At 73.0% G+C, this 55,904-nt stretch carries 53 protein-coding genes and 1 pseudogene (2 of these 54 cut by a window edge); 32 read left to right on the plus strand and 22 right to left on the minus strand.

Features of this window, described 5'->3' with window-relative positions:
- Together ASF89_RS06825 and ASF89_RS06830 are read right to left on the minus strand one after the other, a co-directional pair.
- Nucleotides 1-149: the start of a DoxX family protein gene (locus ASF89_RS06825; RefSeq protein ID WP_082475173.1), read on the minus strand. Its footprint begins 346 nt before the window's first position; only the first 149 of its 495 coding nucleotides appear in the window; its start codon is at nucleotides 147-149; the stop codon falls past the left edge of the window.
- Between the two features lie 9 nt (nucleotides 150-158).
- Entirely contained in the window at nucleotides 159-1,715 is a 1,557-nt protein-coding gene (locus ASF89_RS06830; RefSeq protein WP_055813351.1) for a PucR family transcriptional regulator, read from the minus strand.
- Between the two features lie 122 nt (nucleotides 1,716-1,837).
- Between ASF89_RS06830 and gabT the strand changes: the two genes are divergently transcribed.
- The 7 genes and pseudogenes from gabT (at nucleotide 1,838) to ASF89_RS06865 (ending at nucleotide 10,668) form a co-directional block, all read left to right on the plus strand.
- Nucleotides 1,838-3,196, plus strand: coding sequence for a 4-aminobutyrate--2-oxoglutarate transaminase (gabT, locus tag ASF89_RS06835; RefSeq protein ID WP_082489860.1), 1,359 nt, complete (start codon nucleotides 1,838-1,840; stop codon nucleotides 3,194-3,196).
- Entirely contained in the window at nucleotides 3,193-4,596 is a 1,404-nt protein-coding gene (locus ASF89_RS06840) for an NAD-dependent succinate-semialdehyde dehydrogenase (protein ID WP_055813358.1), read from the plus strand. The genes gabT and ASF89_RS06840 overlap by 4 nt, the downstream gene beginning before the upstream one ends.
- A 73-nt stretch (nucleotides 4,597-4,669) precedes the next feature.
- A complete protein-coding gene (locus tag ASF89_RS06845; protein WP_055813361.1) occupies nucleotides 4,670-6,109 on the plus strand; it encodes an aminobutyraldehyde dehydrogenase in 1,440 nt (479 codons plus the stop codon).
- A 73-nt stretch (nucleotides 6,110-6,182) separates the two neighbouring features.
- Nucleotides 6,183-7,550: pseudogene (locus ASF89_RS06850) on the plus strand (flavin monoamine oxidase family protein); the annotation flags it as partial.
- 99 nt (nucleotides 7,551-7,649) lie between these two features.
- Complete coding sequence (locus ASF89_RS06855) at nucleotides 7,650-8,594, plus strand: universal stress protein (protein WP_055813367.1); 945 nt, start codon at nucleotides 7,650-7,652, stop codon at nucleotides 8,592-8,594.
- Nucleotides 8,591-10,144: an APC family permease gene (locus tag ASF89_RS06860; RefSeq protein ID WP_055797901.1), complete on the plus strand. Its 1,554-nt coding sequence runs from the start codon at nucleotides 8,591-8,593 to the stop codon at nucleotides 10,142-10,144. The genes ASF89_RS06855 and ASF89_RS06860 overlap by 4 nt, the downstream gene beginning before the upstream one ends.
- Nucleotides 10,145-10,215: 71 nt before the next feature.
- Nucleotides 10,216-10,668, plus strand: a complete 453-nt coding sequence (locus ASF89_RS06865) for a DoxX family membrane protein (protein WP_055813370.1) — start codon at nucleotides 10,216-10,218, stop codon at nucleotides 10,666-10,668.
- 36 nt (nucleotides 10,669-10,704) lie between these two features.
- Here the strand turns inward: ASF89_RS06865 and ASF89_RS06870 are convergent, their stop codons facing one another.
- Nucleotides 10,705-11,349, minus strand: a complete 645-nt coding sequence (locus ASF89_RS06870) for a TetR/AcrR family transcriptional regulator (RefSeq protein WP_055813373.1) — start codon at nucleotides 11,347-11,349, stop codon at nucleotides 10,705-10,707.
- Between the two features lie 105 nt (nucleotides 11,350-11,454).
- Here ASF89_RS06870 and ASF89_RS06875 point away from each other — a divergent pair, with 105 nt between their 5' ends.
- From ASF89_RS06875 to ASF89_RS06890, 4 genes are read left to right on the plus strand one after another with little or no spacing between them, the layout of a single operon-like run.
- Nucleotides 11,455-12,792: an extracellular solute-binding protein gene (locus ASF89_RS06875; RefSeq protein WP_055813375.1), complete on the plus strand. Its 1,338-nt coding sequence runs from the start codon at nucleotides 11,455-11,457 to the stop codon at nucleotides 12,790-12,792.
- Complete coding sequence (locus ASF89_RS06880; protein ID WP_082489861.1) at nucleotides 12,789-13,778, plus strand: carbohydrate ABC transporter permease; 990 nt, start codon at nucleotides 12,789-12,791, stop codon at nucleotides 13,776-13,778. The genes ASF89_RS06875 and ASF89_RS06880 overlap by 4 nt, the downstream gene beginning before the upstream one ends.
- Nucleotides 13,775-14,749 (plus strand): carbohydrate ABC transporter permease, encoded by a 975-nt coding sequence (locus ASF89_RS06885; RefSeq protein WP_082475170.1) that lies wholly within the window; start codon nucleotides 13,775-13,777, stop codon nucleotides 14,747-14,749. Before ASF89_RS06880 ends, ASF89_RS06885 begins: the two co-directional genes overlap by 4 nt.
- A 47-nt stretch (nucleotides 14,750-14,796) precedes the next feature.
- Nucleotides 14,797-17,958, plus strand: a complete 3,162-nt coding sequence (locus ASF89_RS06890; RefSeq protein ID WP_055814734.1) for a glycoside hydrolase family 2 TIM barrel-domain containing protein — start codon at nucleotides 14,797-14,799, stop codon at nucleotides 17,956-17,958.
- On the opposite strand, the gene ASF89_RS06895 is transcribed toward ASF89_RS06890, so the two are convergent.
- Entirely contained in the window at nucleotides 17,945-19,702 is a 1,758-nt protein-coding gene (locus ASF89_RS06895; protein WP_055813382.1) for a bifunctional NAD(P)/FAD-dependent oxidoreductase/class I SAM-dependent methyltransferase, read from the minus strand. The two genes, ASF89_RS06890 and ASF89_RS06895, sit on opposite strands and share 14 nt — an antisense overlap.
- Before the next feature lie 145 nt (nucleotides 19,703-19,847).
- Here ASF89_RS06895 and ASF89_RS06900 point away from each other — a divergent pair, with 145 nt between their 5' ends.
- Both ASF89_RS06900 and ASF89_RS06905 read left to right on the plus strand, forming a co-directional pair.
- Nucleotides 19,848-20,345 carry a hypothetical protein gene (locus ASF89_RS06900; RefSeq protein ID WP_156463346.1) on the plus strand — a complete coding sequence of 166 codons (498 nt, stop codon included), beginning with the start codon at nucleotides 19,848-19,850 and terminating at the stop codon, nucleotides 20,343-20,345.
- Between the two features lie 44 nt (nucleotides 20,346-20,389).
- Nucleotides 20,390-20,899, plus strand: a complete 510-nt coding sequence (locus ASF89_RS06905) for a DUF427 domain-containing protein (protein WP_055814737.1) — start codon at nucleotides 20,390-20,392, stop codon at nucleotides 20,897-20,899.
- Between the two features lie 113 nt (nucleotides 20,900-21,012).
- On the opposite strand, the gene ASF89_RS06910 is transcribed toward ASF89_RS06905, so the two are convergent.
- From ASF89_RS06910 to ASF89_RS06950, 9 genes are all read right to left on the minus strand, one after another.
- A complete protein-coding gene (locus tag ASF89_RS06910; protein ID WP_055797881.1) occupies nucleotides 21,013-21,612 on the minus strand; it encodes a hypothetical protein in 600 nt (199 codons plus the stop codon).
- A 103-nt stretch (nucleotides 21,613-21,715) separates the two neighbouring features.
- Entirely contained in the window at nucleotides 21,716-22,270 is a 555-nt protein-coding gene (locus tag ASF89_RS06915; protein ID WP_055813389.1) for a hypothetical protein, read from the minus strand.
- A 7-nt stretch (nucleotides 22,271-22,277) separates the two neighbouring features.
- On the minus strand, nucleotides 22,278-22,757 hold the full coding sequence (locus tag ASF89_RS06920) for a heme-degrading domain-containing protein (RefSeq protein WP_055813391.1): 480 nt from the start codon (nucleotides 22,755-22,757) through the stop codon (nucleotides 22,278-22,280).
- A gap of 192 nt (nucleotides 22,758-22,949) precedes the next feature.
- Nucleotides 22,950-24,194: a glycosyltransferase gene (locus tag ASF89_RS06925; protein ID WP_055813393.1), complete on the minus strand. Its 1,245-nt coding sequence runs from the start codon at nucleotides 24,192-24,194 to the stop codon at nucleotides 22,950-22,952.
- A 64-nt stretch (nucleotides 24,195-24,258) separates the two neighbouring features.
- Nucleotides 24,259-25,137, minus strand: a complete 879-nt coding sequence (locus ASF89_RS06930; protein ID WP_055813397.1) for a patatin-like phospholipase family protein — start codon at nucleotides 25,135-25,137, stop codon at nucleotides 24,259-24,261.
- A 70-nt stretch (nucleotides 25,138-25,207) separates the two neighbouring features.
- The gene (locus tag ASF89_RS06935) at nucleotides 25,208-26,257 is read right to left on the minus strand and encodes an MBL fold metallo-hydrolase (protein ID WP_055813400.1); all 1,050 of its coding nucleotides are present in this window, start codon (nucleotides 26,255-26,257) and stop codon (nucleotides 25,208-25,210) included.
- An 84-nt stretch (nucleotides 26,258-26,341) separates the two neighbouring features.
- Complete coding sequence (locus tag ASF89_RS06940) at nucleotides 26,342-27,373, minus strand: NADPH:quinone reductase (protein WP_055813402.1); 1,032 nt, start codon at nucleotides 27,371-27,373, stop codon at nucleotides 26,342-26,344.
- An 82-nt stretch (nucleotides 27,374-27,455) separates the two neighbouring features.
- Nucleotides 27,456-28,418 carry an acetylxylan esterase gene (locus ASF89_RS06945; protein ID WP_055813405.1) on the minus strand — a complete coding sequence of 321 codons (963 nt, stop codon included), beginning with the start codon at nucleotides 28,416-28,418 and terminating at the stop codon, nucleotides 27,456-27,458.
- Nucleotides 28,419-28,525: 107 nt separating this feature from the next.
- Nucleotides 28,526-29,590 (minus strand): LLM class flavin-dependent oxidoreductase, encoded by a 1,065-nt coding sequence (locus ASF89_RS06950; protein WP_235484024.1) that lies wholly within the window; start codon nucleotides 29,588-29,590, stop codon nucleotides 28,526-28,528.
- A 70-nt stretch (nucleotides 29,591-29,660) separates the two neighbouring features.
- On the opposite strand from ASF89_RS06950, the gene ASF89_RS06955 reads away from it, so the two are divergent.
- Nucleotides 29,661-30,062 (plus strand): hypothetical protein, encoded by a 402-nt coding sequence (locus tag ASF89_RS06955; protein WP_055797849.1) that lies wholly within the window; start codon nucleotides 29,661-29,663, stop codon nucleotides 30,060-30,062.
- 54 nt (nucleotides 30,063-30,116) lie between these two features.
- Here the strand turns inward: ASF89_RS06955 and ASF89_RS06960 are convergent, their stop codons facing one another.
- Nucleotides 30,117-31,445 carry an MFS transporter gene (locus ASF89_RS06960; protein WP_055813410.1) on the minus strand — a complete coding sequence of 443 codons (1,329 nt, stop codon included), beginning with the start codon at nucleotides 31,443-31,445 and terminating at the stop codon, nucleotides 30,117-30,119.
- A 95-nt stretch (nucleotides 31,446-31,540) separates the two neighbouring features.
- On the opposite strand from ASF89_RS06960, the gene ASF89_RS06965 reads away from it, so the two are divergent.
- From ASF89_RS06965 to ASF89_RS06995, 7 genes are all read left to right on the plus strand, one after another.
- A complete protein-coding gene (locus ASF89_RS06965) occupies nucleotides 31,541-32,398 on the plus strand; it encodes a LysR substrate-binding domain-containing protein (RefSeq protein ID WP_055813413.1) in 858 nt (285 codons plus the stop codon).
- A gap of 96 nt (nucleotides 32,399-32,494) precedes the next feature.
- Nucleotides 32,495-32,938, plus strand: a complete 444-nt coding sequence (locus tag ASF89_RS06970; RefSeq protein ID WP_055814741.1) for a hypothetical protein — start codon at nucleotides 32,495-32,497, stop codon at nucleotides 32,936-32,938.
- Between the two features lie 100 nt (nucleotides 32,939-33,038).
- A complete protein-coding gene (locus ASF89_RS06975; protein WP_082475168.1) occupies nucleotides 33,039-33,911 on the plus strand; it encodes a LamB/YcsF family protein in 873 nt (290 codons plus the stop codon).
- Nucleotides 33,908-35,683, plus strand: coding sequence for an urea amidolyase family protein (locus tag ASF89_RS06980; protein WP_235484026.1), 1,776 nt, complete (start codon nucleotides 33,908-33,910; stop codon nucleotides 35,681-35,683). The genes ASF89_RS06975 and ASF89_RS06980 overlap by 4 nt, the downstream gene beginning before the upstream one ends.
- Nucleotides 35,680-37,227 (plus strand): biotin carboxylase N-terminal domain-containing protein, encoded by a 1,548-nt coding sequence (locus tag ASF89_RS06985; protein ID WP_055813416.1) that lies wholly within the window; start codon nucleotides 35,680-35,682, stop codon nucleotides 37,225-37,227. Before ASF89_RS06980 ends, ASF89_RS06985 begins: the two co-directional genes overlap by 4 nt.
- A 54-nt stretch (nucleotides 37,228-37,281) precedes the next feature.
- Nucleotides 37,282-38,754 (plus strand): NCS2 family permease, encoded by a 1,473-nt coding sequence (locus tag ASF89_RS06990; protein WP_055813419.1) that lies wholly within the window; start codon nucleotides 37,282-37,284, stop codon nucleotides 38,752-38,754.
- Nucleotides 38,755-38,866: 112 nt separating this feature from the next.
- Nucleotides 38,867-39,349: a VOC family protein gene (locus tag ASF89_RS06995; protein ID WP_055797836.1), complete on the plus strand. Its 483-nt coding sequence runs from the start codon at nucleotides 38,867-38,869 to the stop codon at nucleotides 39,347-39,349.
- A 75-nt stretch (nucleotides 39,350-39,424) separates the two neighbouring features.
- On the opposite strand, the gene ASF89_RS07000 is transcribed toward ASF89_RS06995, so the two are convergent.
- Together ASF89_RS07000 and ASF89_RS07005 are read right to left on the minus strand one after the other, a co-directional pair.
- The gene (locus ASF89_RS07000; RefSeq protein WP_055813421.1) at nucleotides 39,425-40,285 is read right to left on the minus strand and encodes an aldo/keto reductase; all 861 of its coding nucleotides are present in this window, start codon (nucleotides 40,283-40,285) and stop codon (nucleotides 39,425-39,427) included.
- Nucleotides 40,282-41,055, minus strand: coding sequence for an EI24 domain-containing protein (locus ASF89_RS07005; RefSeq protein ID WP_055798561.1), 774 nt, complete (start codon nucleotides 41,053-41,055; stop codon nucleotides 40,282-40,284). The genes ASF89_RS07000 and ASF89_RS07005 overlap by 4 nt, the downstream gene beginning before the upstream one ends.
- A gap of 170 nt (nucleotides 41,056-41,225) precedes the next feature.
- Here ASF89_RS07005 and ASF89_RS07010 point away from each other — a divergent pair, with 170 nt between their 5' ends.
- Both ASF89_RS07010 and ASF89_RS07015 read left to right on the plus strand, forming a co-directional pair.
- On the plus strand, nucleotides 41,226-41,645 hold the full coding sequence (locus ASF89_RS07010) for a hypothetical protein (protein ID WP_055797829.1): 420 nt from the start codon (nucleotides 41,226-41,228) through the stop codon (nucleotides 41,643-41,645).
- A 3-nt stretch (nucleotides 41,646-41,648) separates the two neighbouring features.
- Nucleotides 41,649-42,143, plus strand: coding sequence for a hypothetical protein (locus tag ASF89_RS07015; RefSeq protein WP_055813425.1), 495 nt, complete (start codon nucleotides 41,649-41,651; stop codon nucleotides 42,141-42,143).
- On the opposite strand, the gene ASF89_RS07020 is transcribed toward ASF89_RS07015, so the two are convergent.
- The 3 genes from ASF89_RS07020 to ASF89_RS07030 form a co-directional block, all read right to left on the minus strand.
- Nucleotides 42,106-42,657 carry a YbhB/YbcL family Raf kinase inhibitor-like protein gene (locus tag ASF89_RS07020; protein WP_055813428.1) on the minus strand — a complete coding sequence of 184 codons (552 nt, stop codon included), beginning with the start codon at nucleotides 42,655-42,657 and terminating at the stop codon, nucleotides 42,106-42,108. The genes ASF89_RS07015 and ASF89_RS07020 overlap by 38 nt on opposite strands.
- A gap of 96 nt (nucleotides 42,658-42,753) precedes the next feature.
- The gene (locus ASF89_RS07025; RefSeq protein ID WP_055797819.1) at nucleotides 42,754-43,617 is read right to left on the minus strand and encodes an aldo/keto reductase; all 864 of its coding nucleotides are present in this window, start codon (nucleotides 43,615-43,617) and stop codon (nucleotides 42,754-42,756) included.
- A gap of 13 nt (nucleotides 43,618-43,630) precedes the next feature.
- Complete coding sequence (locus tag ASF89_RS07030; protein WP_055813430.1) at nucleotides 43,631-44,602, minus strand: aldo/keto reductase; 972 nt, start codon at nucleotides 44,600-44,602, stop codon at nucleotides 43,631-43,633.
- 99 nt (nucleotides 44,603-44,701) lie between these two features.
- Between ASF89_RS07030 and ASF89_RS15360 the strand changes: the two genes are divergently transcribed.
- The 3 genes from ASF89_RS15360 to ASF89_RS07045 are packed head-to-tail and all read left to right on the plus strand — an operon-like array spanning nucleotide 44,702 to nucleotide 47,046.
- Nucleotides 44,702-45,112 carry a PGPGW domain-containing protein gene (locus ASF89_RS15360; RefSeq protein ID WP_082489862.1) on the plus strand — a complete coding sequence of 137 codons (411 nt, stop codon included), beginning with the start codon at nucleotides 44,702-44,704 and terminating at the stop codon, nucleotides 45,110-45,112.
- A 45-nt stretch (nucleotides 45,113-45,157) separates the two neighbouring features.
- Nucleotides 45,158-46,099, plus strand: a complete 942-nt coding sequence (locus ASF89_RS07040; RefSeq protein ID WP_055797814.1) for a DnaJ domain-containing protein — start codon at nucleotides 45,158-45,160, stop codon at nucleotides 46,097-46,099.
- Between the two features lie 38 nt (nucleotides 46,100-46,137).
- Nucleotides 46,138-47,046 (plus strand): NUDIX hydrolase, encoded by a 909-nt coding sequence (locus ASF89_RS07045; RefSeq protein ID WP_235484028.1) that lies wholly within the window; start codon nucleotides 46,138-46,140, stop codon nucleotides 47,044-47,046.
- Between the two features lie 150 nt (nucleotides 47,047-47,196).
- Here ASF89_RS07045 and ASF89_RS07050 read toward each other — a convergent pair whose 3' ends face one another.
- Nucleotides 47,197-48,711: a S1C family serine protease gene (locus ASF89_RS07050; protein WP_235484030.1), complete on the minus strand. Its 1,515-nt coding sequence runs from the start codon at nucleotides 48,709-48,711 to the stop codon at nucleotides 47,197-47,199.
- 231 nt (nucleotides 48,712-48,942) lie between these two features.
- Between ASF89_RS07050 and ASF89_RS07055 the strand changes: the two genes are divergently transcribed.
- The 3 genes from ASF89_RS07055 to ASF89_RS07065 all read left to right on the plus strand — a co-directional run bounded on the left by ASF89_RS07055 (nucleotide 48,943) and on the right by ASF89_RS07065 (nucleotide 50,835).
- Nucleotides 48,943-49,431 carry an FHA domain-containing protein gene (locus ASF89_RS07055; RefSeq protein WP_055813435.1) on the plus strand — a complete coding sequence of 163 codons (489 nt, stop codon included), beginning with the start codon at nucleotides 48,943-48,945 and terminating at the stop codon, nucleotides 49,429-49,431.
- Complete coding sequence (locus tag ASF89_RS07060; protein ID WP_055813438.1) at nucleotides 49,431-50,129, plus strand: MerR family transcriptional regulator; 699 nt, start codon at nucleotides 49,431-49,433, stop codon at nucleotides 50,127-50,129. Before ASF89_RS07055 ends, ASF89_RS07060 begins: the two co-directional genes overlap by 1 nt.
- A gap of 157 nt (nucleotides 50,130-50,286) precedes the next feature.
- A complete protein-coding gene (locus tag ASF89_RS07065) occupies nucleotides 50,287-50,835 on the plus strand; it encodes a MerR family transcriptional regulator (RefSeq protein ID WP_055797800.1) in 549 nt (182 codons plus the stop codon).
- 97 nt (nucleotides 50,836-50,932) lie between these two features.
- Here ASF89_RS07065 and ASF89_RS07070 read toward each other — a convergent pair whose 3' ends face one another.
- Nucleotides 50,933-51,745 (minus strand): ParA family protein, encoded by an 813-nt coding sequence (locus tag ASF89_RS07070; protein ID WP_055797797.1) that lies wholly within the window; start codon nucleotides 51,743-51,745, stop codon nucleotides 50,933-50,935.
- 103 nt (nucleotides 51,746-51,848) lie between these two features.
- Here ASF89_RS07070 and ASF89_RS07075 point away from each other — a divergent pair, with 103 nt between their 5' ends.
- On the plus strand, nucleotides 51,849-52,346 hold the full coding sequence (locus ASF89_RS07075; protein WP_055814747.1) for a peptide deformylase: 498 nt from the start codon (nucleotides 51,849-51,851) through the stop codon (nucleotides 52,344-52,346).
- A gap of 55 nt (nucleotides 52,347-52,401) precedes the next feature.
- Here the strand turns inward: ASF89_RS07075 and ASF89_RS07080 are convergent, their stop codons facing one another.
- Nucleotides 52,402-54,240: a long-chain fatty acid--CoA ligase gene (locus ASF89_RS07080; RefSeq protein ID WP_055813441.1), complete on the minus strand. Its 1,839-nt coding sequence runs from the start codon at nucleotides 54,238-54,240 to the stop codon at nucleotides 52,402-52,404.
- A gap of 103 nt (nucleotides 54,241-54,343) precedes the next feature.
- Here ASF89_RS07080 and ASF89_RS07085 point away from each other — a divergent pair, with 103 nt between their 5' ends.
- Entirely contained in the window at nucleotides 54,344-55,294 is a 951-nt protein-coding gene (locus ASF89_RS07085; RefSeq protein ID WP_055797790.1) for an ROK family glucokinase, read from the plus strand.
- Nucleotides 55,295-55,334: 40 nt separating this feature from the next.
- Nucleotides 55,335-55,904, plus strand: partial view of a 1-acyl-sn-glycerol-3-phosphate acyltransferase gene (locus ASF89_RS07090; protein ID WP_055797788.1) — the 5' portion only. Its footprint extends 120 nt past the window's final position; the window shows 570 of its 690 coding nt (coding positions 1-570); the start codon lies at nucleotides 55,335-55,337; its stop codon lies beyond the right edge, outside the window.

A 55,904-nucleotide genomic window follows, 5' to 3' on the forward strand; every position in this document is an offset into this window, starting at 1 on the left:
CGGGCGGCGGGGTGCATGCCCGTCCCGGCCATCATCTGCTCGGTGCCCTCCAGCCCGGGGCCGTCGAAGGCGCCCGTCAGCTTCTGCAGGCCGTGGCCCACGAAGAGGCCGCCGATGGTCACGCGGAGGAGTGTCGATGCAAGGCTCATCAGACTTTCCTACCCGGTCGCCTGCAGCAGCGCCCAGAGTTCCGCCCGATCGGCGAATACGTCGAGCGACAGGCCGAGCGTGCGCTCGACCTTCGCGACCCTCGCGCGGAGGCTGTGGCGGTGCAGGCCGAGCTGCCGCGCGGCGGGCTCCCAGGCGCCGTTGTGCTCGAGCCAGACCCGGCTGCACGCGAGGAGCTCGTCGCCGTCGTCGAGGGCGCGCACGGGGGCCAGGCGCGTGTCGGCCAGTCGCGCGGCCTCGTCCGTCCAGAGGGCGGCCACGAGACCGCCTGCGGCGACGCGCGACCAGGGGACCACCGCCTCCTCGTCCCCGGGGGCGCCGGCCCCGGCCTGCGCGAGGGCGAGGGCCCGTCGCGCCTGACCGAGCGCCCCGGCCAGCCGGTCGTGTCCGACCACGTCCGAGACGCCCACCCGGAGGCCGTGCGCCGCGGCCAGGGCGACGAGGTCGATGGCCCCGGGCGTCGCCAGCACGACGAGCTGATCGCCGAGCGGTGCGACGAAGACGTCGGAGCGCCCGGCGGCGACGCGCTCGACGGCGTCGATCGCGAGGGCGGCGGAGCGCTCGGGAGGCGCGATCAGGGCCACGACGGAGGGGCCGTCCGCGAGTCCGACGCCCACGGAGCGGGTGATGGCCCGAGCGACGTCGACGCGTCCCGACACGAGCAGCGCCCACACCTGCGCCCACAGCTCGCGCTGACCGCGCAGTCGGGCGGCGTCGCGGTCGAGGGTGGTCTCGGCGAGGGCCACGACGCTCGTCACGACGGCCCGGGCCGCGAGGTCGAGATCACGGCTCGTGACGACGGCGAGCACGCCTCGCAGCTCGTCGCGGCGGCCGAGCGTCTGCAGCGTCGTCACCGAGGTGGGCCCCACGACCGTGCTGCTCGCGCGCGCCCCCCGGCGCAGGAGGCGCACGGCCTCGTCGTCGACCCGTCGCGGGTCGTCGGGCGCGATCGCTCCGGCGGGCGGCCCCTCCGGCGCGGGGCCGCTCCGGTCGGGCGCCGCCGCGTGCCGGCGAGCGCCGTCCGACCCGAAGAGCAGCACCGCGCCCGAGAGCTGCTCGGCGAGCACCCGCAGCACCGCCTCGAGCCCGCCCTCGCCGATCGCCGCGACCGAGACGGCGCGCTGGGCCCGCAGCGTCCAGAGATCCCTGGCCCGCGCCTCCTGGGCGATGAGGTCGGCGGCCCAGCGGACGACGGCGATGAACGGGGTGCGGTACGGCACCTCGACGACGGGCACCCCACGGGCCGAGGCGGCCACGACGAGCTCGACGGGCGTGCCGCGGTGCCGCACCTCGGTGCCGAAGCCGAGGGCCACCACGCCCGCGACGACGAGGCGCTCGACGTACGCGTCGTAGTCGGGCGGCCCGGCGGCGTCGTCGAACTGGGTGCCGGTGGTCAGCAGCATCGTCGACTCGGCGACGAACGGCGACGGGTCGAGCAGGTCCGAGCTGTGCACCCACGAGAGGGGCAGGTCGAGCCGGGTGGTCGGGTCCAGCAGTCGCAGGCCTAGGGCCTGCTCGCGGACGAGGGCCCGCACGGTCGGTCGCATGCCCCGACGTTAGCGCTCCGGTGTGCCGATCCGGCAGCTCGGACGGCGAATTGCGACGGATCGGCAGTTCAGGAGGCGCGCCCCGCCTCCCTAGAGTCGCCGCAAGTCGAATGGAGCACCGCATGAGCACCACCACCGTCACCACGCCGCGCGGCGGGCCCGGCCTCGAGCAGCGCCGGCGCCTCGTCACCGAGATCCCCGGCCCGCGCAGCCGCGAGCTCATGGAGCGCAAACGGCAGGCCGTGGCCGCCGGCGTCGGCGTCAGCCTCCCGGTCTTCACCGAGGCGGCCGGCGGGGGAGTCCTCACCGACGTCGACGGCAACACCCTCATCGACCTCGGCTCGGGCATCGCCGTCACCGGCGTCGGCAACTCCGCCCCCGCCGTGGTCGACGCCGTCGTCGAGCAGGTGCAGCGCTTCACCCACTCGTGCTTCATGATCACCGCGTACGACGGCTACGTCGCGGTCTGCGAGGCCCTGAACCGCATCACCCCCGGCGATCACGACAAGCGCACCGCCCTGTTCAACACCGGCGCCGAGGCCGTCGAGAACGCGATCAAGATCGCCCGCTCGTACACCGGGAAGACCGCCGTCGTCGCCTTCGACCACGCCTACCACGGCCGCACCAACCTCACGATGGCGCTCACCGCCAAGGCGATGCCCTACAAGACCGGCTTCGGCCCCTTCGCCCCCGAGATCTACCGGGCGCCCCTGTCGTACCCGTATCGCGACGGCGGGCTGAGCGGCCCCGAGGCGGCGGCCCGGGCCATCTCGCAGATCGAGAAGCAGATCGGCGCCGGTTCGCTCGCCGCGGTCGTCATCGAGCCCATCCAGGGCGAGGGCGGCTTCATCGTCCCCGCCGAGGGGTTCCTCCCCGCCCTCGTCGACTGGTGCCGCGCGAACGACGTCGTCTTCATCGCCGACGAGGTCCAGACCGGCTTCGCCCGCACGGGCCGGATGTTCGCCAGCGAGCACGAGGGGATCGTCCCCGACCTGGTCGTCACCGCCAAGGGCATCGCGGGCGGTCTCCCGCTGTCGGCCGTCACCGGCCGCGCCGAGATGATGGACGCCCCGCACGTCGGCGGCCTCGGCGGCACCTACGGCGGCAACCCCCTCGCCTGCGCCGCCGCCCTCGCCGCCATCGACTCGTTCGAGAACGACGGCCTCGTCGAGCGGGCCGAGCGCATCGGCGAGCTGCTGCTCGACCGACTGCACCGGCTGCAGGCCTCCGACCCGCGCCTCGGCGACGTCCGCGGCCGAGGCGCCATGATCGCCGTCGAGCTCGTCGACCCCCTCAGCGGCGAACCCGACCCGGGGCTCACCGGCCGCGTCGCCGGGCACTGCCACGCCAACGGCGTCATCGTGCTCACCTGCGGCACCCACGGCAACGTCATCCGGTTCCTCCCGCCGCTCACCATCGGCGACGACCTGCTCCAGGACGGCCTCGACGTCGTCGCCGAGGCACTGGCGGCGAACCGATGAGCACCCTCGCAGGAGGCGCGGCGACCTTCGCCGTCCACGACCCCGCCACGGGAGACGAGCTCGCCCGGGTGCCCGACCAGACTCCGGCCAACGCCGTGCGCGCCCTCGACCGGGCCGTCGCCGCCGCGGACGCCTGGGCCGCGACCCCTCCACGAGCGCGCGGCGAGATCCTCCGCCGAGCCTTCGACCTGCTCATGGAGCGCCGCGACGAGTTCGCCCTCCTGATGTCGCGGGAGATGGGCAAGCCGCTCGCGGAGGCCCGGGGAGAGGTGACCTACGGCGGCGAGTTCCTCCGCTGGTTCTCCGAGGAGGCCGCCCGCATCGACGGGCGCTTCGGCCCCAACCCGGAGGGCACGGGCACCATGATCGTCACCCACCGCCCCGTGGGCCCCAGCTACCTCATCACGCCGTGGAACTTCCCGCTCGCCATGGCGACCCGCAAGATCGCCCCGGCGCTCGCCGCGGGCTGCACGGTCGTGATCAAGCCCGCCGACCTGACCCCGCTGACGACGATCCGGTTCGCCGAGCTGCTCGCCGAGGCGGGTCTGCCCGACGGCGTGCTGACCGTCCTGACGACGACCGACTCGAAGGGCGTCACCGCTCCGCTGCTGGCCGACCCGCGCCTCCGGAAGCTCTCGTTCACCGGGTCGACCGCGGTCGGCCGCGTCCTGCTCGCCCAGGCCGCCGAGAACGTGCTGCGCACCTCGATGGAGCTCGGCGGCAACGCCCCCTTCATCGTCCTGGCCGACGCCGACCTCGACGCCGCGGTCGACGGCGCGATGCTCGCGAAGTTCCGCAACACGGGGCAGGCCTGCACGGCCGCCAACCGGCTGCTCGTGCACGAGTCGATCGCCGACGAGTTCACCCGGCGTCTCGCCGAGCGGGTCTCGGCGCTCGTCGTCGGGCGGGGCACCGACGACGGCGTCGACATCGGCCCGCTCATCCACGACCGCGCCGTGGCATCGTGCGCGGCCTTCGTCGACGACGCGGTCCGACGCGGAGCCCGCGTCGTCGTCGGGGGGACTGCCCTCGACGGCCCCGGATCGTTCTTCGCCCCGACCGTGCTCGCAGACGTCCCCCGCGACGCCGCCGTCCTGCACGACGAGGTCTTCGGCCCCGTCGCCCCGATCACGACCTTCTCGGACGAGGACGACGCGGTCGCCCTCGCCAACGACACCCCGTACGGTCTCGTCGCCTACCTGTTCACGACCGACCTCGCCTCGGCGCACCGCCTGCTCGGGCGCCTGCGGACCGGCATGCTGGGCGTCAACACCGGCCTCGTCTCGAACGCCGCGGCGCCCTTCGGCGGCGTCAAGCAGTCCGGGGTCGGCCGCGAGGGCGGACGCGAGGGCATCCACGAGTACCTCGACACCACGTACGCGCTCGTGCCGACCGGCTGAGAGCGGGCTGCGCACGCCCGCGAACCCGACCCGCCCCGCCGACCCGCCCGCCGCTCCACCCCGAGAGGACACCATGCCGACGCTGCAGAACTTCATCGACGGAGAGCTCGTCGACGCCCACGGCGTCGAGACCCTCGATCTCGTCTCACCCGTCACCGACGAGATCGTCGCCGTCTCGCCGATGTCCGACGGCGTCGACGTCGACCGGGCCGTCGACGCGGCCCGACGGGCCTTCGCGGGCTGGGGGCGCAGCACGCCGTCCGTCCGCCAGGCGGCTCTGCTCGCCCTGGCCGACGCGCTCGAGCAGCACAGCGACGAGCTCGTCGACGCCCAGCACCGCAACACGGGCCAGCCCAAGGCGATCATCGCCGCCGAGGAGGTCGCCGTCGGGGCCGACCAGCTCCGGTTCTTCGCCGGCGCGGCCCGCCGGCTCGACGGGATCGCGTCGGGGGAGTACCTCGACGGTCTGACCTCGACCGTTCGACGGGAGCCCATCGGCGTCGTCGCCCAGGTCACGCCCTGGAACTACCCGCTGATGATGGCCCTCTGGAAGATCGGCCCGGCGCTCGCTGCCGGGAACACCATCGTGCTGAAGCCGAGCGACACGACACCCGAGTCGACCCTCGTGCTCGCTCGCCTGACCCGGGGGATCCTGCCCGACGGCGTCCTCAACGTCGTCCTGGGCGACGCGTCGACCGGCCGCACCCTCGTGGAGCACCCCGTCCCGGGTCTCGTCGCGATCACCGGTTCGGTCCGGGCCGGCGTCGCCGTGGCGTCGTCGGCCGCGAACCGGGTCGCCCGCGTGCACCTCGAGCTCGGCGGCAAGGCCCCGGCGGTCGTCTTCGACGACGTGGACGTCGACGTCGTCGGCCCGGCGCTCGCCGAGGCGGCGTTCTTCAACGCGGGTCAGGACTGCACGGCCGTCACCCGGGTCATCGTCCACGAATCCCTGCACGACGCCCTCGTCGAGGCGCTCGTCCGTGCCGCCGAGGCGACGACGACGGGCCCCGACGCGGGCGACGACGCCTCGTACGGGCCGCTGAACAACGCGCGGCACTTCGCCGCTGTCAGCGGCGTCATCGACGCGCTGCCCGCTCACGCCACCGTCGCGACGGGCGGCGTCCGCGTGGGTGACGCCGGTCTCTTCTTCGCGCCGACCGTCGTGACCGGGGTCCGCCAGGACGACGACGTCGTGCAGAGCGAGGTCTTCGGCCCCGTCGTCACGGTGCAGTCGTTCCGCACCGCCGACGAGGCGCTCGAGCTCGCCAACGGCGTGCCCTACGCCCTCGCCTCGAGCGTGTGGACCGACAGCCACACCACGGCCGAGCGCTTCGCCCGCGACCTCGACTTCGGCTGCGTCTGGATCAACACGCACATCCCGCTGGCGGCCGAGATGCCCCACGGCGGGTTCAAGCGCTCGGGCTACGGGAAGGACCTCAGCGCCCACGGCGTCGACGACTACACGCGGGTGAAGCACGTGATGAGCGCGCACGCCTCGCCCCGCCGGGTCTGACGCGCACCGACGCGCCCCACCCGCCGCCCGTTCCCCGACCACGCCCACCGACCACACCACCACCGACGGAGCACGCATCATGACCGAGACCCTCATCAGCGACGTCGTCGTCATCGGCGCCGGAGCCTCCGGGCTCACCGCCGCCACCGACCTCCGCGCCGCCGGCCTGACCGTCACGGTGCTCGAGGCCCGCGATCGCGTCGGCGGACGCCTCCGGACGGAGACGATCGACGGGGCGATGCTCGAGCTCGGCGGGCAGTGGGTCTCTCCCGACCAGACGGCGCTCATCGCCACCCTCGACGACCTCGGGCTCCCCACCTACTCGCGCTGGCGCGACGGCGAGAGCGTCTACGTCTCACCCGACGGGACGGCCTCGCGCTTCACGGGCGACATCTTCCCGGCCTCCGACGTCACGCAGTCCGAGATCGAGCGCCTCATCGAGGTGATGGACGCCCTCGTCGCCGAGATCGACGTCGCGGCGCCGTGGTCGCATCCCCGGGCCCACGAGTACGACCACGTGTCGTTCGCCGGCTGGCTCGAGCAGCAGACCGACGACGTCGAGGCGCGCGACAACATCGCGCTGTTCATCGCCGACGCGATGCTCACGAAGCCCGCCCACGCGTTCTCCCTGCTGCAGGCCCTCCAGATGGCCTCGAGCGCCGGAAGCTTCAGCAACCTCGTCGACGCCGACTTCATCCTCGACAAGCGGGTCGTCGGCGGGCTCCAGGGCGTGCCCCTCGCGCTGGCCGCGTCCCTCGGAGGCGACGTCCGTCTCGGGCAGGCCGTCGACCGGCTCGAGTGGTCCGACGCCGGCGTCGTCGCCACCACCCCCTCGCTGCGCGTCGAGGCCCGCTACGCCGTCGTCGCGGTGCCGCCGAACCTGTACTCGCGGATCGACTACGTCCCCGCCCTGCCGGCGAAGCGACTGCAGTGGCACCAGCACGTCTCGCTCGGTCTCGTCATCAAGGTGCACGCGGTCTACGAGACGCCGTTCTGGCGCGAGTCGGGTCTGTCGGGCACCGCGTTCAGCCCCTATCAGGTGGTGCACGAGGCGTACGACAACTCGAACCACGACGACCCGCGCGGCACCCTCGTGGGGTTCGTCAGCGACGAGAAGGCCGACCGTCTGCTGGCCCTGCCGGCCGACGAGCGACGCCACGAGATCCTCGGGTCGCTGACGTCGTACTACGGCGAGCAGGCCCTCTCTCCGGCCGTCTACTACGAGAGCGACTGGGTCTCCGAGGAGTGGACCGGCGGCGCCTACGCCACGAGCTTCGACCTCGGCGGGCTCTCGCGCTGGGGGCACGACCAGCGCGTGCCCGTCGGCCCGATCCGCTTCTCGTCGAGCGACATCGCGGCGGAGGGGTTCCAGCACGTCGACGGGGCCATCCGCGTCGGCCACGACGTCGCGGCCGAGATCGTCGCCGACCACCGGGCCTGACCCCGCCGCGGTCCGCACCACCCGCTCCGCCCCGCACCCCGCCCGCCCGCACCCGCTCGCGCACCGCCCCGTCCCACCCCATCCGGAAGGCGCCACCCCGTGAGATCCGTCATCGTCGGCTACCTCGACACCCCCGCCGGGCGAGACGCCCTGGCCCTCGGCGCCGCCCTCGCGGCGACGCTCGGTCTGCGTCTCGATCTCGTGCTCGTCCTGCACGACGAGGGGCGCGCCTCCCTCGTGCCCGTCGGTCCGTCGTACGAGCGACATCTCGACGATCTCGCCGAGGGGTGGCTGAAGGAGGCGCGGGCCGGACTCCCGGAGTCCGTCGCGTCGACCGCGCACGTCGTCCGGGCCGAGACCTTCGCCGAGGGTCTCGTGACGGCTGCCGGGGATCTCGGCGCCGACGCCATCGTCATCGGCGCCGGCAAGGAGGGCGCCTTCGGCCGTCTGCACCTCGGCAGCGTCGGCGGGGTGCTCGTGCACTCGGCGCCGGTGCCCGTGGCCATCGCCCCGGCGGGTCTCGCCGGCCGCGGGGTGCACCGCTTCGGGACGATCATGGCCGCCGTCGGCACGCGCGCCGGCGCCCGGGCGGTCGTCGACTCGGCCATCGCCGTGGCCTCGGCCGCGCGGCTCCCGCTCCGACTCGTGTCGCTCGTCCCCCTCGACGTCGCCGACGGCACCGGTTCGGTCGACACCCGTGATCGTGCCGACGACCGGCACGCCGTCGCCCGCGAGCACGCCGAGGGGCTCCGCGACGTGGCCCTCCGCACCGTGCCCGATCGCGTCGACGTCACCGTCGAGATCGCCGCGGGCCCGCGCATCGGCGACGCGATCCGCGATCTGACCTGGACCGACGACGAGCTCGTCTTCGTCGGGTCGAGTCGTCTGGCGCAGCCCCACCGGCTGTTCCTCGGGAGCGTCGCCGCGAAGATCGTGCGCGGCGTGCCCGTCCCCCTCGTGGTGGTTCCTCGTGACCACGATCCCCGCAGCACCCGACCCGACCCCGGATCCGACGGGGTCGTGCACGAAGGGACCACCCCATGAGCATCCTCAAGAAGTCCGGAGTGACCGCCGACGGGGCGATCTCCTCCAAGGGTCTGAGCGCCGGCAGCGTCGGCCTGATCGGCGCGGTCGTCATCGGCATCTCGTGCATCGCGCCCGCCTACACGCTGACCGGGGCCCTCGGGCCCACCATCGCGCAGGTCGGCACGCACCTGCCCGCGATCTTCCTCGTCGGCTTCATCCCGATGCTCCTCGTGGCGTTCGGCTACCGCGAGCTCAACAGCGCCATGCCCGACAGCGGCACGTCGTTCACCTGGGGCGTCCGCGCCTTCGGGCCGTGGATCGGCTGGATGGCCGGCTGGGGGCTCGTCGTCGCCACGATCGTGGTGCTGAGCAATCTGGCCGGCATCGCCGTCGACTTCTTCTACCTGCTGCTCGGTCAGCTCTTCGGCAACCCCGCGCTGGCCGACCTGGCCGCCGATCCGGTCGTCAACGTCGTGACCTGTCTGGCGTTCATGGCGGGGGCCACGATCATCTCGTACCGCGACATGCAGACGACGCAGAAGGTCCAGTACTGGCTCGTCGGCTTCCAGCTGATCGTGCTGATCGGCTTCGCCGTCGTCGCGTTCGTCCGGGTGGGCGGCGGATCGGCGTTCGACGCGACGGGGATCTCCCTCGACTGGTTCAACCCGTTCAGCGTGCCGACCTTCTCGGCCTTCGCCGCGGGACTGTCGCTGTCGATCTTCATCTTCTGGGGCTGGGACGTCACCCTGACGATGTCGGAGGAGACCAGCGGCTCGCGCACCACCCCGGGCCGTGCCGCGACGCTGACGGTCGTCATCATCGTGCTCGTCTACCTGCTCGTGTCGCTCGCCTCCATGTCGTTCGCCGGTCTCGGGGCCGACGGCGTCGGTCTCGGCAATCCGGACATCCAGGGCAACGCCTTCTCGGCCCTGGCCGGCCCCGTGCTCGGTCCGCTGGCGATCCTCATGTCGCTTGCCGTGCTCAGCAGCTCCGCGGCCTCGCTGCAGTCGACCTTCGTCTCGCCCGCCCGCACCCTGCTGGCGATGGGGCACTACGGAGCCCTCTCGCCGAAGTTCGCCCGCGTCTCGCCCCGGTTCTTCACCCCCGGCTACGCCACCCTCGCCTCGGCGGTCGTCGCGAGCGTGTTCTACGCCGTGATGCGGTTCATCAGCGAGGACGTCCTCTGGGACACCATCACGACCCTCGGCATGATGATCTGCTTCTACTACGGGCTCACGGCCTTCGCCTGCGTCTGGTACTTCCGTCGCCAGTGGCGGACGGGCGCGCGCAACCTGTTCTTCCAGATCGTCGCGCCGGGCGTCGGCGGGATCATCCTCGCCGTCCTCTTCGTCACCACGCTGATCGACAGCATGGATCCGGAGTACGGCAGCGGCTCGCAGATCGGCGGCGTCGGCCTGGTCTTCGTGCTGGGCGTGCTGATCCTCGTGGCCGGCGTCGTGGTGATGCTCGTCAACGCGCGACTGCGGCCGGCGTTCTTCCGCGGCGAGGGGCTGCGGGCCGGCGTCGCGGGCGACGAGCGCGAAGGGCAGGCCGCGCTGCCCGAGTGACGGTCGCCGCGCTGCACGGACGTGCAGCGACACGGGGCGGCCGGGGGCCGGGGGAGGAGCAGACTGATGGGATGTCCCGTCGAGCCCCGCGCCCCCGCCCCACGTCCGTCCCGCGCCTGATCGGCCGCCTCGCCCTCGGAGCCGTGCTCGTCCTCGCGGGCGTCAGCCACCTGAGCTTCGCCCGCGACGACTTCCAGGCGCAGGTGCCCGAGTGGCTGCCCTTCGACGACGACGCCGTCGTCCTCGCCTCGGGGGTCGTCGAGATCACCCTCGGCGGGGCGCTGCTCGTGCTCGGCAGGAAGCGCGTGGCCGTCGGCTGGGTCGTCGCGGCGTTCTTCATCGCGATCTTCCCCGGCAACATCTCGCAGCTGGTCACGCACACCGACGCGTTCGGCCTCGACACCGATGCGAAGCGGGCCGTCCGTCTGATCGGCCAGCCCCTCCTCGTGCTCCTCGCGCTCTGGTCGACCGGCGCCTGGCGCGACCGCGCGGCGCTCCGCTCGCAGCTGACGCGCTCGAAGTAGTCGCCTCCGGCGGCAGCCGAGGAGGCGCGGCGCGGCTCAGTCGGGCAGCACCAGCGACTCGAAGTGGTCGCGCAGCTGCTGCTCGACGTCGACGCCCTCGGGGTCGAGCAGCCACTGCAGCTGGATGCCGTCCCATAGGGCGACGAGCCCGGCGGCGGCCCGGGCCGGATCGACGCCGGGTCGCAGTCGGCCTCTCGCCTCGAGGTCGCGGAACCCGTCGGAGTACTCGGCTCGGAGACCCTCGAAGCGCGAGGCCACGTAGTCGCGCACGGGGGCGTCCTCCGTCGCGGCCTCGCCGGCCAGCACGGCGTACAGGGCGATGAGCCCGGGCACGGTCTCGTTGTAGCGCGCCTGCCTCAGCACGCCCTCCCGGAAGTCCCGGTCGGGGGAGGCGTCGAGCGGTGCGCCGCTCGCCATCGAGTCGCGTCGCTCGAGGACGGCGCGCAGCAGGGCGCGCTTCGACGGGAAGTAGTGCAGCAGTCCGGTCTGGCTGACGCCGACCCGGTCGGCGACCTCCTGGAGCGAGCCGCCGCGGTAGCCCCGCGTCGAGAACACCTCGAAGGCGGCGTCGACGATCGCCGCACGCCGCTCCGTCGACTTCGCGTACGGGCCGCGAGGTCCCCGGGCGCTGCGCGGGGCGGCGGGCGCGTCGGTCTCGGCGGGGGCGGGATCTGCGGTCATGACGGGAACTCTACGGCCGACCCGCACCTCCTCGGGTCAAATCCGAGTGAGCACTCGGAATTGTGTTAGGTTCGGCGGGTCCCGTCCACGATGAAGTGAGTCACGATGAGCCCTCTCAGTCGACGTCAACTGCTCGGCTTCGGCCTGAGCGCCGGCGCCGCCGCGCTGCTCGCGGGGTGCGCCACGCCCGGCACGACCTCGGTCAACACGCTGCCGACCATCCCGCCGGCCACCGGCCGCATCCGCCTCGAGTACTGGGCCTGGCTCAAGGGCCTCGACCAGGTGACCGACCTGTACAACCGCAGCCAGGACCGCGTCCAGGTCGACACGGTCTTCATCCCGGGTGGCAACGCCGGCGGCTATCAGAAGCTGTACTCGGCGCTGGCGGCGGGCGCCGGACCCGACATCGCGCAGGTCGAGCTGCGGTCGCTGCCCGAGTTCCTGCTGGCGAACGGCGTCGTCGACCTCTCGCGCTACGGGATCGACCGGTACCGCGAGCTCTACGACCCCACCCTCTGGAACCAGGTCAGCTACACGGGCGGCGTCTACGCCGTCCCGCAGGACAGCGGCCCCATGGGCATGTTCTACCAGCCGGCCGTCTTCGACCGGGTCGGCGCCTCCGTTCCCGCCACCTGGGACGACTGGGCCGCCGTCGGGGCCGAGCTGAAGGGCGCGGGCGTGCTGATGGACTCGTTCCCGCTCGCCGACGCGTCGCCGTTCGCCGCGTACGCCACCCAGGCCGGGGCCTCGTGGTTCCGCGCGGAGGACGACGGCTGGGTCATCGACATGACCGACGAGGCGACGATGAAGGTCGCGGCGTTCTTCGACGAGGCGATCGACGACGGGATCGTCACGACCGCCTACGGCGCGTACACGCCCGCCTGGTTCTCGGCCGCGGCCGACGGGAAGATCGCGTCGGTCGCGACGGGCTCGTGGGGCGACGCCCTCATCGAGGGCGTCAGCGGCGCCTCGGGCAAGTGGCGTGCCGCGCCCCTGCCGACCTGGGAGGGCGGCTACGCGTCGTCGTTCCTCGGCGGGTCGACGGCGGCGATCCTGGCGAACAGCCAGCACCCGAAGGAGGCCCTCGACTTCGCCGTCTGGATGACGACGACCCCCGAGGGCGTCAACGCGCTGATCGAGTACTGCGGCATCGGCTGGTCGCCGGCGCGCGACGTCGTGGGCGACCTCCGCGAGAAGCCCAGCGAGTTCTTCAGCGGCCAGAACTACAACCAGGAGGTGTTCGTGCCCGCCACGAAGGAGTCCAGCCAGAACCAGGACTGGAGCTGGTGGCCCGTCACGCAGCAGTCGTTCAACATCCTCAGCGACGGATTCCGCGGCAAGGCCTCGGGCGGAACCCTCGTCGACGCGGTGGTGCAGGCCGAGAAGGACATCATCACGGTCATGAAGAACAAGGGCCTCTCGATCCGCAAGGCCGACGCATGAGCGCCGGGATGGAGACGCGCCCCGAGACCGCGGCGGCGACCCGGGCCACCGCGCCCGGTCGAGGGCGCGACTCGGACGGGTCGCGACGAGCGAGGGGCGCCTCGTCGGCCGCCATGAAGCGCGCCCCGTGGGTGCTGCTGTTCCCGTTCCTCGCGCTGTTCCTGCTGACCTTCCTCGTGCCGATCCTCATGGCCCTCGTGTCGAGCTTCACGCAGGTGAGGCGCGGCGGGCTCTTCGGCGAGACCGGCGTCGTGACGCAGTTCGCGGGGTTCTCGAACTACGCGCAGGTGCTCGGCGACCCCAACTTCACCGCCTCGATCGGTCGCATGTTCCTGTTCGGCATCGTGCAGGTGCCGCTCATGCTCATCCTCTGCACGGTGCTGGCCCTGCTGCTCGAGTCGGCGTCGGCGAAGTGGCCGGGGCTGTTCCGCGCCGCGTACTTCCTGCCGTACGGGGTGCCGGGCGTCATCGCGACCATCCTCTGGTCGTTCCTCTACGTGCCGGGTCTCAGCCCGATCATCGACGTGGCCGAGACGTTCGGCGTCTCGCCCGACTTCCTCGGGCCGAACACGGTCCTCTGGTCGATCGCGAACATCGTCACCTGGAGCTACACCGGCTACAACATGCTGATCATCATCGCCCAGCTGAAGTCGATCCCGGTCGAGCTCTACGAGGCGGCGAAGGTCGACGGGGCGACGCCGCTCCGGGTCGCGACGAGCATCCAGCTGCCGCTGATCCGACCCGCGCTCCTCCTGACCGCGGTCTTCTCGATCATCGGCACCCTCCAGCTGTTCGCCGAGGCGCAGGTGCTGCAGCGCGTCGCACCGGCCATCGACAGCCAGTACACGCCGAATCTCAGCGCCTACACGACCGCCTTCGCCTACAACGACTACAACGTCGCCGCTGCGCAGTCCGTGCTGATCGCGCTCGTCGCGTTCACGCTGTCGATCGTGTTCCTCACCATCACGAACAGGAAGTCCGCATGAGCCCCCGCGCCACGGTCGCCGAGCACGCCACCGAGACCGAGTCGATCGTCACCGCCGGGCAGAGCGGGAGGCGCGGCGCGGGCCGGGCCTCCGTCCGACGCTCGCGGGGAGCCGGGCCGGACCGCTCCGCCGGCCGCAGCCGCGCCTCCACCATCATCGTGACCGCCGTCCTGGTGGTCGTCGCGCTGTACTTCCTGATCCCGGTCTACTGGGTCGTGGTCGCCGCGACCAAGACCACCGGCGACCTGTTCGGCACCTTCGGGTTCTGGTTCGCCCCGTCGTTCGCGCTGTGGGACAACCTCGGGCAGGTGCTCACCTACGGCGACGGCGTCTTCGTCCGCTGGCTCGGCAACTCGGTGCTCTACGCCGGCGTCGGCGCCCTCGTCGCGACGTACTTCGCCGCGGCCGGCGGCTACGCCCTCGCCAAGTACGAGTTCCGCGGTCGCAACCTCGTCTTCGGCACGATCCTCGGCGGTGTCCTCGTGCCGGGGACCGCGACCGCGCTGCCGCTGTTCCTGCTCTTCAGCCAGATGGGGCTCGCGAACACGTACTGGAGCGTCCTGCTGCCGTCGCTCGTGTCGCCGTTCGGGCTCTTCCTCTGCCGCATCTACGCGCAGGCCACGGTGGACACCTCGCTGATGGAGGCCGCGCGCCTCGACGGGGCGAGCGAGCTGCGCATCTTCCACACGCTGGGGCTCCGCATCCTCACCCCGGCGCTCGTGACCGTGTTCCTGTTCCAGCTCGTCGGCATCTGGAACAACTACTTCCTGCCGCTGGTCATGCTGAGCGACGTCGACAAGTTCCCCGTCACGCTCGGACTCAACAACTGGCTGAGCCAGACCGACCGTCTGCCCGAGTTCTACCAACTGACGACCGGCGGCGTCCTGCTGTCGATCATCCCGCTCGTCATCGCCATGATCGTGCTGCAGCGCTTCTGGCGCGGCGGCCTCACCGAAGGGTCCGTGAAGTGACCGACGTCATCCCCACCGCCACCGCCTCGTCCACCCCGGCGTCCCCGATCGACGTCGCCGCGCCTCCGGCCGGATATCTGCGGGCCACCGGCCCCGGCAGCGGTCGTCGTTCGCCCGCCCGCTCGTGGCTGCACACCGACGCCCCGCGGCTCCTGCTCGACGGCGAGTGGTCCTTCCGGCTGCTCGCGGGCGTCCCCGGCATGCCCGGCGGCCGCGGCGTGCTGCCCGCCGGCGAGGGCGCCTACGACGTCGCGGCGGTCGACTTCGACGACTCGGGCTGGGAGACCATCACGCTGCCGTCGCACTGGGTGCTCACCGGCGAGGGGCGCCGCGGCGCCCCCATCTACACGAACGTGCAGTTCCCGTTCCCGACCGATGTGCCCCACGTGCCCGACGAGAACCCGACCGGCGACCACCGGCGCACGTTCGAGCTGCCGGCGTCGTTCGCCGGCGCCGAGCGCGTGCTGCTGCGCTTCGACGGGGTCGAGTCGACGGCCGTCGTGTGGGTCAACGGCGTCCACGTCGGCGTCGGGGTCGGCAGCCGTCTCGCGCAGGAGTACGACGTCACCGACCTCGTGCGCCCCGGCGCCAACACCGTGGTCGTCCGCGTCCACCAGTGGTCGGCGGCGAGCTACGTCGAGGACCAGGACCAGTGGTGGCTGCCCGGCGTCTTCCGGAGCGTGAGCCTCGAGGCCCGGCCCGTGGGCGGCATCGACGACGTCTGGCTGCGCAGCGAATGGCACGGCACGGCCGGCGAGACCGCGGGAGGCGCGACGATCGTCGCCGAGATCACCGCCGGCTCCGCCGCGTGGCCGGTCACCCTCGCCGTCCCCGAGCTCGGCGTCGACGTGACGTGGGAGTCGCCCGCCGACGTCGCCCCGATCGAGCTGATCGACGTCGAGCCGTGGAGCGCCGAGGTGCCGCGGCTCTACGACGCCACCGTCACGAGCGCGGGGTCGACCGAGACGATCTCGCAGCGACTCGGCTTCCGCACCGTCCGGATCGTGGGCGACCGGTTCGAGGTGAACGGCCGGCGGGTCGTCTTCCATGGCGTGAACCGCCACGAGGTGCACGCCGATCAGGGCCGGGTCTTCGACGAGCAGTACGCGCGTCGCGACCTCGAGCTGATGAAGCGGTTCAACGTCAACGCGATCCGCACCTCGCACTACCCGCCCCACCCGCGCCTGCTCGACCTCGCCGACGAGCTGGGCTTCTGGGTCGTCCTCGAGTGCGACCTCGAGACGCACGGCTTCGAACGCGAGCGGTGGGTCGGCAACCCGAGCGACGACGCCGACTGGCACGACGCCTACGTCGATCGCATGGTCCGCACCGTCGAGCGCGACAAGAACCACCCGAGCATCGTCATGTGGTCGCTCGGCAACGAGGCGGGCACCGGTCGGAACCTCGCGGCGATGGCCGCATGGACCCACGCGCGTGACCGGGGTCGTCCTGTCCACTACGAGGGCGACTACACCGGCTCGTACACCGACGTCTACTCGCGGATGTACTCGTGGATCGACGAGACCCGGGCGATCGGCGCGGGCGACGAGTCCGTCCGGCTGCTCGGCTGCACGGCCGCCGAGGCTGCCCGTCAGCGGTCGAAGCCCTTCATCCTCTGCGAGTACGTGCACGCCATGGGCAACGGCCCCGGGGCGGTCGACGAGTACGAGCGCCTCGTCGACGAGCACCCGCGCCTGCACGGCGGGTTCGTATGGGAGTGGCGCGACCACGGCCTGCGGACGACCACGGCCGACGGCGTCGAGTTCTTCGGCTACGGCGGCGACTTCGGCGAGGTCGTGCACGACGGCAACTTCGTCATGGACGGCATGGTGCTCTCGGACGGCACGCCGAGCCCCGGCCTCCACGAGTGGGCCCAGGTCGTGTCGCCGATCCGTCTGACCGCCAGCCGCGCGGCGGGCCCCCGGGGCGACGACGGCATCACCGGCGCCTCCGTGCTGGTCGAGAACCGACGTCACACCGCGACGACGGCCGACGTCGAGCTGCTCTGGTCGCTCGAGCACGACGGCGACGTCATCGCGTCCGGGCGCCTCGACGCGCTCGACGACCGCGGCCGAGCCCTCGCCGCGGGGGAGCAGGTCGCCCTCGCCCTGCCCGACCTCGAGGTCTCGACGACCGGCGAGACGTGGCTGACCGTGCAGGTCGCCCTCCGCGCCGACCACGGCTGGGCCGACGCCGGGCACGTGCTCGCGACGACCCAGGTCGACCTCAGCGCCCCGGCCGCCGTGCATCACGTCGCCGCCTACCCGCGGCCGGTCGCACCGGGTGCCGGTGTCGATCCGTCGGCCCGCGCCTCCTCGGGCGACCTCGAGCTCGGCCCCGCGACGTTCGTCGACGGCCGTCTCGTCTCGCTCGCCGGGCGACCCGTCGCCGGGCCGCGCCTCGAGCTCTGGCGGGCGACGACCGACAACGAGCGGGGCCACTGGGACGCCCCGCGCGACATCGACGCGGACCCGATGCGGGATCGCCACCGCACCGATCTGCCGACCGACGAGCTGCTGCCGAGCGCCGAGACGATCGCGAAGCGGGCGGGCCTGCACCGGCTGACCTCGCGCGTCGAGTCGGTGCGGTCGTCGGCGGGTCACGTCGCCGTGCGCACCCGCTGGGCCGCCGCCGACAGCCGCCAGTCGGTGACCGTCGACGAGCGCTGGACCCTCGAGCGCGGCGAGCTGTGGCTGTCGCTCGATCTCGTGCCCACCGCCGGCTGGGACCTCTCGTGGCCCCGCGTCGGCGTGCGCTTCGATCTGCCCCTCGACATCGGCTCGGCATCGTGGTTCGGGACCGGTCCGCTCGAGTCGTACCCCGACAGCCGCGAGGCGGCCCGGGTGGGCCGGTTCGAGTCGAGCGTCGACGACCTCACCGTCGACTACGCCCGGCCGCAGGAGAGCGGCCACCGCAGCGACCTCCGCAGCCTCGAGCTGCGGACCGGCGACGGGAGCCCCTGGCTGCGTCTCGACGCGACGCCCGACACCTCGGGTCGCCGCCCCGGCTTCTCGCTGCGTCGCCACACCGCGCAGCAGGTCGACGCGGCCGAGCACCCCCACGAGCTGCCCGAGCCCGAGGCGACGTACCTCTGGATCGACGCGGCGCAGAACGGCGTCGGCTCGCGGGCGTGCGGGCCCGACGTCTCGGCCCCGCACGTGCTCCGGCCCTCGGCCCGGGCGATCCGGCTGCGCGTCAGAGGGCTCTGACCGCGCGGACGACCACGTCGCGGACCGTCGCCGGGCCCTCGTGCCCGGCGGCGGTCTCTCGTTCCCGGGTCTCGGCCGTGGCTATCGTCCACTCGGACGGATCGAACAGGTCGACGAGCTCGTCCACGCCGAACATCAGCTCGGGATGGTGCAGACGGTGGGCGTCGGAGTCGAGATCCGACAGGTCGTGCCCGACGATCAGGATGCTGCCGCCCGGCGCCACCGCCTCGCCGAGCCCCCGGAACACCCGGCCCCGATCGGCCGCGGGGAGGTGCATGAAGTGCGACGTGACGAGATCGAAGGAGGCGCGGGGCGGCGTCCACTCGGTGATGTCGTGCTGCTCCCACGTGATCCGGTCGGCGGCCTCGCCGTCCGTCTGCTCGGCTCGCGCCCGTGCCTTGTTCAGGGCGTTCGCGGCGATGTCGGTGCCCGTGACGGACCAGCCCCGGAGCGCGAGCCAGATCGCGTCGCCGCCCTCGCCGCTCCCGATGTCGAGGGCCCGGCCCGGAGCGAGGGTGTCGGTCTCGTCGACGAGGACGGCGTTGGGGTTCCCGCTCCACGCCCAGCCCTCCGAGCCGTAGCGGTCCTCCCAGTACGCGGCGTCGAACGCTTCGGAAGCGGAGGTCTCGTCGGGGCTCTCGTCGAGGTCCCCCTCGGGGCTCGCGCCCGGCGGTGCCGAGCCGTGTCGAGGCGACGCGTCGGCGCGCCAGGTCGCGACGGCCTCCACGGCGGCCGCGGTCTCGGCCGTCACGAGGTCCATGTTCAGGGCCGCGCCGGCCATGACCCCGGAGGCGGCGGCCATGACGACCTGGTGACCCGGGTTGACGAGGTTCCCGGCGAGCCAGACACCGGGCTCGGCGCTCTGCCCGGTGACGGGGTCGGCCGCCACGATGGTGCCCATGCCCGACGGGTGCGCCTCGGCCTCCAGCCCGAGCGACGCGAGCACGCCGCCTCGGGCGGCGACGCTCGTGGCGACGGCCACGGCGCCGACCGCCACGGTCGTGCCGTCGGCGAGGACGACCCCGGTGAGGTGGTCGTCGTCGACCCGGACGGAGGCGACGGGCCCCTCGACCACCCGGACGCCCCGGGCCTCGAGTCGCGCGAGGTCGTCGGGGCCGGGGGAGAGCCGGTCGTTCGTGAAGAGCGTGACGTCGTCGCTCCACTGGCGGAAGAGCAGGGTCTGGTGGATGCTCATCGGCCCGGTGCCGAGCACGCCGATGGCGCGGTCGCGAACCTCCCAGCCGTGGCAGTAGGGGCAGTGGACGACGTCGCGGCCCCAGCGATCGGCGAGTCCGTCCACCGGAGGCAGCTCGTCGACGAGACCGGTGGCGACGACGAGGCGGCGGGCGCGGAGCGTGCGGTGCCGGCCGCCCGGCGTGGTGACCTCGAGGGCGAAGCCGGGCGCGCCTCCTCGTCCGGTCCGGCGGACGTCCGTGGCCGTGCCGTCGACGACGACCCCGCCGTACGACTCGACCTCGGCGCGTCCCCGGCGGACGAGCTCGAGCGGCGAGTCGCCGTCGAGGCCGAGGAACCCGTGCACGCCCTCGGCCGGCGCGTTGCGGGGCTCGCCCGCGTCGACGACGACGACGTCGCGGCGGGCCCGGGCGAGCGTCAGGGCGGCGCTGAGACCGGCGGCCCCGCCGCCGATCACGACGGCGTCGTGCTCGTGCTCGTGCTCGTGCCCGTGCTCGCGCCCGTCGGCCGGTCGGGAGTGGTCGGTGCTGCTCGTGGTGCCGTGCGTCATGGTGATGACCTCCTGGATCCAGCGTGCCCGTGAAGATCCTCTCCGGCAAGCGGTGTTGCCAGAACGGCAAATAATCGCGATCGAGACGTCGGGCGGGTCGGGTGGCGGGTCGTCGCAGGGCGGCCTCGATGCGAGGATGGTCAGCGTGACCGACACCCGATCGGCCTTCATGGCCTGCGCCTCCGTGGCTGCACAGCTCCTCGGCCGACCCGAGCTGGCGAGCGCCTGGAACCTCCCGTCGGTGCACGACGGCCTGCGGGTGCGCGACGTCGCCACCGGGCTCGTCGAGAGGCTGCGCCGCGCGGCCCTCGTGAACGGGGCCGGGCCACGCGTGCCTCTGGTGCTCCGACCGACGGCGGCCACGACGGCGGCCGAGGCGCGACGGCTCGTCGACCTGCTCGCTCTGAGGGTCCCCGGCGGCGGGCTCGCCGACGACCCGGGCGCCGCGGGGGTCGACCTCCTGGCCCGAGACCTCGAGGATCTCGCCTTGAGCGTCGCGCAGCACGTCGACGTGTCGCCGTCGACGGCTCGGGCCGCCCTCGAGCTGCTCGTCGCGTCCGCCTACGGCACCTCGGACGGCGCCGTCGCGCTCGGCGACCTGTCGGCGACGCTCCGCGGGGCACCCGCCGTCGTCCGCGCCTGAGCGTCGCCCCCGTGCCCGCCGACCCGCGGGTGCACGATGGCGACATGAGACGCAGCGTCCGAACCCCCGCCCGTGAAACGCCCGGCCCCGGACAGGAGTCCGTCTGGGACTACCCCAGACCCCCGCGCGTGGAGGCCCGGGGCGAACGCATCGTCGTGCGGCTCGGCGGTCAGGTCGTGGCGGACGCGACGCGTTCGTTCCGAGTGCTCGAGACGAGTCACCCGCCGGTCTACTACCTGCCCCGCGACGCGTTCGTCGAGGGCGCCCTGACCCGAGGCGACGGGTCGAGCATGTGCGAGTTCAAGGGCTCCGCCGGCTACGTCGACGTCCGCGGCGGCGCGGAGCGGTCGCCCCGAGCCGGGTGGTTCTACCCGTCGCCCTGGGCGGGCTACGAGCAGCTCGTCGATCACGTGGCCCTCTACCCCGGCCGCGTCGACTCGATCGAGATCGACGGCGAGACCGTGCGGGCTCAGGAGGGCGACTTCTACGGCGGCTGGATCACCGACGCGATCGTCGGCCCGTTCAAGGGACCGCCCGGCACCCTCGGCTGGTGAGCCGCGCCTCCTCGTCCCCGCCGAGCGGTGTCGAGTGGTCGGGAGATGCTCTTCGAGCGCGTCTGACGCGCATCTGCCGACCACACGAGCCGATCGCGGAGGAGGAGGCTCGATCAGGAGGAGGGGGCGTCGCCCGACAGAGCGGCCACGACCTGCTCCGCCTCGGGGAACCAGCGCGCGTAGTGGTCGGGGTCGTCGTTGATCTGCACGGCGTGGGCCGCCTGGGTCGGCGTGAGCTCCTTCCAGCCCGGGATCGCCACGAGCTTCGAGAAGAACCGGGTGGCCGCCGTGTACGGGTCCATGCGCTCGGCGTAGGTGCCCCAGGCGCCGTTGTCGCGTTGCTGGAAGAGTCCGCGGCTGTCCGGGCCGACCGCGTCGCCGTGGTCGATGTTGCGGAGGCTCGACTCGCCCATCGCGGTCATCACCCCGATCGCCTGCGTGTGCTTTCCGATGCCCTGGGCGCGAGCGGCCTGCATGATCCACGCCGCGTTGATCAGGCGGTCCTGGCAGTAGCCCGCGACCGGCCCGGCGGGCACCGGGATGTCACCCACCATGACGGGGTCGACGGCCGGGCAGGTCACCGGAGGGTCGACGGGGCGAGCCGTCTCGTCGCGGGGCGAGGCGAGCGACGAGACGACCAGGACGAGAGCGACGATCAGAGCGACGACCGCGGCGCAGAAGACGACCGAGGCGGCGATGGCGACGCGGCGCACAGGGGTCCTCTCGGTCGGAGTCCTGTCCGGCGGGCTCGCCGGAGTTCGAGGATAACCCGCTGCCCGGGGGCACCCTGGGCGGAGGCCGAGGAGGCGCGGGCGACTAGAGCAGGTCGCCCCGGTCGGCGAGATAGGCGGCCGCCTCGCGGACCTCGGCGGCCGTGGTGCCCCAGCGGACGAGCGCCCGGCCGTCCGCCACGAGGAGGCGCTGGTCGCCGGCCACGAGAGCCTCGGTCGACAGATCGATCGGCAGGTACGCGTAGTCGACGACCTCGCCTTCGACGAAGCGGCCCCGGGCGGCGGCCCGGCGCTCGGCCTTGCGCTTCTCGACCGAGGCGGAGAGGTTCTGCGAGCGGGTCGGCTCGAGGGCCCGGGTGATGCGACCCGTCTCGTGCACGCGCCCGTCGGTCTCGAGCAGCAGCACGCCGAGCCGCCAGGCCCGACCCACGGGTTCGAGCGACTCCGCGGTCTTCACGACGACGATGCGTCGCGAGGGGCGGTAGCGGGCGAGTGCCTCGGTGCGGGCCCCTCGGGCGGCGAGATCGCGGGTCGTGTCGGCGATCAGGGTGCGGAGCGCCTCGGCCGCACGCTCGTCGTCCGCCGACGGCACGGACGCCGACGGCACGGGCCCCGACGCATCGGGCTCCTGAGGCGCCATCACCGGGTCAGGAGTCGTAGCCGTGCGCCAGGAAGTCGTCGAGCACCTCGACGACGAGGGCGTGGTCGTCGGCCTGCGGCAGCCCCGACACCCCGACCGCGCCCACGACGCCGACGCCGACGACGGTCACCGGGAACATCCCGCCGTGCGCGGCGTAGAGGTCGGTGTCGAGCCGCGACTTCTCGTCGAACGTGCCGCCCGCCACCCGGAACGACTCGCCGACGCGGAACGAGCTCTGACCGTAGCGCTCGACGACACGGGCCTTGCGGTCGAGCCACTCGTCGTTGTCGAGCGAGGTGCCGGGCAGCGCCGCCTGGAACACCCGCTGGCGGCCCTTCCGCACGGTGACCGTGACGGCGAGACCGCGGCGACGGGCCTCGGCGAGCAGGAACGCCCCGAGGTCGAGAGCCGTGTCGGTCGTGAAGCGGCGGAAGACCAGGCGCTCCTCCTGCTCGGCGAGCTCGGTCAGCAGGGTGTCGTCGGGCATGAGGGCCTCCGGTGGAAGGGGTCGTCTGGTCGTCGTCGAGCATAGGCCGAGCCCCTGACATCCCGGTCGGCGAGCACCCGAGCGGGCTGCGGCGGGTTCGCGTCGTCGAGGGCGGGTCGGCGCTGACGCGCCGCCGATGACGGGGACCCGCCCGACAGCCGGATGATCGCGATGCGTCTGAGCCTGCCGGCCTCAGCGGCGGCCGCCGGCTGCGGCGAGCTCCGAGCAGTCGGTGCTGCCGGCGACGCGGCAGTACACGTCGGCGAGCTCGGCCGCCGACAGGGCCCACGGGTGGTCGAGCGCGCGGACGCGGGAGGCGCGCGAGAGTCGATCGGCCCGGTCGCGGTCGCGGAGGATGCCGGTCACCGTGTCGGCCCAGATGAGCGGGTCGCGCGAGTCGAGGACGACGCCCGTGACGCCATCGACGACGCTCTCGCGCAGGCCCCCCGAGGCGGCGGCGATCACGGGGACGCCGCTGGCGGCCGCCTCGAGCGCGATCAGGCCGTAGGTCTCGGAGTGGGACGGGACGAGCACGAGACGCGCCCCGCGGAGCAGCGAGGCGAGACCCCGTCGGGTGCGCGGGCCGACGAGGTGCACGGTGAGGTCGAGCTCGTCGACCAGGGCGAGCAGGTCGTCCTCGTAGCCCTGGAACTCGGTCGAGGCGCCGCCGGCGATCACGAGATCGGGCCGGACGGCGGGGTCGACGGCGGCGATTGCGCGGATGGCGAGATCGGGGGCCTTGAGCGGCTCGAGTCGTCCGGCGACGACGACGTAGGGGCGGGGCTCGTCGACCCGCGCCTCCTCGGCGGTCGTCTGGGCGGGGTGGAAGAGCTCGGCGTCGACCCCGGGCAGCACGACCGCGACCCGGTCGGGGCGACCTCCCAGTCGGGTGACGACCGTCTCGGCCTCGGCGTGGCTGATGGCGACGACGGCGTCCGACTCGACCGCGAGGTGCCGCTCGCCGGCGAGTCGACCAGGCGATTCGGCGCGTTCGCCGTGCGACAGGGGGGTGGAGTCGGCGGCGGCGATCGAGTGGAAGCTCTGCACGTGCGGCACGCCCAGCGCCCGGGCGACGGGCAGGGCGGCCATGCCCGAGAACCAGTGGTGCGAGTGCACGACGTCCCACGGCCCGAGCTCGGCGAGCCGGTCGCGGAACTCGTCGACGAACAGCTCGTGGCGCCCCTTCGGGACGGGCTCGGCGGGTCCGGCCGAGATGAAGGTCAGCGTGACGCCGGGCGAGAGCTCGACGCGGTCCGGCTGATCGGGGGACGAGCGCCTCGTCACGATGTCGACGTGGTGTCCGGCGGCCCCGAGCGCCTCCGCCTGGTTGCGGACGACCACGTTCATCCCGCCGACGTCGCCGGAGCCCGGCTCGGCGCCGGGGGAGGTGTGCAGCGACACGAGCGCGATGCGGAGGGGGGAGGAGGCGGTGGTCACTTCCCGAGGGTACCGGCCCCGCCGCCTCCCGCCCTGTGGACGCGGACGGGTGAGGAGGCGCGGGTCAGGCGGCCGAACCCGTCCAGAACGCGCGGACCTCGTCGAGCACGGCCTCGGCCTGACGTCGACCGGCCTCGGCGGCGGGTCGACGGGTGGCGCTCGAGAGGACGTCGGCGCCGAACGCGGCCAGGGCGTCGGCGTCGGCCTCGACGACCAGCACCTCGCGCCCGGCTGTCCGTCGCGCCTCGACCACCTGCGGCAGCGTCGGTCCGAGGGGCGAGACCGCGAGCTCGGGGCCGCACGACAGCACGAGCACCCGGTCGTGGTCGTCGGCGAGGTCGGCGTTCGTGCCCGACCGCACGCCGCCGTCCATCGTCGGGCGGCCGTCGATCTCGACGGTCGGCCAGACGACGGGCACGGAGCAGCTCGCGGCGACCGCCCGGTGGAGGTCGACGCCCGAGTCCGCGTCGAGGGGCCGGAACGTCCCGTCGGTCGCGTCGACGGTGCAGACCGTGAACCCGGCGTCCGGCCAGGCGACGTCGCCGAACCGCTCGCGCATGGTGCTGACGAGGGCGGGCTCGTCGCCGACGACCGGCGTCCGACGGGCGAGGGCGCCGATCCGGGCCCGCGCCTCCTGCTGGTCCGTCACGCCCAGGAGGGCCTGGCCGAGCGTCTGCTGGAACGCCTCGGGGTCGATGGAGCCGGTGGGCAGCTCGGTGACCGCCTTGTACTGCTCGCGGAGTCCGTCGTCGACGCGTCCGAGCCGCACCATCGTGCCGACGACGGAGCCGGCCGAGGTGCCGACGACCAGGTCGGCCTCGTCGACCGGGACTCCGGCCTCGAGCAGACGCGACAGGACGCCGAGCTCCCAGGCGATGCCGGTGATGCCGCCGCCGCCGAGGACGAGGGCGGTGCGAGGACGGGAGGGGGCGGTGCTGCTCATGGGATGTCGCTCCAGGTCGTGGCGTTCGCGGCGCCGGATCCGGCGCCGGGGGCGACGGTAGGCCCCTCGCCTACGAGGACGGTCGGAGTTCGCCGGCCCGGCCGAGGGCCTGCACGTGCCATTCGGTCTGGGCCAGGGCGGAGCCGAGGCGGTAGCCGTGCAGGGAGGCGATCCCGCCCGTCCACGACATGCGCTCGGCGACCTGCCAGACGGTCGGGCGCTGCGCCTCCGCGGCGAGGGCGTCGAGGGCGGCGGCGGCGTCGGCGGTCCGATCGGCGCGGTGGTCGACGAGGGCCCGCGCCCGCTCGGCGAGCCCGACGAAGCGGTACTCGTGGCCCGGGCAGACCTCGAGCGCATCGGCGCCGGCGACGTCGAGGGCGATGACCCTCTCGAGCGACGCGAGCAGGTCGGTCAGCGGGTTGGCGTCGGTCCGCCCCCCGAGGCCGATGCCGGGGTTGATGCGCGGCAGCACGTGATCGCCGGTGACGATCAGCCGCTGCTCCGGTTCGACGAAGCACAGGTGCCCTGCGGTGTGCCCCGGCGTGTGGACGGCTCGCAACCGCCGTCCGGCGATCGGCGGCTCGTCCCCGTCGGCGAGGAGCAGGTCGGCGGTGACGTGGGGGAGTCGGCGGCCCGATCCCCAGGCGGCGACCAGCGCCTCCTCGTCGTCGGCGGGTGCGCCCCAGCGGGCGATGTCGGCGTCGGCCTCGAGGGCCTCGGCGGCCCGGCGGTCGAGGGCCCGCTGCTCGGCCGCGTGCAGCGCGAGGCGGGCTCCGGAGGCGCGGCGCACGCGATCGGCGCCGCCCAGGTGATCGGCGTGCAGGTGGGTGACCGCGACGAGCGAGATGTCCTCCATCGCGTGACCGACGTCGGCCAGGGCGGCGTCGAGGCGGTCGAGGTTGGCGTCGTCGTCCCATCCGGGGTCGATGAGGGTCAGCGCGCCGTCGGAGCCCTCGATGAGGTAGCCGAGCGAGTAGTCGCCGTCTCCGAACGGGAACGCCAGAGACCAGACCCCGTGGCGCACCTCCTCGAGCGGCGGAGGCGCCCCCTGCTCGAGAGCCAGGGCCTGCACGGCGCTGACGGGGGCGGGAGGCGCGGGTCGCGAGGCGGCGTCGGTCACCCGCCGAGCCTAACCGCGCCCCCCACGGGCAGGAGGCGCGGTGCCGGACTCCCCGCACCGCGCCTCCTCCCGGTCGATCTCCGACTACTCGGCCGACACCTCGATGAGCACCTTGCCGACGACGTCGCCCTCGACGGCCTCGTGCGCGGCGGCCGTCTCGGCGAGCGGGAACGTGTGGAGCGCGAGACCGGCGGCCTCGCCGACGGGCAGCGCGCCGTCGCGGAGCGCCGCGGTGACGTCCTCGACGGCGGCGTCGAGCGCCTCGGTGCCGACCGTGTAGAGCAGGACGAACTGGAACCGCGTGTTCGTGATCATGTTGGCGCGGATGGGGATCGTGGTCGAGTCGCCTCCGTCGTCGGCGTAGATGGCGACCGATGCGCGGTGGGCGACGACCTCGGCGAGCAGGTCGGCGTTCTGCGAGATGGCGACCTCGACGACGACGTCGACCCCGTCGGGGGCGATCTCGCGGATCTCGGCCGCGGCGTCGCCCGTGCGGTAGTTGACGACGTGGTGGGCGCCGGCCGCGGTGGCCAGGGCCGCCTTGGCGTCCGAGCTGATGGTGGTGATGACGGTGGCGCCGGCCCAGCGGGCGAGCTGGATGGCGGCGTGCCCGACGGCTCCCGCGCCTCCGGCGACGAGAACGGTGACGCCCTCGAGGCTGCCGGGCGCGAGGCGGCGGGGGCCGTCCTCCCGGACGGTGAGGGCGCGGTGCGCGGTCATGGCGGGAACGCCGAGCGATGCGCCGACGTCGAGTCCGACGCCCTCCGGCAGCGGCACGACCAGGCGGGCGGGCAGCACGGTGAACTCCTGCGCGGTGCCGGTGGGTCGCTGATAGGCCGAGAGGTAGGTCCAGACGCGGTCGCCGACCGCGAGTCCCGTGACGCCCTCGCCCACGGCGTCGACGATGCCCGAGCCGTCCTGGTTCGGGGTCACCTCGTCGAAGGGCAGGCTCTCGCCGGGCTCACCCCCGGCACGCGACTTCCAGTCGGTGGGGTTGACGCCCGACCACACGACGCGCACCCGCACCTCGCCGGCGGCGGGTTCGGGCACCTCGCGGTCGACGAGCTGCAGCACGGTGGTGGCGGGTCCGGTCTCGGTGTACACGATCGACTTCATGCCCGGAGCCAACCAGACCGGGCCGCTCCGTGTTCCCGCCCGAGGCCGGGCGACCCCGCAGGCGACCGGCGCGGCGTGCCACTCAGGCGAACGCGCGGCGGAACGCGGCGAGCGCCAGCAGATCGTCCTCGACGCCGCCGCCCTCGTGCCCGTTGTACGGCCAGATGGTGATGTCCTTCGGTCCGGCGTAGGCGTGGAAGGCGCCGAACACCGTCGACGGCGGGCACACAGGGTCCATCAGCGCCGTGGTGAAGACGGCGGGCGCGGTGCCGCGGCGGGCGAAGTTGACCCCGTCGAAGTACGTGAGGACCTCGTGCACCGAGGAGGCGCGGTGCCGGTGGACGGCCAGGTACCGTCCGATCTCCTTGTACGGGTCGGCGTCGGTGATCACGCTCGCCCGGCGGAAGTCGCAGAGGAACGGCACGTACGCCGCCACGGCGGCGAGGTCGGGCACGAGGGCCGATACGGCGAGGGCGATGCCGCCGCCCTGGCTGCCGCCGACGACCGCGACGCGGGAGGCGTCGACGGCCTCGAGCGAGCGGGCGGCCTCGACGGCGCGCACGGCGTCGGTGAACACGCGCCGGTAGTAGTAGGTCTCGCGGCTGTCGATGCCGCGGGTCATGACGCCGGGGTGGGCGGGGCCCGAGCCGTCGGGGTCGGGGGTGTCGCCGCGGCTCCAGCCGGAGCCCTGGCCCCGCGTGTCCATCTGCAGGTGCGCGTAGCCCGCGGCCGACCAGAAGAGGTTCTCGACGGCGGCTCCGCGTCCGCCGCCGTAGCCCACGAACTGCACGACGGCCGGCAGCGGCCCGGTCGCCCCGGTGGGCACGCGCAGCCAGGCGCGGACGGGCTGACCGGCCCAGCCGGCGAAGGTCACGTCGTAGACGTCGACGGTGGCGAGGCCGGTCTCGACGGCCTCGATCCGCACGTCGAGCGGGTGGGTCCGCGTCTCGTCGAGGGTGGCGGCCCAGAACGCGTCGAAGTCGTCGGGCTCGGTCTGGGTGCTGCGGTGCTCCCAGAGGGCTGACTCGGGCATGTCGGTGAACATGACTCACTGTCTACCCGTCCGCCGCGGCCCCGGGGTGTCATGACATGCCGTGCGCCTCGACGGGGTGCCGCAGGTCGTGACCCGTCGACCCGCCGAGGAGGCGCGGGTCAGGCGGTGCGCGCCAGGTCCGCCTCCCAGCCGAACGCGGGGGCGACGTGCTCCGCCACCGTCTGCAGCAGACGGGCGTTGTACTCGACGCCGAGCTGGTTCGGCACGGTCAGCAGCACCGTGTCGGCCGCCTGCACGGCGGCGTCCGCGGCCAGTTGCGCGGCGATGACGTCGGGCTCGCCGATGTAGCTCTTGCCGAAGCGCGACTGCACGCCGTCGAGCAGGCCCACCTGGTCGCCGCCGTCGACCTGGGCGCGCACGCCGAAGTAGCGGCGGTCCTCGTCCGTGGTGATGGGGATGACGCTGCGGCTGATCGAGACCCGCGGCTCGCGGTCGTGCCCGGCGTCGGCCCACGCCCGGCGGTAGACGGCGATCTGCTCGGCCTGCAGCTCGTCGAAGGGCACCCCGGTGTCCTCGGTGAGCAGGGTGCTGCTCATGAGGTTCATGCCCTGCTCGCCGGTCCAGGCGGCGGTGGCGCGGGTGCCGGAGCCCCACCAGATGCGGTCGCCGAGACCGGGGGACTGCGGCTCGATCGGGAGCCCGTGCGACCAGCCGGTCATCTTCGGGTCGGAGCGGGCGACGTCGGCTCCGGCGATGGCGGCGCGGAACTCCTCGGTGTGACGGCGCGCCAGGTCGGCGTCGCTCTCGCCGTCGGCCGGCAGGTGCCCGAAGGCCTCCCAGCCTCGGAGTGCGGGCTCGGGCGACCCCCGGCTGACTCCGAGCTGCAGCCGCCCGGCGCTGATCAGGTCGGCGGCCGCAGCCTGCTCGGCCATCGAGAGGGGGTTCTCGTAGCGCATGTCGATGACACCGGTGCCGAGCTCGATCCTGCTCGTGCGGGCCGCCATCGCCGCGAGCAGCGGGAACGGGCTCGCCAGCTGACGCACGTAGTGGTGCACGCGCACCGCCGCCACGTCGATGCCGATCTCCTCGGCGGCCTCGGCCAGCTCGATGGACTGGACCAGCGCCTCCCGGGCGGTCGGGGTCGCCGAGCCGGGGACGTCCTGGTAATGACCGAACGACAGGAACCCGATGCGCTTGTTCATGCCCGGGCGAACCACGGGCATGCCCCACCCATTCCGCGGCCGGTCGGGCGAGCCCGTTCCGCCGGGCTCCGCACCTCGGTACCGTGAGGGTGTGGAGAATCGGTTTCGCATCGACGACGACGACCTCGGGGTCGACCTGCAGGCCTCGAGCGTGACGCTCGACGACGACGGGGTCATCGACGCCGTCATCGTGGCCGAGCGGGTGCCCGCCGTCGCCGACTGGACGGAGTCGCCCCCGCGGCTCCGCTTCCGTGACGTGCCCCTGAAGTTCGACGGCGCCTCCTTCGGGGCGACCGTCGACGACGACCTGCTCGATGAGCACGACATCGCGTTCTGGCTCGAGGGCAGCGACGACGTCCATGGCGTGCTCAGCCTGCGGGCCGGCGACCTGCTGCGCTTCGTGGGCACGACCCACGTGTCGGGCGAGCCGACCTCCTGGCGACTCGACGTCGCGCTGGCGTTCGGCGGGACCCGGCGCTCGCCGGCCGTCTGACCGGACCCGTGGTCGTCCGCCGCCGCGGGCACCCGTCGGGCCCGACGCGTCGAGCTAGCGGTGAGCGATCTCGACCACCGGCACGAACCTGCGGACGCGCATCTGCAGGGTCAGCTGCCCGCGGCGGGCGAGCACCAGCGCCGTGATCGCCGCGACGAGCGCCGGCACCCCGCCCGAGAGCACCATCGCCGCATGCGTGCCGGACGACTCGACGACGAGGCCCATCAGCGGCCCGCCGATCGCCTGGCCGCCGAGCAGCACGAGCACGTAGAGCGACATGACCCGCCCGCGGATGGCGATGTTGCTCGACAGCTGCACGAGCTGGTTCGCCGCCGTGAGGAACAGCAGCGACGCGAAGCCGACGGCGACGAGGGTGACGGCGAAGAGCCCGACCGACGGCATCGAGCCGGCGACCGCCTGCAGCACGCCCGTCGCCAGCAGACCGAGCACGATCGTCCGCAGCCGGATGGTCGCCCGACGCGTCGACAGCAGGGCGCCGGTGAGGGCGCCCACCGCGATCATCGAGTTGAAGAGCCCGTAGCCGCCCGCCCCCACGTCGTAGACGTCGTCGGCGAACGAGGCCAGCAGCACCGGCATGGTGAGGCCGAACACGGCGTACGAGGCGACGAGCACCACCGGCACGAGGATGGTCGGCTTGGCCCGGGCGTAGGCGAGGCCCGCCCGCAGCTGACCGCGACTGCGCGGGCCCGGCGCCGTGCGGGTCATCTGCGCCGTCCTCAGCAGACCGAGCATGACGACCACCAGCAGGCAGGCGACCCCGTTGACGACGAACGCCCAGCCGGCCCCCACCGCCAGCAGCAGCACCCCGCTCACGGCCGGTCCGATCATGCCGCCGAGCTGGAACACGCTCGAGTTCACGCTGATGGCGTTCCGCAGGTACCGGTGCCCCACGAGCTCCGACACGATCACCTGCCGGGCGGGGTTGTCGATGACCGTCACGAGACCGGTCGCGAAGGCGATGGCGAAGACGTGCCAGGGCAGCACCACGCCCGAGAGCGTCAGGGCCGCGAGGCCGAGACTCAGGACGGCGAAGACGCTCTGGGTCGCGATCATCAGGGCCCGCTTCGAGAACCGGTCGACGATCACCCCGCCCAGCAGTCCGAAGAAGAGCATCGGGGCGAACTGCAGCGCCACCGTGACGCCGACGGCCGTCGCGCTGCCGGTCAGCTCGAGCACGAGCCAGTCCTGCGCGATCCGCTGCATCCACCCCGCAGTCATGGCCACGACGTTGCCCGCCGTCCAGAGACGGAAGTTCGGCACGCTGAGCGCGATGAACGTGTGACGCCACGGCGGGCGCTGGGTCATGACGGGGACGGGTTCGGTGGCGGGCGGCGGGGCGATCGTGCGAGGCGGGACTGACATCCCTCACGACGGTACGGCCCCGATGGTCATTCGGACCCGCTATGGTCGCAATCAGTGTCATTGGATACCGCAATGAACGACGACGAGAGGCCCCGATGTTCGACCCCGCCCTGCTGGCCACGTTTCTCGCCGTCGCCGAGACGCGCAGCTTCACGAACGCGGGGCTCCGGCTCGGCATCAGCCAGCCCACCGTCAGCCAGCACATCGGCCGGCTCGAGAAGGCGGCGGGTCGCACCCTCGTCACCCGCGACACCCGCGAGGTCAGGCTCACCGACAACGGCGACGCCATGGCCGGCTTCGCCCGCACCATCCTCGCCGCGCACAGCGCCGCCGAGAGCTACTTCAGCGGCTCCGCCATGAGCGGGCGTCTCCGCTTCGGCGCCGCCGACGACCTCGCCATCACGCAGCTGCCCCGCATCCTCCGCCACTTCCGTCAGCTCCACCCGCAGATCAACCTCGAGCTCACCGTCAACCAGAGCGCCCCGCTCCGCCGTCGCCTCGCCGCCGGGCATCTCGACCTCATCTTCGTCAAGCAGACCGCGGGCGAGAGCGCCGAGGGCACCCGCGTCGCCGGCGACTCCATGGTCTGGATGGCGCAGGAGAAGCTGCAGATCGAGACCGGCCACCCCGTTCCCCTCATCGCGTACCAGGCGCCGAGCCTCAGCCGCCAGCTCGCCATCGACGCCCTCGAGTCCGCCGGCCGCACCTGGCGCATCACCTGCAACACCCGCGACGTGAACGGCATGCTGGCCGCCGTCCGCGCCGGCATGGGCGTCGCCGCGTTCCCCTTCTCGCTCATCCCCTCCGACCTCGTCAAGGTCAGCCGCCGCTTCTCGCTGCCCGACCTCGGCGACGTCGACTACGTCCTCGTCGCGAACCCCGCCGCGCCCCGCGAGACCGTCGACGCCCTGACCACGGCGATCATGAGCCGCGGCGTCAGTCGCGCCGTCTGACCGCCCCCTCTCGCGAGCGGACCGCAGGGCCCCCGCCTCGGGCCACGCCGACTCCGCTGACCGGCCGAGGAGGCGCGGGCGAGCACCATGGGGACCATGACCCGCCGCCCCTCCCGCACCCCGGACCCCCTCCGCCCCACGCCCGGGTCGACCCACCCCGACGCCGCCCGAGCCCGCACCACGGCCCGGGCGCTCGCCGGGGCCCTCGGCGTCAGCGGGGTCCTGCACCTCGTGCGCCCGGCGGTGTTCGACTCGATCGTGCCGCGGTCGCTCCCCGGCTCCGCCCGCTCCTACACGATCGTCTCCGGGCTCGCCGAGATCGTCGTCGCGGCCCTCCTCGCGTCCCGCCCCACCCGTCGTCTGGGCGGCGGCCTCGCGGCGGCGCTGTTCGTGGCGGTGTTCCCGGCCAACGTGTCGATGGCGACGCGGTCCGTCCGCAGCGAGCGCGCCTCCTCGGCCCGGACGGCGATCGCGATCGCGCGTCTGCCCCTGCAGTGGCCGCTGGTGACCCGGGCCCTGCTCGTGCGCCGCGCCTCCTGACCGGCTCGCACCCAGCGGTCGTCGCGCCCGCCCCGCTACGGTGGGGAACGACCCCTCTGCGCACCCGACGCATCGCCCCGAGCAGCCCGGAAGGCCCCGCATGACGAGCATCGATCTGAACGCCGACCTCGGCGAGGGGTTCGGTCGCTGGACCCTGGGCGACGACGACGCCCTGCTCGCCGCGGTGACGAGTGCGAACGTCGCGTGCGGGTTCCACGCAGGCGACCCCCTCACGATGACCGCGACGGTCGACGCGGCGCACCGCCGGGGCGTCGCGATCGGGGCCCACGTCTCGTATCGCGATCTCGCGGGGTTCGGGCGCCGCTTCGTCGACGCCTCCGAGGCCGAGCTGATCGGCGACGTCGTCTACCAGATCGGCGCCCTGACCGGGGTCGCGGCGTCGGTCGGGGCGGCGGTCCGCTACGTCAAGCCGCACGGCGCCCTGTACACGGTCACGGCGGTCGACGACGAGCGGGGCCGTCGGCACGCGCACGCGGTCATCGAGGCCGTCACGCGGGTCGACCCGGCGCTCGTGCTCGTCGGTCCGGCCGGTTCGGCGGTGCTCCGTCGGGCGTCCGAGGCGGGTCTCGCGACCATCGCCGAGGCCTTCGCCGATCGGGCCTACGCACCCGACGGCCGACTCGTGCCGCGCACGCGGCCGGGTGCCGTGCTGCACGACCCCGCCGAGATCGTCGACCGCGTGCTGCGACTCGTCGAGACGGGGCGCATGCGCGCCGTCGACGGCACCGACCTCGAGCTCCACGCCGAGTCGGTCTGCGTCCACGGCGACACCCCCGGCGCCGCGGCCATCGCCGCAGGCCTGCGGAGCGGCCTCGAGTCGGCCGGCGTCGCCGTCCGCTCGTTCGTGGCGACGCCGCGTCAGGTGGCGGCGACCGAGCAGGGCGAGCCCCCGAGGGCCCCGTCGGCCGCCAGCGGGCTCGTCTCGCCTCCGTCGGGGGGCTCGGCGACGTGACCGACGACCACGGGGTCGATCTCGAGGCGGCGATCGCGCATCTGCGGGTCCTCCCCCTCGGCACCGACGGCATCCTCATCGAGACGGGCGGTCTCGACGAGTCGCTCGCGGTGTTCGGCGCGCTCCTCGCGCAGCCGGTCGCGGGTCTGCTCGACGTCGTTCCCGCGGCCCGCACCGTCGCGGTGCGGTTCCTCCCGAGTCTTCTGCCCGTCCGGTCGCTGCTGGCGGTCATCCGGTCGCTGCCGAAGTCCCGCGACGCCGCCACGAGCGGTCGCCTCGTCGAGATCCCGGTGCACTACGACGGGGCGGATCTCGACGAGGTCGCGCGTCTCACGGGCCTGAGCGTCGACGAGGTCGTCCGCCGACACACCTCGGCCGTGCACACGGTCGCGTTCACGGGCTTCGCGCCCGGCTTCGCGTATCTGTCGGGCGGCGACCCGGCGCTCGACGTGCCCCGTCGCGACGTCCCCCGCACGAGCGTCCCGGCCGGGGCCGTGGCCCTCGCGGCGGGCTTCTCGGGCGTCTACCCGCGCGAGAGCCCGGGCGGCTGGCAGCTCGTCGGTCGCACGACGGTCCCCATGTGGGATCTCTCCGAGCGGGTCCCCGCCCTGCTCCAGCCCGGGATGCGCGTGCGCTTCGTCGCCGTCGCCGAGCACGCGGGCGCCGTCACGCCCGAGTCCGTCAGCACGCCGCACGGCGACGACCGGACCGAGGAGGCGCGGGTCGGCCAGCCGACGACGGCTCCCGTCCGGCTCCGGGCCGCCACGGTCGAGCACGCCGCGGACCCGGCCGTCTCGCCCACCCGGGCGCTCGTCGTGTCCGAGCCGGGGCCGTTCAGCATCATCGAAGACCTGGGTCGTCCCGGCCGCTCGGGTCTCGGCGTCTCGCGGTCGGGCGCCATGGACCACCGCGCCCTCCGCGAGGCGAACCGGCTGGTCGGCTCGTCGACGGGGTCGGCGGCGCTCGAGCTCGCCTACGGCGGTCTGGTGGCGGCGGCGCGCGGCGACCTCGTGGTCGCGATCGCGGGCGCCCCCGTGCCGATCACGGTCGATCACGGCGGCGAACGGCGCGACCTCGTCGTCGGGACCCCCTTCGCGCTCGACGACGGCGACGTGCTCGAGGTGGGCGCGCCTCCTCGGGGCGTGTACTCGTATCTCGCGGTCCGCGGCGGCTGGCTGGTCGATCCCGTCCTCGACAGCGCGTCGGGCGACGTCCTGGCGGGGCTCGGCCCCGAGCGTCTGCGGGCGGGCGACGAGCTCGTCGTGGCGCGGGGCTGGTCGGAGTCCGTCGCCGCCGCCGGCCCGCACGTGCAGCGGACCGTCTCCGCGCCCGACGAGGTGACGTTCCTCGACGTCGTCCTCGGGCCCCGCGACGACTGGTTCACCGAGGACGCCCTCGCCCGGCTGACCGAGCAGGAGTGGACCGTGACGCCGCGCTCGAATCGCATCGGTCTGCGTCTCGAGGGCGCCGTCCCGCTCGAGCGCGCCGTCGCGCGCGAGCTCGACAGCGAGGCCACGGTCTCCGGTGCCGTGCAGGTCCCGCCCGACGGGCAGCCCGTCCTGTTCATGGCCGATCACCCGGTGACGGGCGGCTACCCGGTCGTCGCCTGCGTCGTCGGCGATCAGCTCGACCGGGCCGCGCAGGTGCCCGTCGGGGCGCGCGTGCGGTTCCGCGCCGTGCCGGGGCCGGACCTCCGTGCGCGAACGGCCTCCGGGCGTCCGGTGGCGACGCCGACCCCCGCCGCCGTCCCCGAGAGGGGTGACGAGGCATGAGGAAGGTCCTCGTCGCCGAGCGCGGTCTCATCGCCGTCCGCATCATCGGCGCCTGCGCCGAGCTCGACCTCGGATCCGTCGCCGTCCACGCCGCGGACGACGCCGACGCCCTGCACGTCGGATCCGCCGACGAGGCGTGGGCCCTTCCGTCCAGCGGCGAGGTCGACGCGTACCTCGACATGGGCGCCCTCCTCGACATCGCGCGCCGCAGCGGGGCGGACGCCGTGCATCCGGGGTGCGGGCCGCTCTCCGAGAACGCCGAGTTCGCCCGTCGCGTCGTCGCCGCGGGGCTGACCTGGATCGGACCGACCCCCGAGTCGATGGAGACGCTCGGCGACAAGATCGCCACCCGCGCCTTGGCGGACTCGGTCGGGGCGGCGCTGGTCGTCGGCACGGCGGGCCCGATCGACCGGGCGTCCGACGCCGTCGTCTTCGCGCAGCGCCACGGCATGCCCATCGCGCTGAAGGCCACCCACGGCGGGGGAGGGGTGGGCCTGCGCGTGGCCCGCCGCCTCGACGAGGTCGCCGACTTCCTCGACTCGGCCGTCCGCGAGGCCGCGGCCGTCTTCGGGCGCGGCGAGTGCTTCGTCGAGCAGTACCTCGACCGGCCCCGCCATGTCGAGGCCCAGGTGCTCGGCGACGGACGGGGCGGCGTCGTCGTCGTCGACGTCCGCGACTGCTCCGTCCAGCGACGGCACCAGAAGCTCGTCGCCGAGTCGCCGGCGCCGTTCCTCACCGACGAGCAGCGGGACGAGGTGGTGGCGACCGCGCGCTCCCTCGCCGTCGCCGTGGCCTACCGCGGCGCCGGGACGGTCGAGTTCCTCGTGTCGCAGGCGGGCGCGGTGTCGTTCCTCGAGTTCGGCACGGCTCTCGCCGTCGAGCACGCGGCGACCGAGCAGTCGACCGGGGTCGATCTCGTCCGGCAGCAGCTCCTCGTCGCCGACGGTCGTCCCCTCGAGGTCGACGACCTGCCCGAGGCGATCTCCCACGCCCTGACCTTCCGGGTCATCGCGGAGGATCCGGGTCGCGGGTTCCTCCCGACCCCGACCGCCGTGACGGCCCTGTCGCTGCCGGGCGGGCCCGGCGTCCGCATCGATCCCGGCGTCGGCGTCGAGGGCACGGCGCCGATCGGGCGCGACCCGCTCCTCCTGACCCTCACGGTGAGCGGTCGCGATCGCGACGAGGCCCTGCGGAGGGCGCGTCGGGCGCTCTCGGCTCTCACGGTCGAGGGGCCGGCGACGACGGCGCCCTTCCACCGTCTTCTGGTCGACGAACCGGCCTTCACCGCCGACGGGGGGCGGTTCGCCGTCCACACGCGGTGGGTCGAGACCGAGCTCGACGGGCTGGAGGCCCTGGCGGTCTCGACACCGGGGCCGGGGCGGTCGGCCGATCTGCTGCGGACCTGGATCGAGGTCGACGGCGAGCGGCTCGAGGTGACCCTCGCGGCGGCGCTGTCGGCGACCGACGTGGTCGCCGCCGTCGTCGCCGCGGCGGACACGGCCGCCGCGACGACCGCGCCCGTCGACCACTCCGCGCGGCCGTAAGCTGGGCGTCTGCCCGCGGCCGCCGGGCTACGCCCCTCACCTCGGAGTCGCCTCATGACCACGTCCGCGCCCACCGGCCCCGCCACGTCCCCGACCCGGCCCGACGGTCGACTCGACCGCTACTTCGAGATCACGGCCCGGGGCTCGTCGTGGGCCCGGGAGTTCCGCGGCGGCATCGTGACCTTCGTCACGATGGCGTACATCGTGATCCTCAACCCGCTCATCCTCGGTGGTTTCAGCGCCGACCAGGCCGCCCAGGACGTCACGGGCGGCTGGCTGCAGAACGATCAGGTCGCGGCGGTCACGGCTCTGACCGCCGGTGTGATGACGATCCTCTTCGGAGCCGTCGCGCGCCTCCCGTTCGCGTTCGCCGCTGGCCTCGGCATCAACTCATTCCTCGCCGTCAACGTGGTGAACGACGTCACGTGGCCCGAGGCGATGGGGCTCGTCGTGATCAACGGCCTCGTCATCACGATCCTCGCCGTGACCGGGCTGCGCGGACTGATCTTCAACGCCGTTCCCGCGGCGCTCAAGACGGCCATCACGGTCGGCATCGGTCTGTTCATCGCGTTCATCGGCCTGGTCGACTCGGGCTTCGTCCGCCCGAGCGGCTCGGCGTCGCCCCCGGTCCAGCTCGGCGACGCGGGGTCGATCGCGAGTCTCCCGACCCTGACCTTCGTGATCGGCCTCATCGCCATCGCCGTCCTCATGGCCCGCCGCGTCAAGGGCGCCATCCTGATCGGCATCGTCGGCACGACCGTCATCTCGATCGTGCTCGAATCCATCTTCCGCGTCGGCCCGTCGCTCGGTCAGGACGCCGACAAATGGAACCTCAACGCGCCGGTGCTGCCGACCCAGGTCGTCGCCCTGCCCGACCTGTCGCTGATCGGAGACGTCAGCTTCGGGGCGTTCGCGCGCATCGGGGTGCTGTCGGCCGTGATGCTCGTCTTCACCCTGGTGTTCACGAACTTCTTCGACGCGATGGGCACCATGACGGGGCTCGCGAAGGCCTCCGACGTGGCCGACGAGAAGGGCACGTTCCCGCGTCTGCGGTCGGCGCTCGTGGTCGAGGGGATCGGCGCGGTCGCCGGCGGCGCGACGAGCTCGTCGTCGAACACCGTCTTCGTCGAGTCGGCGTCGGGCATCGGCGAGGGCGCCCGCACGGGCTTCGCCTCGCTCGTCACCGGCGTCCTGTTCATCCTCGCGATGTTCTTCACGCCGCTGACGCAGGTCGTGCCCCTCGAGGTGGCCTCGGCGGCGCTGGTCATCGTCGGCGCCCTGATGGTGTCGCAGATCAAGGACATCGACTGGACCGACTTCTCCGTCGCCCTGCCCGTCTTCCTGACGATCATCGTCATGCCGCTGACCTACTCCATCGCCAACGGCATCGGCGCCGGCTTCATCAGCTGGGTGCTCGTCCGGGCGCTCTCGGGTCGGGCCCGGGGGATCAGCCCGCTGCTGTGGATCGTCGCCGCCGGGTTCCTGGTCTACTTCGTCCGCGGCCCGATCGAGGCGTTCCTGGCCTGAGCCGCGGTCCCTTCCGGCGATCCGGGCGCCCTGTCCCTCCGGTCCGGGCGGGGCTAGCCTGGGGCTCGCGGCGACGACGACGACGCCGCGCTCGACGACCCGAGGAGGCCCCGTGCCCCGCATCACCCCCGTCCTGTGGTTCGACGGCCAGGCCGAGACGGCGGCCGCGTTCTACACGTCGCTCTTCGCCGACTCGCGCGTGACGAACGTGTCGCGCTATCCCGACGACCTGCCCGATCCGACCCTCGCGGGTCAGGCCCTGGTCGTCGAGTTCGAGCTCGGCGGTCAGCCGTTCCAGGCGCTCAACGGCGGGCCCGGATTCACCCCGAACGAGGCCGTGTCGCTCTCCGTCCCGGTGGGCGGGCAGGACGAGCTCGACCGTCACTGGGACGCCCTGGTCGCCGACGGCGGTCAGGAGGGGCGGTGCGGCTGGGTGCGCGACCGCTGGGGCTTCTGGTGGCAGATCGTGCCCTCGGTCATGCAGTCGACCATCGGCGGAGACGATCCGGCGGGCGCGGCGCGCGCCCTGGCCGCGATGATGGGCATGACCCGGCTCGTGGTCGCGGATCTCGAGAAGGCGTACGCGGGCGACTGAGTCGACCCGCTCCTCCTCGACTCCCGCGGACGCCCTGGCCGGGCCCGGCCGGGAGGGATGCCGAGGAGGCGCGGCTCAGCGCATCTCGAGCGGCCCCGGTCCCGTCGGCGCGGGGAACGCACGCTCCAGCTGGACGACGGCGCGGTCGTCCAGGTCGATGGCGAGGGCGGCGGCGTTCTCGAGCGCATGCTCGGTCGTCGCCGCCTTGACCGCCGCCAGCATGTCCGGCGCGAGTCGGAGCACCCAGGCGAGGGCGACCTGCGCGGGCGTCGCGCCCATCTCGGCGGCGACCGTGCGCAGCACGGGATGGTCGAGCAGCTCGCCGCCGTCGACGGGCGAGTACGACATGAGCGGCATGCCCCGGTCGCGCGCCCAGGGCAGCAGCTCGAACTCCGGCCCGCGGCGCGCGAGGTTGTAGAGGATCTGATTCGTCTGCACGTTGACGCCGCCGGCTGGTCCGACGAGCTCGGTCATGTCGTCGAGGTCGAAGTTGCTGACGCCCCAGCCCCCGATCGCGCCCTCGGCGACCAGCTCCTCCATCCCCTCGACGGTGTCGGTCAGCGGGTGCCGGCCGCGCCAGTGCAGCAGGTACAGATCGAGGCGCTCGAGACCCAGGCGTTCGAGGCTGGCGTGGCAGGCCTCGACGGTGCCGCGCCGCGAGGCGTTGTCGGGCAGCACCTTGCCGACGACGAAGACCTCGTCGCGGCGACCCTCGATGGCCTCGCCGACGAGGCGTTCCGAGGCGCCCTGCCCGTACATCTCGGCCGTGTCGATCAGGGTGAGACCGGCGTCGAGGCCCGCCCGCAGCGTGGCGATCTCGGACTCGCGTCGCCGGGGATCGTCGCCGAGCCGCCACGTGCCCTGTCCGAGCGCGGGGACGACGCGGCCGTCGGGCAGCGGGACGGACGGGTTGGTGGGGGAGGCGGGGGTCGTCATGCCGGGCGATGGTAGTCGCGGGCTCCCTCCGAGAGCACGTCTCGGCTGAGCAGCGTGGCCGCGGCGACGGCGGCCGGCATGACCGCAACGGCGCCCAGGGGCACGAAGAACAGGAGGTACGTGGCCGTTCCGAGCCCGAGGGTCCGGGCTCGTCGGGTCGCGAGCAGGCGGCGCCGGTCGCGGAGAGTGCGTCCGCGCGCGTCGAAGGCGTAGGCCGTCAGCTCGACGGCCAGGAACCAGCCGCCGACGAGCGCGCCCACGACGGGGATGAGCGTCTGGCCGAGCAGGGGGACGAATCCGCCGACGAAGAGGAGGATCCCGACACCGGCGGTCGCGACGAGCAGGCGCAGCGAGTCGCCGGCGCTCCGGGCGATCCCGGCCCAGACGCCGCGCTCGATCTCGGCCGGCGCGTCACCCTCGCGCTCCTCGACGCGGCGCCAGATGCGCTCGTAGAACGGATCGCCGACCAGCAGCGTCACCGCGGTGAACGTCACGACGGCCAGCAGCACCGCGAGGGCGACGACCGCGAGACCCGCGGCGAGACGGACCGCCGACCGCGAGAGGTCCGACCAGTCCGCGGCGAACGGGGTGACGGCGACCGCGATGTCGTCGGCGGTGAGGCCGACGGCGATGATCAGGCCGACGAAGACCGCCCCCACGACGAGAGCGGGCACGGCGCCCAGCAGCATCAGCCGCGGCGAGGTCCCCCACAGCCGCAGGCCGCGACCGAGCAGGGCCACCCCCGCGAAGAACTCCCTGACCGCGTCCACACCGAGAGCGTATCGATCCGAGGAGGCGCGGGTGCGGCCGGTCGACCCGTCACGACCGTCCACAGGCGGTCCCGTGTCCTCCCCTCATCGTGGAGGTCGACGTCGGCGCTCTCCCCAGCGACCTGGCCTGAGCCGACGGCCGCCGGAGGGCCCTCGGCATCCTCGTTCCCATGACAGCACTCGAGACCTATCCGCCCGCCCTGGCCCACCGACCGACCGACGACGAGCTGGAGCGCTTCGTCGACGACTTCTGTCTCGACCCCTGCGACGAGCGCGCCCTCCTCTGGATGTTCCTCGACGAGTACGGCGTGCCCCTGGCGCCCCCGATCGCCGTGAGCGGATGTCCGGTCGAGCCGACCCTGGCCGATGCGGAGCTCTACGCCACGCGGATCGTCGAGGTCGCGGGGTGGATCGAGGCGTCGTCCATCCTGCTGGTGTGGCAGAACGACGACGAGTCCCTGTCGGCGTCGTTCGACGATCAGCGCTGGGCCAAGGCGCTCCTGTCGCGTCTGCGTCCGGGCGGCCTGATCGTCCATCCGCCGATGAGACGGACGCCCTCCGACGTCGCCCGACTCGTCCTGGCGGGCTGAGGCGTGCGCTTCACCGGCCCGGGGGTTCCGCTCGATCCCGAACCGCGGTTTCTGCGCCTCCCGGACCTCGCACCGGACGCCGAGGCCGACATCGCCGCGGCCTACGCCGACGCTCTCTGCGACGAGCCCTGCGACCGCGAGGTCGTCCACGTCGTCTTCCTCGACGCGGAGGGCTCGCAGCTCTCTCCGGCAGGCCGGCTGCACAACGCCCCGCGGCTCCCTCGGGAGGCCGAGCTGGACCAGTTCGTCGACATGCTGCGTCACCAGGGTCTGCGGGTGCGGGCCCGGCAGGTCGCGTTGGTCTGGCAGACGGTGGACGACGACGTGCCCGACCGGGTCGCCGTCGGCGTCTGGGCTGACGGCCTGATCGACCGGATGGCGGGAGGGCCACTGGCCCTCCGCGCCGTCTGGTACCGCACCCCCTCGGGCTACGTCGCCCTCGTCGACGGCGCCGTTCGGATCACGACGCCGCGGGCACCTCGAACGTCGCTCGGATGACGGCCCGGGCGATGGTGTGGAAGTGGAGGTTGAAACCCAGGTAGGCGGGGCTCGCCGAGGCGTCGATCCCGAGCGTGTCGACGTCGAGGGCGTGCACCGCGACGAAGTAGGTGTGCGGGCCGTGTCCCTCGGGCGGGGCGGCTCCGACGAACCGGGCCATCCCTCCGTCGTTCTTCAGCTGGAAGGCGCCCTCGGGCAGGCCCGAGCCCTCGTCGTCGCCCGCCCCCGTCGCGAGCGAGGTGGTGCTCGCGGGCAGGTCCACGACCGCCCAGTGCCAGAAACCGGAGCCGGTCGGGGCATACGGGTCGTACACGGTGACGGCGTAGCTCCTGGTCCCCTCGGGGGCGCCGCTCCAGCTCAGCTGCGGGCTGGCGTCGTCGCCGCCGGGGCCCATGAGTCCGCTGACCTGGCCGCGGCCGAGCTCGGCGCCGTCCTCGACGTCGGTGCTGGTCAGCTCGAACGACGGCACCTCGGCGATGATGTCGTAGGGGCGGTCGAAGTGCGATTCGGGCATGGTTCTCCTCTGAGCGTGCGGTGGATCGATCGGGGGTGCCTCGGAGTTCCGAGGCGACCCGGCCGGTCGCCGACGGGTCGTCGACCGGCCGGGAGGTCAGGCGGCGTCGAGACGCTGGATCTCGTCGGCCGAGAGCTTGATGGTGGGCGCGGTGGCGGAGTTCATGATCGTCTGAGGGCGCCGGGCACCGGGGATGGGGATGACGAGCTCCGACTTCGCGAGCTCCCAGGCGAGGGTGAGCACCTGCGGCGTCACCCGGCGGGCGTTCGCGATCTCGGCGAAGACGGCGTGCTTGGATCCGAGCTCCGCCGCGTCGGTGATGCCGCCGAGCGGGCTCCACGGCAGGAACGCGATGCCGAGCTCGTCGCACAGCACCAGCTCCTCCTCGCTCGAGCGGAACGCGGGGGAGTACTGGTTCTGCACCGAGACGAGACGGTCGTCGAGGACGGTGTTCGCCTCGCGGATCTGATCCACGGTGGCGTTCGAGATGCCCGCCATCCGGATGACGCCCTCGTCGAGCAGCTCGGCGAGTGCGCCGATGCTGTCGGCGTAGGGCACGGCGGGGTCAGGGCGGTGGAACTGGTACAGCCCGATCGCGTCGACGCCCAGGCGCTTGGCCGAGGCCCGTGCGGCCTCCTTGAGGTAGGCCGGGTCGCCGTTCTGGGTCCAGGCGCCGGCGGTCGGGCGCAGGTGCCCGCCCTTCGTCGCGACGAGCACCTCCGACGTGTCGGCGTGGAAGCTCGCCAGAGCCCGGGCGATGAGCTCCTCGTTGTGCCCGACCTCGTCGGCACCCGCCTGGTGATAGGCGTCCGCCGTGTCGATCAGGGTGATCCCCTGCTCGAGGGCGGCGTGGATGGTCGATACGGCCTGACGCTCGTCGGGTCGACCCTCGATCGACAGGGGCATCGCCCCGAGGCCGATCGCGCTGACCGTGACGTCTCCGATGGTTCTGGTTCTCATGGGGTTCTCCTTCTCACCACGCGTAGTCCTCGGGCGCCGTGCGGTGCCCGGGGAAGATCTCGTCCAGCCGCGTCAGCGCGGCCTCGTCCAGCCTCACGTCGACCGCCGCGACGGCCGACTCCAGCTGCGTCATGGTCCGCGGACCGGTGATGGGGCCGGTGACGCCCGGCTGGTGCAGCAGCCACGCGAGAGCGATCTCGCCGGGGGCGTGCCCGAGCTCTCGAGCGAGGTCCTCGTAGGCCACGAGCTGGTCGCGGTGCTCGGCCACGTAGTCCGCGCTCCGACCCTCGAGTCGGCGCGAGCCCTCCTCGGTCTTCTCGATCACTCCGCCGAGCAGTCCGCCGTTCAGCGGCGACCACGGGATCATGCCGAGTCCGTAGTGACGGGCGGCCGGCAGTGTCTCCCGCTCGACGTCCCGCACGATGAGGTTGTAGATCGACTGCTCGCTGACGAGACCGGTGAAGTGACGGCTGCGGGCGGCCTCCTGCGCCTGGGCGATGTGCCAGCCGGCGAAGTTGCTGCTGCCGGTGTACAGCACCTTCCCCTGTTGGACCGCGACCTCCATGGCCTGCCAGATCTCGTCCCAGGGCGTCTCCCGATCCACGTGGTGGAACTGGTACAGATCGATGTGGTCGGTCTGCAGACGCGACAGGCTCGCGTCCAGCGCGCGTCGGATGTGCAGCGCGCTGAGCCGGCCCTCGTTGGGCCAATCGCCCATGTCGCCGTACAGCTTGGTCGCCAGCACGGTCTTGTCGCGTCGACCGCCGCCCTGCGCGAACCACCGGCCGATGATCCGCTCCGTGACGCCTTCGCCCTTCTCCCAGCCGTAGACGTCGGCGGTGTCGAAGAAGTTGACGCCGAGCTCGTGGGCCCGGTCCATGATCGCGTGCGAGTCGGGTTCGGTGGTCTGCGGCCCGAAGTTCATCGTGCCGAGGACGGCCCGCGAGACGGACAGCCCCGTCCGGCCGAGATGTGTGTAGTCCATCGGTCCTGACTACGCCTCCCGCGCCTCCTCGGCCCGGCACTCAGACGCTTGGCAGTCACCACGGCGGTGCCTGCCAGGGGCGGCCTCTAGTGTCCTGGCATGACCTCCACCGCGCCGGGCGCATCCGGCGACCCGGCGCCGATCGTCCCGACGACCCCCCTCGCCTCCGACGGCCGTGCCCGAGACGAGCGCGTTCGAGGTGGGCGGTTCCGGGCCTCGTACCGTCGGCAGCGCGCCCGTCTCGACGCGTTCCCGAGGCTGCGCTGGATCTACAAGCTCGGCGTGGCCGTCGTCGGACTCCTCGTCGTCGGTCTGGGCCTCATCCTCGTCCCGCTGCCGGGTCCGGGCTGGCTCATCGTCTTCGTCGGCGTCGCCGTCCTCGGCACGGAGTTCCCCCTGGCGCACCGCATCACGCTGGCCATGCGGCGGCTCGCCCGCCGGCTCCACCTGCGGTGGCGCGCCTGGCGGGTCGCTCGAGCGGCTCGTTCGGCGAAGCCCGCCATGCGCTGACGCCACCCTCCCGACACTCAGCCCGCCGCCGGTATCCTCGTCGTCGTGACGCCCAGCCCCGCCTCCTCGACCCCGTACGAGGTCCTCGGCGTCCCCTCGTCCGCATCGGACGACGACCTGCGCCGCGCGTACCGTCGTCTGGCCCGCGAGACCCACCCCGACCTCGGCGGCACGGCCTCGGCGTTCCGGGCGCTGCAGCTCGCGTGGGAGCAGATCGGCACTCCCGAGGCGCGGGCCTCCTACGATCGCCGTCGGCCGACGTCCGCCGACTCCGCGCGCACGTCCGCGTCCTCGGCGGCCCCGACCTGGGCACCGCCCGCGCGGGAGGCGCCGCGCACCGACTCGAAACCGCGCGCCCGCGTGCACGGGCACCCCGGCGGCGCGAACCGGGAGCGCTATCTCGAGCTCATGCGCGAGTGGGTCGGTCGCGGCGTCCCCCTCGACGATCCGTACGACGAGAGACTGGTCCGCACCGCGCCTCCCGAGATCCGGCACGTCCTGGCCGACGCCCTCGCTGAGGAGGCCACGGTGGCGACCGTGACGGATCTCGGCATCGCCTTCACGATCTGGAGCGACGTCGACGCGGGGGTCGAGGGCAAGCTCGATCACATCGTGCTGGGCCCCGCCGGGCTCTTCGCCATCCAGTCGTCCGACTGGGGCGGCGAGGTCGCCCTGACCCGAGGCGAGCTGACGGGCGCCGGCATCCCCGAGCACGAGAGTCCGGTCCGCGATCTGACCCGTCAGGCGCGCGCCGTCCGGCGCGACACCCGGGTGTCGTTCACGCACCAGCTCATCGTCGTGCCCGACGACGACTTCGCCGCGGCGCTCGAGCCGGCCGGTCGGGGTCGCCGGGGTGCGACTCACGTCCTGCGGCGCTCGCTCCTGCCCCAGGTGCTGCGTCACGGGCCCGATCTGTCCGATCGCACGACCATCTCCGACGTCTTCGAGATCCGCGAGCGACTGCAGCAGACCGTGCGCTTCGTCTGAGGACGACCCCGTCGTCCCGGGTGTGGCAAGCTCGACCCGTGAGCATCCACGGACCCGCCGACGGCTGGGTCGAGAGCCCTGACGGCCGCAGGTTCTGGGGGCGGGCCGGGGCCGCAGGTCTGCTGGTCATCGATGCCGACGAACGCGTCCTCCTGCAGCATCGCGTCGAGTGGAGCCACTTCGGCGGCACCTGGGGTCTGCCCGGCGGGGCACGGCAGTTCGACGAGACCGCCGTCGAGGGCGCCCTCCGCGAGAGCGGCGAGGAGGCCGCCGTGCCGGGGGAGGCCCTGCAGCTGCTGTTCGCCTCCGTGCTCGATCTCGGCTTCTGGTCGTACACCACCGTCGTGGCGCGGGTGACCGAGCCCTTCGACGCGATCGTCTCCGACGCCGAGAGCCTCGAGCTCCGATGGGTGCCGCGAGACGAGGTCGACGCCCTGCCGCTCCATCCCGGGTTCGCGGCCTCGTGGTCGGGGCTGTCGGCGCACCTCGACACGCGCGTCCACCTGATCGTCGACGCCGCCAACGTCGTCGGATCCCGACCCGACGGCTGGTGGCGTGATCGTGCCGGGGCCGCCGCGCGCCTCCTCGGCGATCTGCAGGCGGGCTCGGCGGAGGGCCTGCCTGCGTCTCTCGTCCTCGACGAGACGACGGACGCCGAGCCGTCCGCGGGGGCGCCGACCTCGTGGTGGCCGTCGATCACCGTCGTGCTCGAGGGTGAGGCGACGGCGGCGGCGGCGCAGTCCACGGGCCCCGGCATCGACGTCGTCCGTGCGCCCGCCGACGGCGACGCGGCGGTCGTCGAGCGCGTCGACGGCATCCTGGGATCGACCCCGGAGGCGCGGGTCATCGTGGTCACAGCCGACCGGGCCCTCGCGGGTCGCGTCGAGCGCCTCGGGGCCCGTGTCGTGGGGCCGCAGAAACTCCTGGCAGCCCTCGCCCGCGACTGAGCCCGCCCTCGCCCGCGACGTGGTCCGGCCGCGCCCGCGACTGAGTCGACCTCGCGGCGACCCGGTCCGGCCGTCCATACGACTGCGCCCGCCGTCGCCGGGTGGGCGACGACGGGCGCGTCAGCGTGCGGAGGAGGTCCGCAGCAGGGATCAGGCGGCGGGGCCGTCGCCGAGGGTGACGGTGGCCGTGTGCGATGCCCCGGCCGCGTCCGTCCAGGCGATCGAGACGCTGTCGCCCGAGTCGTGGGCCTGCACCGCGGCCGTCAGAGCGGAGGCGTCGCCGACCGGTGCACCGTCCAGCGCCGTGATGGTGTCGCCCGCGACGAGTCCGGCGGACGCCGCCGCGCTGCCCTCGACCGTCCCGGCGATCGTCACGCCCGCCACGGCGCCGCCGGTGGTCGTATCCGCGATCTGCGCCCCCAGGAACGCCGGGAGTCCGATCCGGATCGTGCCGCCGCCGGTCCCGGCGACGATGCGCTTGGCGATGTCGAGGGCCTGGTCGACGGGGATCGCGTACCCGGTGATCGGTGTCGTCCCCGAGGAGGCGGCGGTCACGATGCCGATGACGTCGCCGTCCGCGTCGCGGAGCGGGCCGCCCGAGTCGCCCGAGACCACGTCGGACTGGATCTCGATCAGCCCCGACAGCGACTCGCCGCCCGTGCCGGTCTCGCTGCGCACCTGGATGGACTGATCGGTGGCGAGGACGCTGCCCTCCGCGGTGACGAGATCGCCGGTGCCCTCGGCGTTCCCGGTGGAGTGCACGGCGTCGCCGGCCGAGACGTCGGCGGAGTCGGCGAACGAGACGGGTTCGAGACCCGACGCGTCGCGCAGCTGCAGCACGGCGACGTCGTTGGTGGCGTCCGTGCCGACGACGTCGGCCGTGTAGGTGCGGCCGGTGGACTCGTCGGTCACCTCGATGCTGGTCGAGCCCTGCACGACGTGGTTGTTGGTCAGGATGAGCCCGTCGGAGTCGAGGATCATTCCCGTGCCCGCGGACTTGTACGACTCGTCGTAGTTCAGGGTGGAGACGATCGTGACCACTCCGGCGGTCTCCTCCGCGGTGGCCGGCGTCGCCGTCGACTCGGTCGTTCCCGTCGATCCCTGCGATCCCGACGTGCCGCCCTGTCCGTCGCCGGTGCCCTGGCCGTCTCCGAACGGCGACGTTCCCGCCCCGCCCTGAGGGCCCGTGTACTGGGGCGCCAGCTGGATCGACTGCTGCTGCGACGCCGCCTCGGCCGCCGCCGTGCCGACGGTGTGCCCGAGGGCGTAGGCCGCGCCTCCGGTCCCGCTCGCGGCGATGATGAACGCGGCGGCGGCGCCGGTGACCAGCATCCAGCGGCGGGGGCGGCGGCGCGTCGGTCGGGCGAACGCCTCGGGGACGCCCGGAGCTCCGGAGGGGCGGGTCCGGTCGGCGTTCGGGCTCGCGTCGTACGACTGGTGCGTCCCGTCGCCGCCGCTCATCCACGACGGTGCCGACGAGTTCACGTAGCGCGCGTCGGACGCCCCGGTGACGTGGGGGAGGGTGCGGGCCTCGGCGGGGGGAGTCCCGAGTCGGGCGGCGTCCTCCGGGGAGGGACGCGTTCCGTCGGTGGGGGGCGTCGGGGGCGTCGTCTCGCCGTTCGTGCCGTTCGTGCCGTTCGCGGCGTCGCTCTCTCGGTCGTACATGGGGTGCCTCCTGTGGCTGCGGTGGTGCGGTGAGATCAGACAAGCGCCGCTCCCCAAGGAATCCCTATGACCAGCCTCGGAGGCGGTGGGGAGTTCCATGAGGAGCAGCACGGAGGCGGACGGAGGCGCGACGACAGACGGATCGTTCCCGCCCGACGGGAGGGTCTTCCCTCCGACGTTGCGGAGCGGGCCGCGAGTTCCGATACGCTGGGAGGCCGAAGGAGGTCCACGATGGCAGAGCACGCCAATCAGGTACCCGGCGAGCACTCCGGTGCTCAGGGCGCCCATCGCGAGGTCGACACCACTCTCAGCTTCAACGAGGAGTTCCAGGCTCAGCTGGCGGCTCTCGAGGGCGGGGTCTCGACCGACGAGCGCGAGGCCGTCGCGGCGCTCCCGTCCGGCTCGGCGCTCCTCGTGGTCCGTCGCGGGCCGAACATCGGGGCTCGCTTCCTCCTCGACTCCGACATCACGGTGGCGGGGCGGCACCCCGATGCCGGCATCTTCCTCGACGACGTCACGGTCAGTCGCAAGCACGCCGAGTTCCGCCGTTCGGGCACGACGTTCAGCGTCGTCGACCTCGGCTCCCTCAACGGCACGTACTTCGACGGGGTGCGCATCGACGAGACGCTGCTCAGCGACGGCGCCGAGGTCCAGGTGGGCAAGTTCCGTCTCACGTTCTACGCGTCGCGCGTCGACCTGGCGCACCTGGCGATCAAGTAGTGCCCCGAACCGCCGCCGCTCGGTCGCCGCAGACCGGGCCGACGGATCTCCTGACGATCGGCCAGGTCCTCTCGAGGCTGAAGCCCGAGTTCCCCGACCTCAGCAACAGCAAGCTCCGGTTCCTCGAGGAGCGCGAGCTCGTCACGCCCGTGCGCACGCCGTCCGGATATCGCAAGTTCTCGCCGGCCGACGTCGAGCGCCTCCGATTCATCCTCGGTCTGCAGAGAGACCACTACCTCCCTCTCAAGGTCATCCGCCAGCATCTGGCCGACCTCGACGCCGGTCGTCCGACGGCTCTGCCGTCCGGTGCCGGCGGGGTCTCGCTGGTGACGTCTCCTCGACGCCTGTCCCGCGACGAGCTGATCGCGCGCACCGGTGCGACCCCGGGGCTGATCGACGACGCGGTGGCGGCCTCGCTGATCCCCGCGGCGGAGCACCACGGCGACGACTCGGTCACCGTTCTGACGGCCCTCGTCGAGCTGAAGAAGACGGGCATCGAGCCGCGTCACCTCCGGACCGTCCGGGTCGCCGCCGAGCGGGAGCTCGACCTGATCGAGTCCGCGGTCGCCTCCGTCGCCCGGCGCCGCGACGCGGCGGGTCGAGCCCGGGTCGCCGAGCTGTCCCGCGAGCTCGCCGAGCAGCTCGACGTCGTCCGTCGGGCGCTGGTCCGCTCGGCCCTCGACCGACTCGACACGTAGACGCGCGGCCGCGCGGCGAATATCCTCGACACGCCGGGGTGTCCACGCGAATGTCGTCTCGTCCAGGTCCCGTTGTGGGTACCGTGGGTCCAGGTCAAACCATCAACCCGACGTTGAACGTTCCGGGTCTGGACGAAGCACAGCGGAAGGCAGCGGCATGAGTGAGTCAGGTTCCCCCGAGGGGTCCCGTTACGAGCTGGGTCTGCTGTTCACGGACGGGATGCCCGACCTCGACGCCGACAGCGGGTATCGCGGCACCGTCGCCGCTCGAGCGGCCGGAATCAGCTACCGCCAGCTCGACTACTGGGCCCGGACGGGTCTCGTGGAGCCCACGATCCGCAGCGCAGCGGGTTCGGGATCCCAGCGGCTCTACGGATTCCGCGACATCCTCGTCCTCAAGCTCGTGAAGCGGCTCCTCGACACGGGCATCTCGCTCCAGCAGATCCGGACGGCCGTCAACCAGCTGCGCGAGTCGGGTGTCAGCGACCTGGCTCAGACCACGCTGATGTCCGACGGTGCGAGCGTCTACCTGTGCACCTCCGACGACGAGGTCATCGACCTCGTGAGCCGCGGGCAGGGCGTCTTCGGCATCGCCGTGGGCAAGGTGCTCCGCGAGGTCGAGACCAGCCTCGTCGAACTCGACAGCACCCCGGCGGCCGACCCGTCCGACGAGCTGGCCGCGCGACGCGGGACTCGCGCCAGCTGAGGCGGTCTCCCTCCCGCTTCGAGACCTCGCACCAGAACCCCGAAGAGCCCCCGCCGATCGGCGGGGGCTCTTCGTGTGAGAAGCGGGGGAGTCGGCGTCAGCGGGCCGCGGGCTCCGCGTAATCGCCGATCTTCGCGGTGCGCATGATCCGTTCGAGCAGCTGATCGAAGTTGCGCGCCATCTCCTGCGCGCTCTCCCCGGGCCAGACGTGCAGAGGCTTCGCCGCGCCCTGAGCCTGCTGCAGCGACGTGCGCTCGGGCAGCTGAGGACTGAGCACCAGCGGGCCGAACATGTCGCGGAGCTCCTTGATGCGGAACTGGTGCTCGATGGACTGCACCCGGGCGCGGTTGACGATGATACCCAGCGGCTGCAGGCGGGGCGAGAGTCCCCGGCGGATCTCCTCGATGGCCCGGAGGGCACGGTCAGCCGCCGCGACGCTGAACAGTCCGGGCTCGGTGACGACGGTCACGCGGTCCGAAGCGGCCCACGCCGTCCGGGTGAGGGCGTTGAGCGAGGGCGCGCAGTCGATCAGGACGAGGTCGTAGTCGGCCTCGACGTTGGCGAGCGCCTCCTCGAGCTTCCAGATGTCGCGGATGGAGGGGTGCGGACCGTCGAAGTTGATGGCGGAGGGGCTGCCGATCATCACGTCGATCTTGCCCTGTCGGCCCTTCGTCCAGCCGCTCGGTGCGATGGCCGCTCGGACGGTCTTCTCCTTCGGAGACGCCAGGACGTCCGCCACGTTGAGGTGACCGGCGACGGTGATGTCGAGGCCGGTCGACACGTCCGACTGCGGATCGAGGTCGACCACGAGGGTCCGGAGGCCTTTGGCGAAGGCGGCCGACGTGAGTCCGAGCGTCACCGTCGTCTTGCCGACGCCCCCCTTGAGTGAGCTGACGCTGAGTACATGCACGAGCCTCACGATACCTTCACTACTGTTGAAGAGCCTAAAAGCCACGTCGGCGAGCTCGAATCCCCTCGTCCGTCCCACTTGAGCACCCAAGGAGGTGCACGCCGTGAGCGTGAGATCCATCCGTCTGTTCGGCGACCCGGTCCTGCGGTCGACGTCCGACCCCGTCACGCTCGGCGACCCGCGGTTGGCGTCGCTCGTGGCCGACCTCCTCGACACCGTCCGCGAGCCCGGTCGCGCCGGGGTCGCGGCCGCGCAGATCGGCGTCGGCCTCCGCGCCTTCAGCTACAACGTCGACGGCGAGGTCGGCTACGTCCTGAACCCCGTGCTGGTCGAGGCGTCGGGCGAGCGGGAGCTGGTCGACGAGGGATGTCTGTCCGTTCCGGGGTTCTGGTTCCCGACGCCGCGCTGGTCGTACGCGCGGGTCGAGGGCGTCGATCTCGACGGAGAGCCGGTGGTCCTCGAGGGGACCGGTCTCATGGCCCAGGCTCTGCAGCACGAGACGGACCACCTCGACGGCATCCTCTACGTGATGACGCTCGAGCCCGCGACGCGACGCGAGGCCCTCCGCGAGATCCGCATGAGCGACTGGTGGCGCGCCTGATCCTCGGCGAGCCGGGCCGAGCCGGCCGGGCTGGGCCCGGCCGGTCGACGGCAGCTCAGCTCGCGGGGTGGGTGACCGTCCGGACGGAGTCCGTGCTGGGGTAGACGGTGTAGAGGTCCGCGATCTGCGGGGCGAAGTCCTTCAGGACGATCGCCCGCTTGATGCTCATCTTGGGCGTCAGGTGTCCGCTCTCCTCGGTGAGTTCGAGGGGCAGCACGATGAACTTCCGGATCGACTCGGCGCGAGAGACGGCCGTGTTCGCCTCGTCGACGGCCCTCTGGATCTCCGCGAGGACGACGGGGTGCTCGGCGGCCTCGGCGAGCGGCATGTCCGCGGCCTCACCGGCGTTGTTCAGCCAGACCGGCAGCATCTCGGTGTCGAGGGTCACCAGGGCCGAGATGAACGGCTTCTGATCGCCGACCACGACCACCTGCGCGACGAGGGGGTTCGCCCGGATCGGGTCCTCGAGGACGGCCGGTGCCACGTTCTTCCCACCGGCGGTGACGATGATCTCCTTCTTGCGACCGGTGATGGTGAGATAGCCGTCGGAGTCGATGGATCCCAGGTCCCCGGTGCGGAACCAGCCGTCCTGCAGCACCGCGGCCGTCCCCTCCGGGTCGTTCCAGTAGCCGGCGAAGACGTTCTCGCCCTTGATGAGGATCTCGCCGTCGTCGTCCGTCCGGATCGAGACGCCCGGCAGGGCGGGGCCGACGGTGCCGATCTTGAACTTCGAGACGAGGTTCACGGATGCCGGAGCCGTCGTCTCCGTCAGCCCGTAGCCCTCCAGGATGCGGATGTCGAGACTGCGGAAGAAGTGCCCGAGACGCGTGCCGAGCGGGGCGGAGCCCGACACGGCGTAGCGGATGTTCCCGCCCATGGCCTTCTTCAGCTTGCTGTAGACGAGCCGGTCGAAGAGCGCGAAGCGCAGCTTCAGGCCGAGGGGCACCGTGCCCTCGTCGAGGGCCTTGCTGTGCGCGATCGCGACCGCCACCGCGCGACGGAAGATCGCTCCCTTCCCCCCGGTCTCGGCCTTCTGCTCCGCGGAGTTGTAGACCTTCTCGAACACCCGGGGCACCGCGAGCAGGAACGAGGGCTTGAACGAGGCGAGCGAGGGGAGGAGCTGCTTGGTGTCGGCCTGGTGCCCGACGCGGACCCCCGCGTGCACCGACATCACCGCGATGAACCGCGCGAACACGTGGGCCGTGGTGATGAAGAGCAGCGTCGACGAGCCGGGGGCCACGACGTCGGACATGGCGAGCGCGGCGTTCCGACTCGTCTCGACGAAGTTGGCGTGCGTCAGCACGCAGCCGCGCGGGCGTCCCGTGGTGCCCGAGGTGTAGATGATCGTCGCGAGGTCGTCCGGTCCGGCCGCCGAGCGGCGGCGCTCCAGCTCGTCGTCATCGACGTCGGCGCCCGCGGCCGCGAGCTTGTCGAGGTCGCCGAGGTCGATCTGCCAGACGTGGGTGACGTCGGGGAGGTCGGGGTGCACCTCGTCGAATCGCGCGAAGTGGTCGGGCGTCTCGAGGATGAGAGCCACGGCACCCGAGTCGCTGAGGTTCCACTGGACCTGGGCCGGCGACGACGTCTCGTAGACGGGCACGAGCAGCGCTCCGGCGAACCAGGTGGCGAAGTCGACCAGGGTCCATTCGTACCGGGTGCGGCACATGAGCCCGACGGCGTCGCCGGGACGGATGCCCGCGGCGATCAGTCCCTTGGCGAGGGCTCGCACCCTGGTCAGGAAGTCGGCGGCGCTGATGTCCGACCAGCCCCCGACGCCGTCGGGGACGGCGAAGAGAGCGGCGTCGGGCGTGGCCCGGACGCGGTCGATCAGGAGGTCGGTCGCGTTGGCGTTCACGTCGGGCTCCACGGCCAGGGGGACGGTGTGTTCGTTCACGGCAGCTCCTTCGGTACCGAACGATGGTCCTCCTCACCCTAGCGGGGAGGCCGCCGGTGCGGCATGCCTCGTCGAGGGGACGCCGGGGATAGACTCGACGCTCGTGCAGGCAATCGGAATCGACATCGGCGGAACGAAGATCGCGGGTGGCGTCGTCACCGAGCTCGGCGAGATCGTCGCCGAACGACGGGTGCCGACCCCCGCGGGCGACTCGCGAGCGATCGTCGACGCCGTCGTCGAGATGATCACCTCCCTCCAGTCCGAGCACCGCGACGTCGTCGCGGCCGGGGTGGCCGCGCCGGGCTTCATCGACGCGGCCCAGTCGACCGTCTACTACACGCCGAACATCGCGTGGCGGAACGAGCCCCTCCGTGCTCTGCTGTCCGAACGACTCGATCTGCACATCACGATCGACAACGACGCGAACGCCGCGGGCTGGGCCGAGTTCCGCTTCGGCGCCGGCCGGCTGGCCAGCGACATGACCATGCTGACGATCGGCACCGGCGTCGGCGGCGCCATCGTCGCCCAGGACCGTCTCCTCCGCGGCGGCTTCGGCACGGGTGGCGAGCTCGGCCACCTCCGTGTCGTCCCTGACGGTCTGCCGTGCGGTTGCGGCGCCCGCGGGTGCATCGAGCAGTACGGCTCGGGTCGTGCACTGCTCCGCATGGCCGGCGAGGTCGCCGACCGGCCCGGAGCGGGTGCCGCTCTGGCGGCCGTCCGCGAGGCCAAGGGGGAGCTCACCGGTCATGACGTCAGCGAGCTCATGAAGGCCGGAGACCCGGGTGCCATCGAGGCCCTCCGGGAACTGGGCGGCTGGCTGGGGCAGGCGGCCGCCTCCCTGTCCGTCGTCCTCGACCCTCAGATCTTCGTGTTCGGCGGCGGCGTCGCGCAGTCGGGCGAGCTGCTGCTCGCCCCGGTGCGCGAGGCCTATCTGGCGCACCTGCCGGCCCGCGGCTATCACCCGGAGCCCGAGTTCGTCATCGCCGAGCTCGTCAACGACGCCGGCGTCGTCGGCGCGGCCGACCTCGCCAGACTGCACGCGACCGGGCTCTGAGCCCGACCGACCGACCGCTCCATCGACGAGGGATGCACCGATGCTCTACTGGTTCTTGAAGACGCTCATCGCGACGCCTCTCGTCCTCTCGGTGTTCCGTCCGTGGGTCCGCGGAGCCGAGAACGTTCCGGCGTCGGGCGCCGTGATCTTCGCCAGCAACCACCTGTCGTTCGTCGACTCGATCTTCCTGCCCATCGCCCTGGACCGTCGCATCTCGTTCCTGGCGAAGAGCGACTACTTCACCGGCCGGGGCATCAAGGGCTGGGCGATGCGTTTGTTCTTCACGGCCACGGGTCAGCTGTCGATCGACCGCTCGGGCGGCAAGGCCTCGGAGGCCTCTCTGGCGACGGGTCTCTCGGTCCTCCGCCGGGGTGAGCAGCTCGGCATCTACCCCGAGGGGACCCGCAGTCCCGACGGCCGTCTCTACCGCGGTCGCACGGGCGTCGCCCGGATGATCCTCGAGGGGCACGTGCCCGTGATCCCCGTGGCGATGATCGACACCGAGCACGTCATGAAGACGGGGACCAAGATCCCCAAGATCCGCCGGGTCGGCATCGTCTTCGGCGAGCCCCTCGACTTCAGCCGCTTCGAGGGCATGGAGGGCGACCGC

Source organism: Frigoribacterium sp. Leaf172, from assembly GCF_001424285.1.
GTDB lineage: Bacteria > Actinomycetota > Actinomycetes > Actinomycetales > Microbacteriaceae > Frigoribacterium.

Excerpts from the sequence above, each read along its gene's own strand:
- ASF89_RS06880 (WP_082489861.1), top strand. The coding sequence starts at position 12,789 with ATGAGCGCCGGGATGGAGACGCGCCCCGAGACCGCGGCGGCGACCCGG.
- ASF89_RS06920 (WP_055813391.1), bottom strand. The coding sequence starts at position 22,757 with ATGCCCGACGACACCCTGCTGACCGAGCTCGCCGAGCAGGAGGAGCGC.
- ASF89_RS07000 (WP_055813421.1), bottom strand. The coding sequence starts at position 40,285 with ATGACGACCCCCGCCTCCCCCACCAACCCGTCCGTCCCGCTGCCCGAC.
- ASF89_RS15360 (WP_082489862.1), top strand. The coding sequence starts at position 44,702 with ATGACCTCCACCGCGCCGGGCGCATCCGGCGACCCGGCGCCGATCGTC.
- gabT (WP_082489860.1), top strand. The coding sequence starts at position 1,838 with ATGAGCACCACCACCGTCACCACGCCGCGCGGCGGGCCCGGCCTCGAG.
- ASF89_RS06905 (WP_055814737.1), top strand. The coding sequence starts at position 20,390 with ATGAGACGCAGCGTCCGAACCCCCGCCCGTGAAACGCCCGGCCCCGGA.
- ASF89_RS06965 (WP_055813413.1), top strand. The coding sequence starts at position 31,541 with ATGTTCGACCCCGCCCTGCTGGCCACGTTTCTCGCCGTCGCCGAGACG.
- ASF89_RS07020 (WP_055813428.1), bottom strand. The coding sequence starts at position 42,657 with ATGCCCGAATCGCACTTCGACCGCCCCTACGACATCATCGCCGAGGTG.
- ASF89_RS07025 (WP_055797819.1), bottom strand. The coding sequence starts at position 43,617 with ATGAGAACCAGAACCATCGGAGACGTCACGGTCAGCGCGATCGGCCTC.
- ASF89_RS07055 (WP_055813435.1), top strand. The coding sequence starts at position 48,943 with ATGGCAGAGCACGCCAATCAGGTACCCGGCGAGCACTCCGGTGCTCAG.
- ASF89_RS06875 (WP_055813375.1), top strand. The coding sequence starts at position 11,455 with ATGAGCCCTCTCAGTCGACGTCAACTGCTCGGCTTCGGCCTGAGCGCC.
- ASF89_RS06975 (WP_082475168.1), top strand. The coding sequence starts at position 33,039 with ATGACGAGCATCGATCTGAACGCCGACCTCGGCGAGGGGTTCGGTCGC.
- ASF89_RS06895 (WP_055813382.1), bottom strand. The coding sequence starts at position 19,702 with ATGACGCACGGCACCACGAGCAGCACCGACCACTCCCGACCGGCCGAC.
- ASF89_RS06845 (WP_055813361.1), top strand. The coding sequence starts at position 4,670 with ATGCCGACGCTGCAGAACTTCATCGACGGAGAGCTCGTCGACGCCCAC.
- ASF89_RS06860 (WP_055797901.1), top strand. The coding sequence starts at position 8,591 with ATGAGCATCCTCAAGAAGTCCGGAGTGACCGCCGACGGGGCGATCTCC.
- ASF89_RS06885 (WP_082475170.1), top strand. The coding sequence starts at position 13,775 with ATGAGCCCCCGCGCCACGGTCGCCGAGCACGCCACCGAGACCGAGTCG.
- ASF89_RS06960 (WP_055813410.1), bottom strand. The coding sequence starts at position 31,445 with ATGTCAGTCCCGCCTCGCACGATCGCCCCGCCGCCCGCCACCGAACCC.
- ASF89_RS06985 (WP_055813416.1), top strand. The coding sequence starts at position 35,680 with ATGAGGAAGGTCCTCGTCGCCGAGCGCGGTCTCATCGCCGTCCGCATC.
- ASF89_RS06870 (WP_055813373.1), bottom strand. The coding sequence starts at position 11,349 with ATGACCGCAGATCCCGCCCCCGCCGAGACCGACGCGCCCGCCGCCCCG.
- ASF89_RS06915 (WP_055813389.1), bottom strand. The coding sequence starts at position 22,270 with ATGGCGCCTCAGGAGCCCGATGCGTCGGGGCCCGTGCCGTCGGCGTCC.
- ASF89_RS06940 (WP_055813402.1), bottom strand. The coding sequence starts at position 27,373 with ATGAAGTCGATCGTGTACACCGAGACCGGACCCGCCACCACCGTGCTG.
- ASF89_RS06945 (WP_055813405.1), bottom strand. The coding sequence starts at position 28,418 with ATGTTCACCGACATGCCCGAGTCAGCCCTCTGGGAGCACCGCAGCACC.
- ASF89_RS06930 (WP_055813397.1), bottom strand. The coding sequence starts at position 25,137 with ATGAGCAGCACCGCCCCCTCCCGTCCTCGCACCGCCCTCGTCCTCGGC.
- ASF89_RS06865 (WP_055813370.1), top strand. The coding sequence starts at position 10,216 with ATGTCCCGTCGAGCCCCGCGCCCCCGCCCCACGTCCGTCCCGCGCCTG.
- ASF89_RS06990 (WP_055813419.1), top strand. The coding sequence starts at position 37,282 with ATGACCACGTCCGCGCCCACCGGCCCCGCCACGTCCCCGACCCGGCCC.
- ASF89_RS07050 (WP_235484030.1), bottom strand. The coding sequence starts at position 48,711 with ATGTACGACCGAGAGAGCGACGCCGCGAACGGCACGAACGGCACGAAC.
- ASF89_RS07010 (WP_055797829.1), top strand. The coding sequence starts at position 41,226 with ATGACAGCACTCGAGACCTATCCGCCCGCCCTGGCCCACCGACCGACC.
- ASF89_RS06830 (WP_055813351.1), bottom strand. The coding sequence starts at position 1,715 with ATGCGACCGACCGTGCGGGCCCTCGTCCGCGAGCAGGCCCTAGGCCTG.
- ASF89_RS06840 (WP_055813358.1), top strand. The coding sequence starts at position 3,193 with ATGAGCACCCTCGCAGGAGGCGCGGCGACCTTCGCCGTCCACGACCCC.
- ASF89_RS07030 (WP_055813430.1), bottom strand. The coding sequence starts at position 44,602 with ATGGACTACACACATCTCGGCCGGACGGGGCTGTCCGTCTCGCGGGCC.
- ASF89_RS06950 (WP_235484024.1), bottom strand. The coding sequence starts at position 29,590 with ATGCCCGTGGTTCGCCCGGGCATGAACAAGCGCATCGGGTTCCTGTCG.
- ASF89_RS06970 (WP_055814741.1), top strand. The coding sequence starts at position 32,495 with ATGACCCGCCGCCCCTCCCGCACCCCGGACCCCCTCCGCCCCACGCCC.
- ASF89_RS07065 (WP_055797800.1), top strand. The coding sequence starts at position 50,287 with ATGAGTGAGTCAGGTTCCCCCGAGGGGTCCCGTTACGAGCTGGGTCTG.